55 protein-coding genes and 2 pseudogenes (1 of these 57 cut by a window edge) are annotated in these 56019 nt (G+C 70.8%); 36 read left to right on the top strand and 21 right to left on the bottom strand.

Features of this window, described 5'->3' with window-relative positions; translation table 11 throughout:
• Positions 1-980: the 3' portion of a DUF6986 family protein gene (locus tag ACFWY6_RS00580; protein ID WP_384684453.1), read on the top strand. The gene continues 313 nt to the left of window position 1, outside the view; only the last 980 of its 1293 coding nucleotides appear in the window; the start codon falls outside the window, past its left edge; the stop codon is at positions 978-980.
• A 73-nt stretch (positions 981-1053) separates the two neighbouring features.
• Positions 1054-2766, top strand: a complete 1713-nt coding sequence (locus ACFWY6_RS00575) for a serine/threonine-protein kinase (protein WP_384684450.1) — start codon at positions 1054-1056, stop codon at positions 2764-2766.
• A 31-nt stretch (positions 2767-2797) separates the two neighbouring features.
• Here the strand turns inward: ACFWY6_RS00575 and ACFWY6_RS00570 are convergent, their stop codons facing one another.
• Complete coding sequence (locus ACFWY6_RS00570) at positions 2798-3784, bottom strand: LacI family DNA-binding transcriptional regulator (protein ID WP_384684446.1); 987 nt, start codon at positions 3782-3784, stop codon at positions 2798-2800.
• 234 nt (positions 3785-4018) lie between these two features.
• Between ACFWY6_RS00570 and ACFWY6_RS00565 the strand changes: the two genes are divergently transcribed.
• Entirely contained in the window at positions 4019-4999 is a 981-nt protein-coding gene (locus tag ACFWY6_RS00565) for an ROK family protein (RefSeq protein ID WP_384684443.1), read from the top strand.
• A 111-nt stretch (positions 5000-5110) separates the two neighbouring features.
• Here the strand turns inward: ACFWY6_RS00565 and ACFWY6_RS00560 are convergent, their stop codons facing one another.
• Positions 5111-7174 carry an NPCBM/NEW2 domain-containing protein gene (locus ACFWY6_RS00560; protein WP_384684440.1) on the bottom strand — a complete coding sequence of 688 codons (2064 nt, stop codon included), beginning with the start codon at positions 7172-7174 and terminating at the stop codon, positions 5111-5113.
• A 267-nt stretch (positions 7175-7441) separates the two neighbouring features.
• Between ACFWY6_RS00560 and ACFWY6_RS00555 the strand changes: the two genes are divergently transcribed.
• Genes ACFWY6_RS00555 through ACFWY6_RS00540 form a run of 4 tightly spaced genes read left to right on the top strand, consistent with a single transcriptional unit; the run spans position 7442 to position 11244 of the window.
• Positions 7442-8710: an ABC transporter substrate-binding protein gene (locus ACFWY6_RS00555; RefSeq protein ID WP_384684437.1), complete on the top strand. Its 1269-nt coding sequence runs from the start codon at positions 7442-7444 to the stop codon at positions 8708-8710.
• A 19-nt stretch (positions 8711-8729) separates the two neighbouring features.
• Positions 8730-9647 carry a carbohydrate ABC transporter permease gene (locus tag ACFWY6_RS00550; protein ID WP_384684435.1) on the top strand — a complete coding sequence of 306 codons (918 nt, stop codon included), beginning with the start codon at positions 8730-8732 and terminating at the stop codon, positions 9645-9647.
• Positions 9644-10570 carry a carbohydrate ABC transporter permease gene (locus ACFWY6_RS00545; protein ID WP_384684431.1) on the top strand — a complete coding sequence of 309 codons (927 nt, stop codon included), beginning with the start codon at positions 9644-9646 and terminating at the stop codon, positions 10568-10570. The genes ACFWY6_RS00550 and ACFWY6_RS00545 overlap by 4 nt, the downstream gene beginning before the upstream one ends.
• Before the next feature lie 56 nt (positions 10571-10626).
• Complete coding sequence (locus ACFWY6_RS00540; protein ID WP_384684428.1) at positions 10627-11244, top strand: GNAT family N-acetyltransferase; 618 nt, start codon at positions 10627-10629, stop codon at positions 11242-11244.
• Positions 11245-12052: 808 nt separating this feature from the next.
• Here ACFWY6_RS00540 and cpt read toward each other — a convergent pair.
• A complete protein-coding gene (gene cpt / locus ACFWY6_RS00535; RefSeq protein WP_384684426.1) occupies positions 12053-12586 on the bottom strand; it encodes a chloramphenicol phosphotransferase CPT in 534 nt (177 codons plus the stop codon).
• Positions 12587-12672: 86 nt separating this feature from the next.
• Between cpt and ACFWY6_RS00530 the strand changes: the two genes are divergently transcribed.
• Entirely contained in the window at positions 12673-12840 is a 168-nt protein-coding gene (locus ACFWY6_RS00530; RefSeq protein ID WP_384684423.1) for a hypothetical protein, read from the top strand.
• Between the two features lie 2 nt (positions 12841-12842).
• Here the strand turns inward: ACFWY6_RS00530 and ACFWY6_RS00525 are convergent, their stop codons facing one another.
• Entirely contained in the window at positions 12843-13223 is a 381-nt protein-coding gene (locus ACFWY6_RS00525) for an STAS domain-containing protein (RefSeq protein ID WP_384684420.1), read from the bottom strand.
• Positions 13224-13531: 308 nt separating this feature from the next.
• Between ACFWY6_RS00525 and ACFWY6_RS00520 the strand changes: the two genes are divergently transcribed.
• Entirely contained in the window at positions 13532-14611 is a 1080-nt protein-coding gene (locus ACFWY6_RS00520) for an NUDIX domain-containing protein (RefSeq protein ID WP_384684417.1), read from the top strand.
• A gap of 28 nt (positions 14612-14639) precedes the next feature.
• Here ACFWY6_RS00520 and ACFWY6_RS00515 read toward each other — a convergent pair whose 3' ends face one another.
• Positions 14640-15161 (bottom strand): CGNR zinc finger domain-containing protein, encoded by a 522-nt coding sequence (locus ACFWY6_RS00515; protein WP_384684415.1) that lies wholly within the window; start codon positions 15159-15161, stop codon positions 14640-14642.
• Between the two features lie 26 nt (positions 15162-15187).
• On the opposite strand from ACFWY6_RS00515, the gene ACFWY6_RS00510 reads away from it, so the two are divergent.
• Both ACFWY6_RS00510 and ACFWY6_RS00505 read left to right on the top strand, forming a co-directional pair.
• Positions 15188-15745, top strand: a complete 558-nt coding sequence (locus ACFWY6_RS00510) for a GNAT family N-acetyltransferase (protein ID WP_384684412.1) — start codon at positions 15188-15190, stop codon at positions 15743-15745.
• The gene (locus ACFWY6_RS00505) at positions 15742-17022 is read left to right on the top strand and encodes an MFS transporter (RefSeq protein ID WP_384684409.1); all 1281 of its coding nucleotides are present in this window, start codon (positions 15742-15744) and stop codon (positions 17020-17022) included. The genes ACFWY6_RS00510 and ACFWY6_RS00505 overlap by 4 nt, the downstream gene beginning before the upstream one ends.
• 1 nt (position 17023) lies before the next feature.
• Here ACFWY6_RS00505 and ACFWY6_RS00500 read toward each other — a convergent pair whose 3' ends face one another.
• The gene (locus ACFWY6_RS00500; protein ID WP_384684406.1) at positions 17024-18379 is read right to left on the bottom strand and encodes a dipeptidase; all 1356 of its coding nucleotides are present in this window, start codon (positions 18377-18379) and stop codon (positions 17024-17026) included.
• A 135-nt stretch (positions 18380-18514) separates the two neighbouring features.
• Here ACFWY6_RS00500 and ACFWY6_RS00495 point away from each other — a divergent pair, with 135 nt between their 5' ends.
• Entirely contained in the window at positions 18515-19717 is a 1203-nt protein-coding gene (locus tag ACFWY6_RS00495) for a geranylgeranyl reductase family protein (protein ID WP_384684403.1), read from the top strand.
• An 87-nt stretch (positions 19718-19804) separates the two neighbouring features.
• On the opposite strand, the gene ACFWY6_RS00490 is transcribed toward ACFWY6_RS00495, so the two are convergent.
• Entirely contained in the window at positions 19805-20275 is a 471-nt protein-coding gene (locus ACFWY6_RS00490) for a nitroreductase family deazaflavin-dependent oxidoreductase (protein ID WP_384684399.1), read from the bottom strand.
• A 155-nt stretch (positions 20276-20430) separates the two neighbouring features.
• Between ACFWY6_RS00490 and ACFWY6_RS00485 the strand changes: the two genes are divergently transcribed.
• From ACFWY6_RS00485 to ACFWY6_RS00460, 6 genes and pseudogenes are all read left to right on the top strand, one after another.
• The gene (locus ACFWY6_RS00485; RefSeq protein WP_384684396.1) at positions 20431-21129 is read left to right on the top strand and encodes a TetR/AcrR family transcriptional regulator; all 699 of its coding nucleotides are present in this window, start codon (positions 20431-20433) and stop codon (positions 21127-21129) included.
• Positions 21130-21246: 117 nt separating this feature from the next.
• On the top strand, positions 21247-21618 hold the full coding sequence (locus ACFWY6_RS00480) for a hypothetical protein (protein WP_384684470.1): 372 nt from the start codon (positions 21247-21249) through the stop codon (positions 21616-21618).
• A pseudogene (locus ACFWY6_RS00475) lies at positions 21504-21782 on the top strand (MMPL family transporter); the annotation flags it as partial. The gene ACFWY6_RS00480 and the pseudogene ACFWY6_RS00475, both read left to right, overlap by 115 nt.
• Positions 21783-21861: 79 nt before the next feature.
• The gene (locus ACFWY6_RS00470; protein ID WP_384684393.1) at positions 21862-22713 is read left to right on the top strand and encodes an MMPL family transporter; all 852 of its coding nucleotides are present in this window, start codon (positions 21862-21864) and stop codon (positions 22711-22713) included.
• A gap of 53 nt (positions 22714-22766) precedes the next feature.
• A complete protein-coding gene (locus ACFWY6_RS00465) occupies positions 22767-24023 on the top strand; it encodes a sensor histidine kinase (RefSeq protein ID WP_384684391.1) in 1257 nt (418 codons plus the stop codon).
• Positions 24023-24688 carry a response regulator gene (locus tag ACFWY6_RS00460; protein ID WP_384684388.1) on the top strand — a complete coding sequence of 222 codons (666 nt, stop codon included), beginning with the start codon at positions 24023-24025 and terminating at the stop codon, positions 24686-24688. Before ACFWY6_RS00465 ends, ACFWY6_RS00460 begins: the two co-directional genes overlap by 1 nt.
• Here ACFWY6_RS00460 and ACFWY6_RS00455 read toward each other — a convergent pair.
• Together ACFWY6_RS00455 and ACFWY6_RS00450 are read right to left on the bottom strand one after the other, a co-directional pair.
• Positions 24649-24966: a DUF6332 family protein gene (locus ACFWY6_RS00455; RefSeq protein ID WP_384684385.1), complete on the bottom strand. Its 318-nt coding sequence runs from the start codon at positions 24964-24966 to the stop codon at positions 24649-24651. The two genes, ACFWY6_RS00460 and ACFWY6_RS00455, sit on opposite strands and share 40 nt — an antisense overlap.
• Positions 24967-25043: 77 nt before the next feature.
• Complete coding sequence (locus tag ACFWY6_RS00450) at positions 25044-26555, bottom strand: MFS transporter (RefSeq protein WP_384684382.1); 1512 nt, start codon at positions 26553-26555, stop codon at positions 25044-25046.
• A gap of 89 nt (positions 26556-26644) precedes the next feature.
• On the opposite strand from ACFWY6_RS00450, the gene ACFWY6_RS00445 reads away from it, so the two are divergent.
• On the top strand, positions 26645-27049 hold the full coding sequence (locus ACFWY6_RS00445; RefSeq protein WP_384684379.1) for a MarR family winged helix-turn-helix transcriptional regulator: 405 nt from the start codon (positions 26645-26647) through the stop codon (positions 27047-27049).
• A gap of 40 nt (positions 27050-27089) precedes the next feature.
• On the opposite strand, the gene ACFWY6_RS00440 is transcribed toward ACFWY6_RS00445, so the two are convergent.
• Entirely contained in the window at positions 27090-27818 is a 729-nt protein-coding gene (locus tag ACFWY6_RS00440) for a maleylpyruvate isomerase family mycothiol-dependent enzyme (protein ID WP_384684376.1), read from the bottom strand.
• 35 nt (positions 27819-27853) lie between these two features.
• Positions 27854-28282: a hypothetical protein gene (locus ACFWY6_RS00435; RefSeq protein ID WP_384684373.1), complete on the bottom strand. Its 429-nt coding sequence runs from the start codon at positions 28280-28282 to the stop codon at positions 27854-27856.
• A gap of 329 nt (positions 28283-28611) precedes the next feature.
• Between ACFWY6_RS00435 and ACFWY6_RS00430 the strand changes: the two genes are divergently transcribed.
• From ACFWY6_RS00430 to ACFWY6_RS00390, 9 genes are all read left to right on the top strand, one after another.
• Positions 28612-28749 (top strand): hypothetical protein, encoded by a 138-nt coding sequence (locus ACFWY6_RS00430; RefSeq protein ID WP_384684370.1) that lies wholly within the window; start codon positions 28612-28614, stop codon positions 28747-28749.
• A 135-nt stretch (positions 28750-28884) separates the two neighbouring features.
• Positions 28885-29490: a hypothetical protein gene (locus ACFWY6_RS00425; RefSeq protein WP_384684368.1), complete on the top strand. Its 606-nt coding sequence runs from the start codon at positions 28885-28887 to the stop codon at positions 29488-29490.
• Between the two features lie 179 nt (positions 29491-29669).
• Positions 29670-31016 carry an NADP-specific glutamate dehydrogenase gene (gdhA, locus tag ACFWY6_RS00420; RefSeq protein ID WP_384684467.1) on the top strand — a complete coding sequence of 449 codons (1347 nt, stop codon included), beginning with the start codon at positions 29670-29672 and terminating at the stop codon, positions 31014-31016.
• A 285-nt stretch (positions 31017-31301) separates the two neighbouring features.
• The gene (locus ACFWY6_RS00415) at positions 31302-33059 is read left to right on the top strand and encodes an ABC transporter ATP-binding protein (protein WP_384684364.1); all 1758 of its coding nucleotides are present in this window, start codon (positions 31302-31304) and stop codon (positions 33057-33059) included.
• Positions 33060-33263: 204 nt separating this feature from the next.
• Positions 33264-33407, top strand: coding sequence for a hypothetical protein (locus tag ACFWY6_RS00410; RefSeq protein WP_384684362.1), 144 nt, complete (start codon positions 33264-33266; stop codon positions 33405-33407).
• 342 nt (positions 33408-33749) lie between these two features.
• On the top strand, positions 33750-35258 hold the full coding sequence (locus ACFWY6_RS00405) for an asparagine synthase-related protein (RefSeq protein ID WP_384684359.1): 1509 nt from the start codon (positions 33750-33752) through the stop codon (positions 35256-35258).
• Positions 35236-35514, top strand: coding sequence for a PqqD family protein (locus ACFWY6_RS00400; RefSeq protein ID WP_384684356.1), 279 nt, complete (start codon positions 35236-35238; stop codon positions 35512-35514). Before ACFWY6_RS00405 ends, ACFWY6_RS00400 begins: the two co-directional genes overlap by 23 nt.
• Positions 35511-36047, top strand: a complete 537-nt coding sequence (locus ACFWY6_RS00395; RefSeq protein ID WP_384684353.1) for a lasso peptide biosynthesis protein — start codon at positions 35511-35513, stop codon at positions 36045-36047. Before ACFWY6_RS00400 ends, ACFWY6_RS00395 begins: the two co-directional genes overlap by 4 nt.
• Before the next feature lie 13 nt (positions 36048-36060).
• Positions 36061-36831, top strand: a complete 771-nt coding sequence (locus ACFWY6_RS00390; protein ID WP_384684350.1) for a class I SAM-dependent methyltransferase — start codon at positions 36061-36063, stop codon at positions 36829-36831.
• A 127-nt stretch (positions 36832-36958) separates the two neighbouring features.
• Here the strand turns inward: ACFWY6_RS00390 and ACFWY6_RS00385 are convergent, their stop codons facing one another.
• Positions 36959-38149: an MFS transporter gene (locus ACFWY6_RS00385; RefSeq protein WP_384684347.1), complete on the bottom strand. Its 1191-nt coding sequence runs from the start codon at positions 38147-38149 to the stop codon at positions 36959-36961.
• A 244-nt stretch (positions 38150-38393) separates the two neighbouring features.
• Here ACFWY6_RS00385 and ACFWY6_RS00380 point away from each other — a divergent pair, with 244 nt between their 5' ends.
• Positions 38394-39626 carry an ROK family protein gene (locus ACFWY6_RS00380; RefSeq protein ID WP_361813630.1) on the top strand — a complete coding sequence of 411 codons (1233 nt, stop codon included), beginning with the start codon at positions 38394-38396 and terminating at the stop codon, positions 39624-39626.
• Here the strand turns inward: ACFWY6_RS00380 and ACFWY6_RS00375 are convergent.
• Together ACFWY6_RS00375 and ACFWY6_RS00370 are read right to left on the bottom strand one after the other, a co-directional pair.
• Complete coding sequence (locus ACFWY6_RS00375; protein WP_384684343.1) at positions 39623-40819, bottom strand: MFS transporter; 1197 nt, start codon at positions 40817-40819, stop codon at positions 39623-39625. The genes ACFWY6_RS00380 and ACFWY6_RS00375 overlap by 4 nt on opposite strands.
• A gap of 165 nt (positions 40820-40984) precedes the next feature.
• On the bottom strand, positions 40985-41581 hold the full coding sequence (locus ACFWY6_RS00370; RefSeq protein WP_266869475.1) for a TetR/AcrR family transcriptional regulator: 597 nt from the start codon (positions 41579-41581) through the stop codon (positions 40985-40987).
• Positions 41582-41733: 152 nt separating this feature from the next.
• Here ACFWY6_RS00370 and ACFWY6_RS00365 point away from each other — a divergent pair.
• Positions 41734-42512, top strand: a pseudogene (locus ACFWY6_RS00365) (alpha/beta fold hydrolase).
• 70 nt (positions 42513-42582) lie between these two features.
• Positions 42583-43332 carry a dienelactone hydrolase family protein gene (locus ACFWY6_RS00360; protein ID WP_384684340.1) on the top strand — a complete coding sequence of 250 codons (750 nt, stop codon included), beginning with the start codon at positions 42583-42585 and terminating at the stop codon, positions 43330-43332.
• A gap of 9 nt (positions 43333-43341) precedes the next feature.
• On the opposite strand, the gene ACFWY6_RS00355 is transcribed toward ACFWY6_RS00360, so the two are convergent.
• The 3 genes from ACFWY6_RS00355 to ACFWY6_RS00345 are packed head-to-tail and all read right to left on the bottom strand — an operon-like array spanning position 43342 to position 45433.
• The gene (locus ACFWY6_RS00355; protein WP_384684337.1) at positions 43342-44265 is read right to left on the bottom strand and encodes a phosphotriesterase; all 924 of its coding nucleotides are present in this window, start codon (positions 44263-44265) and stop codon (positions 43342-43344) included.
• Positions 44259-44843, bottom strand: a complete 585-nt coding sequence (locus ACFWY6_RS00350) for a DUF4865 family protein (RefSeq protein ID WP_384684334.1) — start codon at positions 44841-44843, stop codon at positions 44259-44261. The genes ACFWY6_RS00355 and ACFWY6_RS00350 overlap by 7 nt, the downstream gene beginning before the upstream one ends.
• Before the next feature lie 2 nt (positions 44844-44845).
• The gene (locus ACFWY6_RS00345; RefSeq protein ID WP_384684331.1) at positions 44846-45433 is read right to left on the bottom strand and encodes a TetR/AcrR family transcriptional regulator; all 588 of its coding nucleotides are present in this window, start codon (positions 45431-45433) and stop codon (positions 44846-44848) included.
• A 196-nt stretch (positions 45434-45629) separates the two neighbouring features.
• On the opposite strand from ACFWY6_RS00345, the gene ACFWY6_RS00340 reads away from it, so the two are divergent.
• The 3 genes from ACFWY6_RS00340 to ACFWY6_RS00330 are packed head-to-tail and all read left to right on the top strand — an operon-like array spanning position 45630 to position 49314.
• Entirely contained in the window at positions 45630-45929 is a 300-nt protein-coding gene (locus ACFWY6_RS00340) for an SHOCT domain-containing protein (protein ID WP_384684328.1), read from the top strand.
• Positions 45926-46747 carry an ABC transporter ATP-binding protein gene (locus ACFWY6_RS00335; protein ID WP_384684325.1) on the top strand — a complete coding sequence of 274 codons (822 nt, stop codon included), beginning with the start codon at positions 45926-45928 and terminating at the stop codon, positions 46745-46747. Before ACFWY6_RS00340 ends, ACFWY6_RS00335 begins: the two co-directional genes overlap by 4 nt.
• Before the next feature lie 5 nt (positions 46748-46752).
• A complete protein-coding gene (locus ACFWY6_RS00330; RefSeq protein ID WP_384684465.1) occupies positions 46753-49314 on the top strand; it encodes an ABC transporter permease in 2562 nt (853 codons plus the stop codon).
• 38 nt (positions 49315-49352) lie between these two features.
• On the opposite strand, the gene ACFWY6_RS00325 is transcribed toward ACFWY6_RS00330, so the two are convergent.
• Both ACFWY6_RS00325 and ACFWY6_RS00320 read right to left on the bottom strand, forming a co-directional pair.
• The gene (locus ACFWY6_RS00325) at positions 49353-49886 is read right to left on the bottom strand and encodes an ATP-binding protein (RefSeq protein WP_384684322.1); all 534 of its coding nucleotides are present in this window, start codon (positions 49884-49886) and stop codon (positions 49353-49355) included.
• A 201-nt stretch (positions 49887-50087) separates the two neighbouring features.
• Entirely contained in the window at positions 50088-50417 is a 330-nt protein-coding gene (locus tag ACFWY6_RS00320) for a hypothetical protein (protein ID WP_384684319.1), read from the bottom strand.
• Positions 50418-50755: 338 nt separating this feature from the next.
• On the opposite strand from ACFWY6_RS00320, the gene ACFWY6_RS00315 reads away from it, so the two are divergent.
• Complete coding sequence (locus ACFWY6_RS00315; protein ID WP_384684462.1) at positions 50756-51850, top strand: PLP-dependent cysteine synthase family protein; 1095 nt, start codon at positions 50756-50758, stop codon at positions 51848-51850.
• Positions 51851-51958: 108 nt separating this feature from the next.
• On the opposite strand, the gene ACFWY6_RS00310 is transcribed toward ACFWY6_RS00315, so the two are convergent.
• Both ACFWY6_RS00310 and ACFWY6_RS00305 read right to left on the bottom strand, forming a co-directional pair.
• Positions 51959-52438 carry an SRPBCC family protein gene (locus tag ACFWY6_RS00310; RefSeq protein WP_384684316.1) on the bottom strand — a complete coding sequence of 160 codons (480 nt, stop codon included), beginning with the start codon at positions 52436-52438 and terminating at the stop codon, positions 51959-51961.
• Between the two features lie 64 nt (positions 52439-52502).
• Positions 52503-53354 (bottom strand): DeoR/GlpR family DNA-binding transcription regulator, encoded by an 852-nt coding sequence (locus ACFWY6_RS00305; protein ID WP_384684314.1) that lies wholly within the window; start codon positions 53352-53354, stop codon positions 52503-52505.
• A gap of 325 nt (positions 53355-53679) precedes the next feature.
• On the opposite strand from ACFWY6_RS00305, the gene ACFWY6_RS00300 reads away from it, so the two are divergent.
• Positions 53680-56019 (top strand): hypothetical protein (locus tag ACFWY6_RS00300; RefSeq protein ID WP_384684311.1); only part of this gene is annotated, 2340 nt, incomplete at its 3' end.

The following is a 56019-nucleotide window of genomic DNA, read 5'->3' as shown; positions in this document are numbered from 1 at the left end:
AGCCCATCGAGGACCTGCGCATCGACTTCGAGGACGGCTACAAGGGCAAGGGCGAGGACCAGGACGCGGCCCGCGCCGCCCGCCTGGTGGCCGAGGCCTACAAGAACGGCACGGCGGCCCCGTACATGGGCATCCGTATGAAGTGCATGGAAGCGGCGGTCCGCGACCGTGGCATTCGCACCCTCGACATCTTTCTCTCCGGTCTCATGGAGGCCGGCGGCCTTCCCGACGGTCTCGTCCTGACCCTGCCCAAGGTGACGTACCCCGAGCAGGTCACCGCCATGGTGCGCCTTCTGGAGGAGTTCGAGAAGGCGCGCGGCCTGGAGGCGGGCCGGATCGGCTTCGAGATCCAGATCGAGACCAGCCAGTCCATCCTCGCGACCGACGGCACCGCCGCCGTCGCCCGGATGATCCAGGCCGCCGAGGGCCGCGCCACCGGCCTGCACTACGGCACGTTCGACTACAGCGCGTGCCTCGGCGTCAGCGCCGCCTACCAGGCCAGCGACCACCCGGCCGCCGACCACGCCAAGGCGGTCATGCAGGTCGCCGCGGCAGGCACCGGCGTACGTGTATCCGACGGCTCCACCAACGTGCTGCCGGTCGGCTCGACCGCGAACGTGCACGAGGCCTGGCGGCTGCACTTCGGCCTCACCCGGCGCGCCCTGGCCCGCGCCTACTACCAGGGCTGGGACATGCACCCGGGCCACATCCCGACGCGGTACGCGGCCGTGATCGCGTTCTACCGCGAGGGCTTCGAGCGGGCCGCCGCGCGCCTTTCCGCCTACGCGGGGCATCACGAGGGCGGCGCGGTCGCGGACGAGCCCGCCACCGCGAAGGCGCTCGCCGGATACCTGCTCCGCGGCCTGGACTGCGGCGCCCTCGACGCCGGCGAGGTCACCCGCGGCACCGGCCTCACGCTGGCAGGGCTGCAGTCCTTCGCGGGCCCCCGCCGCGGCGACCTCACGGCCAACGCCAAGTAACTCCGGCACGCGCTGTCACCCCTGCCCCGTACTCTGTAGCCCACGGAAGTGGTGTCGCAGGAACGGGGCAGCGGTGTCTTCGGGGGATCAGGAACAGACGGGCGGGGTCGGCAGACTCCTGGCCGGGCGCTATCGCGTCCTGGCGCAGCTCGGGCGCGGCGGCATGGGCGTCGTCTGGCGCGCGGTGGACGAGGTGCTGCACCGCGAGGTCGCGGTCAAGGAGCTGCGGACGTACTCGGACGCGGCCGGGCCGGAGCTGGCCGATCTGCGCGTGCGGATGCAGCGCGAGGCCCGCGCGGCCGCTCGCGTGCGCCACCCCGGAGTCGTCGCCGTGCACGACGTGGCGGAGGTCGACGGGCGCCCCCTCATCGTCATGGAGCTCATCGAAGGACCGTCCCTGGACGACGTCCTGCGCGAGCGCGGCACCCTCGACCCCCGTGAGGCCGCGGCCATCGGCGCCAAGGTCATGGAGGCGCTCGCCGCCGCCCACCGCGCAGGCGTACTGCACCGCGACGTGAAGCCCGGCAACATCCTCCTGGAGTCCGGCGGCGGCCGCGTCGTCCTCACCGACTTCGGCATCGCCACGATGGACGACCCCGCCGACGGCTCGTCCACCCACCTCACCCGCAGCGGCGAGCTCGTCGGCTCCCTGGACTATCTGGCCCCCGAGCGCGCCCAGGGCCAGGACCCGGGCCCCGCATCCGACGTCTGGGCCCTCGGCGCCACCCTGTACGCGGCGGTCGAGGGATCGTCGCCCTTCCGCCGTACGTCGACGTGGTCGACGCTCACCGCGATCGTCGCCGAGCCGCTGCCCGAGCCGCAGCGGGCAGGCCCCCTGACGCCCGTGCTCCAGCAGCTGATGCACAAGGACCCGCAGGCGCGGCCGGACGCGGACCAGGCGGTGCTGCTGCTCGCCGACGCGGCCGGCAGCGGAGCCCCCACAACCGCGCTCCGCGAGCCCACGCCGCAGCCGAGACAGACCACCGAGCGCAGCATCCCGAGCGGGCCACCGCCGGGCTTCGGGCCACCGCTCGCGGCAGCGGCCGCCGCGCCGCACCCCGCGGCCCCGGTCCCGCAGCCGTCCCCCGCGTCCCCGCAGCAGCCCAAGCGCCCGCGCCGCGGCCGCGCCCTGCTCGCCGCGGCGGCCGTCACCGTCGTCCTGGCCGCGACCGGCGTCACCGTGGCCCTCCTCAACAGCGGGGGAGAGGACGGAAACCGGGCGCAGAGTCCCGCGTCCCCCGGCGGCAACACCGCCGAGCCGGATGCGGACAACAGCCGTGGCTCGCTCGACGGCACACGCGCCCCCAAGCCGTCGAAGCAGGGCGACGAGAAGTCCCGTGAGCCGGACGCGAAGCCGTCGGACAAGGACGATCCGAAGTCAACCGTCAAGCCGACGAGCCGCCCCAAGCCCTCGACCGAGCCGACCCAGGACGAGGGCACGACCGGCGGCGGCTCCGGCGGCTCCGACGGCGGCACATCGGGCGGCGGCGACCCGGCCCCCGAGCCCGTCTGCCACGCCACGGGCGGCGGCAAGTACGACTGCTCGGTGTGGCGCACCGCCAAGTCGTACACCGCGTCGGGCGCCGAGGCGGGCGTACTGAACGCGGGCACCAACTACTTCTACTGCCAGCAGAACCTCGGCCGCCGCGAGACGTACGGCGAGTGGACGAACGTCTGGTGGGCCAAGACGGACGACGACAGCGGCAACACGAACGTGTTCGTCAGCGACGTGTACATCAAGGGCGGCGACAACGACAAGCCGCTGCCGGGCCTCCCCGTCTGCTGACCGGTCAGCAGACCGGAAGGCGCGGCAACGGTCAGCCCGCAGGCGGCAGTTCGCCCGACCCGCGGGTGATCAGCCGGGTGGGCAGCTCGATGCGCTCCGGAGCGTCGGACGCCCCGTCAAGCTGCCGGAACAGGCGCTCCGCCGCGGTCCTGCCCAGCTGCGCCGCGTCCTGGGCGACGACGGTCACGCCCGGCTGCAGCAGATCCGCGAGCTCGATGTCGTCGAAGCCGACGAGCGCCACCGGACGGGAGAGCCCGGCGAGGACACGGACGACCGTCACCGTCACACGGTTGTTGCCCGCGAAGATAGCCGTCACGGGGTCCGGGCCGCTCAGCATCGCCTCCGTGGCCGGTCCGACGCGCTCCGGGGCGGTCGCGCCGAGGGACACCCACTCCTCGTCGACGGGGATGTCGGCGTCCTCCATGGCGGCGCGATAGCCCCGCAGGCGTTCTATGGCCGTATGGATCCGCGGCTGGTCACCGATGAAGCCGATGCGGCGGTGACCGTGGGCGATGAGATGGGCGACGCCGTCCCGCGCGCCGCCGAAGCTGTCGGAGAGCACGACATCGGCGTCGATCTTCCCGGCGGGACGGTCGACGAAGACGGTGGCGACACCGGCGGCGATCTCCGGCTCCAGATAGCGGTGGTCGTCACCGGCCGGGATGACGACAAGACCGTCGACCCGGCGCGCGCACAGCGCGAGCACCAACTCCTGCTCCCGGTCCGGGTCCTCGGCGCTGGAACCGTTGATCAGGAGCGCGCCGTGGGCGCGGGCGACCTCCTCCACGGCGCGGCTGAGCGGGCCGTAGAAAGGGTCGGCGAGATCCTCCAGGACGAGGCCGATGCTGGCGGTGCGGCCCTTGCGCAGGACCCGCGCACTGTCGTTGCGGCGAAAGCCGAGGGCCTCGATGGCCTCCTGTACGCGGCGTTCGGTGTCCTGGGTGACACCCGGTTCGCCGTTCACGACCCGGGAGACCGTCTTGAGGCCCACTCCGGCGCGCGCGGCGACGTCCTTCATTGTCGGACGGGAGCCGTATCGGTTGTCGGGAGAGCGAGAGGGGCGGCCCGGAGGGTCTCCGGCAGGGTGGTGGGAGACGGGCGGGCGTGCGGCGGTCTCTGCCACGGTGCGCTGTCCTGTCGTCGGCGTAAATGATGTGGCGTCGAGCATAGAGCCTGGACAACGTTGTCAGATGCAAGAGAGACTGTCCATCGCACTCTCCGGCCTGCCCTTTCACCAGGAGATCTGACACTGATGCACACGGACCTCGTCGTCGCACTCGACATCGGCGGCACCAAGATCGCCGGCGCCCTGGTGGACGAGCACGGCCGGATCCTGCTGCGCGCCCAGCGGCCGACGCCCGCGCGCGAGGACGGCGACACCGTGATGCGGGCGGTCGAAGAGGTCGTCGCCGAGCTCAGAGTCTCCCCGCTGTGGGGCCGCGCCCGCGCCGTGGGCATCGGCAGCGCGGGCCCCGTGGACGCGTCTGCGGGCACGGTCAGTCCCGTCAACGTCCCCGGCTGGCGCGGCTATCCCCTGGTCGAGCGGGTGCGGGCGGCGACCGATGGGCTGCCCGTCGAACTCGTCGGCGACGGCGTCGCGATGACGGCGGCCGAGCACTGGCAGGGCGCGGCCCGCGGCCACGACAACGCCCTGTGCATGGTGGTCTCCACCGGCGTCGGCGGCGGCCTCATCCTCGGCGGCGCACTGCACGCCGGCCCCACCGGCAACGCGGGCCACATCGGCCACATCAGCGTGGACCTCGACGGCGACCCCTGCCCCTGCGGTGCGCGCGGCTGCGTCGAACGCATAGCGAGCGGCCCGAACATCGCGCGCCGCGCCCTGGACGGCGGCTGGCGTCCGGGCCCGGACGGCGACACCTCCGCCGCCGCGGTCGCCGTCGCCGCCAGGGCCGGCGACCCGGTGGCCCTTGCCTCCTTCGCCCGCGCGGCCAGGGCGCTGGCCGCCGGGATCGCCGCGACGGCGACGCTCGTCGAGATCGACATCGCCGTCATCGGCGGCGGCGTGGCGAAGGCGGGCGACGTCCTCTTCACGCCCCTGCGCCGCGCCCTGCGCGACTACGCCACGCTCTCCTTCGTACGCGAACTCACCGTGGCCCCCGCGCTGATGAGCACGGACGCGGGCCTGGTGGGCGCGGCGGCGGCCGCGCTCGGCGGCAAGAGGCTGAGCGCGGCGCCGACGCAGCCCAGCGTCCTGGAGAGCCGGACGGGCTGAGGGGCAGTACAGTCCGTCGAGGGGCTCCCCCCTGCTCCTTAAGAGCTTGGGGGAGTTTGAGGACGGACTCGGCGAAGCCGGTGACGGACGGGAACCAAAGCCGCCCGCGGCTCAGCAGCCAAGCGTTGGCTCCGCCCAGTCCGCGTGATCGGAGTCGGTCCCGTCACCGCCGTCGGTGACGACGAGCCGTACCGTCTGCGCACCGCTCACGTCGGCCGACAGGCCCTGCGCGGCATGGATGTTGGTCAGGACGCCGGTCGACGCGGCCTTCTTGCCGTCGGCCCAGATCTCGAAGGCGACCGAACCCTTGAGGCCCTTCTCGTCGTCGACACCGACCTTGGCCGTGACCTTCTCGCAGGCGCCGCCGGTGTAGTACTCGATGCTGCTCGACGCGTGCGCACCGAGCCCCTTGGCGAACACCACCCCGTTGACGGTCATCGGATTGCCGTCGCCGGCCGCGCTCTCGCCGTTGCTCGTGTCCTTCTCGACCGGGCCCCAGCCGTTGACCGTGGAGAGCCACGGCAGGTCGCTCATCGCCGAGCTGCCCGCGGGCGGGGCCACGACGACATGCGCCGTCAGCGGCAGCGTGCTCTGGGCGCGGGCGCCGGAGGGGGAGCGGTAGGCCGTCTTGACGGTCAGGTCGTACGCACCCGGGGACGCGCCCTGAGGTGCGGTCACCGACCACGACGTACTGAGGGACTTGCCGGTGCCCAGGGAGCTCGCGGTCGACGGTGACGTCGCCTTGATCTGCCAGCCGGACGGTCCGCTGATGGTGGCCGACACCTTCTGCGCGGGGGTGCGGCCGAGGTTGGTGACCTTCGACGTCAGCTCGGTCGGCTTGCCGGGCTCCATGAACGGGGCGCCGCCCAGGCCGAGTTCGACGGCGGGCGGCTGCTGTGCCCACTTGCCGTCCGCCGACACACGCAGCAGTACGGTGCCGTGGGCGGGGACGGTCGCCGAGATCGTGCCCGCCGTGTTGTAGCTCTTGTGCTGCCACAGGTCGCGCAGCGTGTAGCCGTCCGCGTCCGGGAGGCCGACGGCCTTCGCCGATGTGGCGATCGACTGGGCGCTGCCCGTCTCGTTGAAGAGCGCGACGGCCCGGCTGCCGTCCTTCATCTCCTTGGCGACGACCCACCGGCCGCCCTCGGAGGAGAGCACCTCGCCCTGCTTGCCCAGCGGATCCTGGTCGACGGCGATGACTTCCTTGTTGCCGATGATCTCGAAGGTCTCGGGCGTGGCCTTGCGCAGGTCCGAGCCGATGAGCAGCGGCGCGGCCATGACGGACCACATCGAGAAGTGCGTGCGGTACTCGGTGTCGGTCATGCCGCCGTTGCCGACCTCCAGCATGTCCGGGTCGTTCCAGTGCCCCGGACCCGCGTACTTGGCGAGCGGCAGGTTCTGCTTCATGATCGACAGCATCGAGCTCCAGTTGTCGCTGATGTCGCCGGTGGTGCGCCACAGATGGCCGACGTCGGAGGCCCACTCCCAGGGCTTGTTCTCGCCCCACTCGCAGATGCTGTAGACGATGGGGCGGCCGGTGGCCTCCAGCGCGTCGCGCATCGCGATGTAGCGCTTCTTGGCGTCGACGCCCTGGTTGTTGCAGTTGTCGTACTTGAGGTAGTCGACGCCCCAGTCGGCGAACTGCTGTGCGTCGCTGACCTCATGGCCGAGCGCTCCGGGGAAGCCGATGTCGCTGCAGGTCTTGGTGCCGGCGCTGGTGTAGATGCCGAGCTTCAGGCCCTTGGCGTGTACGTAGTCGGCAACTGCCTTGATCCCATGGGGGAATCGCTTGGGGTCGGGGACCAACTTGCCGTTCGCGTCCCGCTCGGGCAGCGCCCAGCAGTCGTCGAGGTTGACGTACTGATAGCCGGCGTCCTTGAGGCCCTTCTCGACGAAGATGTCCGCGATCCCCTTGACCATCGACTCGTCGAACTCGGCCCTGCAGTGGGTGGAGTTCCAGTTGTTGAAGCCCATGGGCGGGGTGAGGGCGAGATCGCCGGGGAGCTGCGACCCGGCACCGGGCGCGGACGCGGGGGCGGGGGCTGCTCCGCGCCGGGCGTCCAGGTCCTGTGCCGCGGCCGGTGCCGGGGCCGCGAGGCCGGCGCCGCACAGCAGTGCGGCGGCGATCGACCCGACGACTCTTCGACGGATGGTGCGGGAGGTGAGATGACGCATCGTTACATTCCTCCGTACTCGCAGGAGTTGGGGGCTGCATGTACGTGTCAGAGGTGCGCGCTTACGGTAGAGCGTGTTGGACTCTGTTGGAAGGGGAGTGGTAACGGTTCGGACAGTCGAACGCCGAAACCCTTGACTGTGGTGGCACTTGGGAGTGGTATCCCAACCCTCGCGTTCGGTTGTGTTCGGTTGCACCCCGAGGAGGGGGACATGGCACAGTCATCGTTCAGTGATCCTGCTGCGCGTCGAAGCATGTCAGGACATCGGATGTCCCGGCGGAATCTGCTACGGGGTGCCGCCGCCGGCACCGGAGCGGTCACCCTTCCGGCCCTGCTCACGGCCTGCGGCGACGGACCCGGCGGCAACAAGGACGAAGTCACGATGGGCTCCAATTCCTCGGACGCGGTGCCCAAGAAGGCGTTCGCCGCCGCCTTCGACGCGTACGAGAAGAAGTCGGGGAAGACAGTCAAGGTCAACACGACAGAGCACAACGAGTTCCAGCAGAACATCACGCGCTATCTGCAGGGATCACCCGACGACGTCTTCATGTGGTTTGCCGGATACCGCATGCAGTACTTCGCGGAGAAGGGCCTGCTGATCGATGTCAGCGATGTGTGGAAGGGATTCAGCGGCTTCTCGGACGCCCTGAAGGCGCAGTCCACACACGACGGCAAGCAGTACTTCGTGCCGTACTACTACTACCCATGGGCCGTGTTCCACCGGAAGAGCCTCTTCGAGAAGCAGGGCTACGAACAGGCCAAGACCTGGGACGACTTCATCGCGCTCGCCAAGAAGATGAGCAAGGACGGGATTCCGGTCGCCTTCTGCGACAAGGACGGCTGGCCCGCGATGGGCACCTTCGACTACATCAACATGCGCCTCAACGGATACGAGTTCCACAAGAACCTGATGGCCGGCGAGGAAGCCTGGACGGACACCAAGGTCAAGAAGGTCTTCGACCTGTGGCGCGAGCTCATGCCGTACTACCAGAAGGGCGCGCTGGGCCGCACCTGGGAAGAGGCCGGACAAGGCCTGCAGCAGCGCAAGACGGGCATGGCCGTGTTCGGAATGCCGCACCCCGGCCAGCAGTTCCCGGCGAAGGAACGCGACGACATCGACTTCTTCGCCTTCCCCGAGATCGACCCCGCGTACGGGCAGGACGCCGTCGAGGCACCCATCGACGGATTCCTGGTCGCGAAGAAGTCGAAGAACGTCGACGGCGCCAAGGAGCTCCTGAAGTGGCTGGGGACGCCGAAGGCCGAGGACATCTATCTGGCCGGCGACCCCAACAACGTCGCGGTCAACGACGGGGCCGACACCAGCAAGTACAGCCCGCTGCAGAAGAAATCGGCCGAACTCGTCGCCGGCGCCAAGCAGATATCGCAGTTCCTGGACCGGGACACCCGGCCCGACTTCGCGCAGACGGTCATGATCAAGGCCCTCCAGGACTTCATCGACGATCCGAATGACGTCGACGGCCTTGTCAAGAGCATCGAGCGGCAGAAGAAGGACATCTTCTCGTCGGACGTCAGCTGAGTAGCGGGGATTACGTTCCGTGCCGCAGAAGACCATCGCGCGGCGCGCCGGACGACGGGGCCCACGGCGTTTCACACGCCGTGACATCGTCGTCCTCGGCGTGCTCCTGGGAATTCCCGTCCTGCTGGACATCGTCATCATCTGGGGCCCGACCCTCGCCTCCATAGGCCTGTCCTTCACCTCCTGGGACGGCATAGGCGACATCCAGTGGGTCGGCGGAAAAAACTACGAGAACCTGGTCGACAACTACCCGGCCTTCTGGCCGGCCGTCCGCCACAACCTGCTGTGGACAGCGTTCCTCGGCCTGGTGGCGACGCCGTTCGGCCTTCTCCTCGCGGTCGTCATCGACCGCGGAGTCCGCTTCAGCCGCTTCTACCAGTCCGTTTTCTATATGCCGGTGGTGCTGTCGCTCGCCGTCGTCGGATTCATGGCCCAGCTGATCCTCGGCACCGACCAGGGTGTGGTCAACACCCTCCTCGACGACCGCAACGACCCGGTCGACTGGCTCGGAAACTCCGACATCAACATCTGGATGATGATGCTCGCCGCGAGCTGGCGGCATACGGGCTACGTGATGATCCTCTACCTGGCAGGCCTGAAATCCGTCGACCCGGCCTTGAAAGAGGCGGCGCAGATCGACGGCGCCAACGCCCGCCAGACGTTCTTCCGCGTCGTCTTCCCGACCCTGCGCCCGGTGAATGTCATCGTCGGCGTCATCACGGTCATCGAGGCATTGCGCGCCTTCGACATCGTGTACGCGGTGAACAAGGGCCGCAATGGCCTGGAACTGCTCTCCGTACTCATCACCGACAACATCATCGGCGAGGCCAGCCGTATCGGATTCGGCTCGGCCATCGCGGTCGTCCTGCTGACCGTCTCCCTGGGATTCATCGTGACGTTCCTGGTCCAAGAGCTGCGAGGTGCGCGCGACCGATGACCGCCGACATCCACACCACGGCTCCCGCCGCCGCGCCGGCGCCGCCCGCCGGGAAATCCCCCCGACGCGGGCGACGTCCGGGCCGGTTCGGCGTGCACATCTTCCTCGCGGCCGTCTCTCTCGCGTTCCTCGCGCCGCTGCTCCTGGCCGTATATGCCTCCCTTCGCCCGTACGAAGAGACGGCTCAGCACGGCTACTTCTCCTTCCCCGACCGCCTCTCCTTCGACTACTACCGCCAGGCCTACAGCGATTCCGGCATGGGCAAGTACTTCACCAACACCTTGCTCATCGCGGTGCCCGCGGTCGTCATCACGCTCTTCCTCGCGGCGTTCGTCGCCTTCGCCGTGTCCCGGCTGCGCATTCGCGGCGGAATGCTCCTGCTGATGTTCTTCACCGCGGGCAATCTGCTGCCTCCGCAGGTCCTTGTCACCCCGCTGTACGTCCTGTTCCTGAAGATTCCACTTCCCTGGTGGATGTCTGATTCCCTCACCCTGTACGACTCGTACTGGGCGATCATCATCGTCAACATCGGCTTCCAGGTGGGCTTCTGCGTCTTCGTCCTCTCGAATTTCATGCGGACGCTGCCGCAGGAGATCCTGGAGGCGGCGATCGTGGACGGCGCGGGCGTATGGACCCAGTTCTGGCGCATTACGCTGCCGCTGTGCCGCCCGGCGCTCGCGGCCCTCGGAACGCTCGAATTCACCTGGATCTACAACGACTTCCTCTGGGCCCTCATCTTCATCTCCGACCCCGACAAACTCCCGATCACGTCGTCCCTGAACAACCTGCGCGGCCAGTTCTTCACGGACTACAACTTGCTGGCCGCGGGCTCGGTCCTGGTGGCCCTCCCCACGGTCCTCGTCTTCCTGCTGCTGCAACGGCACTTCATCGCGGGGCTGACGCTGGGGTCGAGCAAGGGGTGAGGGCGACCGGCGGCTGACGGGCCCCCGGCGTCATCGAAGATCATCGGGTGTGCAGAATGACCCGTATGCCTATAACGAACACCCCGAAAACGGCAACGGTCGATGACGCTCAGTTGGTGAGCCGGACCCTGGCCCGTGCCTTCGGAGACGACCCGATGATGCGCTGGTTCTTCCCGGAAGACGCCTCTCGCGAGGCGGGACTTGGCCGGTACTTCACCACGCTGTTCACCCGGCAGTACGCGCGGCACGGCGTCTGCGAGCGGACCGACGCGGCGGCCGCCTTCTGGGTGGCGCCGGAGGGCCAGGAGAAGGCCGTCCCCGACGCGGAGACCGTCCAGGAGCTCCAGGAGATCCTGGGCGACCGGGCAGGCCTGTTCCGCGACGCGGTCGAGGCGGCTGCCGAGCACGGCCCGAAGGAAGCCCACTGGTACCTGGCGGTCATCGGCGCCGACCCGGCAGCCCGGGGCCAGGGGCACGGGTCGGCGCTGCTGCGCTCAGGACTCGCCCAGGCCGACGCGTCAGGCCTGCCGGTCTACTTGGAGTCCTCCAAGCCGTCCAACATCCCCGTCTACGAACACTTCGGCTTCACGGTCCTCGAGGAGGCACAACTGCCGGGCGGCGGCCCGGTGCTGTGGTCGATGCGCCGCGAGCCGCGTCCCGGCGCGGGCGCCTGACGGACGGCGGGCGGCGGGGAGCCGGTCGATCGGTCGGCAGGGGGGCGGTCTCTCGGGCGGCAGGGAGTCCGCGAGATTTCACCCCGCCCCGAGGAGGTACAACTGCCACCCTGAGGACGGGCGTTGTGGTCGATGCCCCGCGAGTCGCGTGCCGGTGTGTGCGCTTGGCGGACAGAGGGCGGCGGGGAGTCGGCCGCTCGGTCGGCCGGGGGTCGGTCTCTCGGTCGGCCGGGGGTCAGTCTCTCGGTCGGCCGGGAGTCCGAGAGGCTTCACCCTGTCCCGAGTAGGCGCAACTGCCGTGCAGCGGACCGGTCTCCCGGAGCCGACCGAGAGACGACCCCCGCCGACCGAGAGATCCCCCATCCTCGCCGACAGGCCGATTCCTCGCCGCCCGCCGCCCGCCGCCCGCGCGGAGATTCACCGCGTCCCGAGGAGGCACAACTGCCCGGCGACGGCCCGGTGTTGTGTTCCATGCGTCCCGAGTCGCGTCCCGGTGCGGGCGCCTGACGGGCGGCAGGCGGCGGGGAGCTGGCCTCTCGGTGGCCGGGGGCGATCTCTCGGTCGGCCGGGAGTCCAAGAGACTTCAGCCCGTCCCGGGGAGGCGCAACTGCCCCTCGACGGACCGGTGTTGTGGTCCATGCGTCCCGGTGCGGGCGCCTGACGGACGTCGGGCGGCGAGGCGTCGGCCTGTCGGCCGGGGGCGACCTCTCGGTCGGCCGGGAGTCCAAGACACTTCACCCCGTCCCGGTGCGGGCGTCTGACGGGCGTCGGGCGGCCGGGAGTCGGCCGCTCGGTCACTCGCAGGTGGTCAGCGGATTCGGGCTGCGATGGTCTGGGCGCACGCCAGTGACTCGGTGTGCGTCGTGTCCACCTCCAGGTCGTAGGTCACGCCCTTGTGCACCGTGTCCGCCTGCAACGCGGCCATGCCCTGGGCTCGGTCGCCGCGTGCGATTTCGCGGCCCGCGGCGACCCCGCTGTCGCAGCGCACGCCGACCCACAGCACGTCCAGCTCGCCCAGGGCCTGCTGCCAGCGTTCCTGTGAGGAGGCTCCGCCGAGAAAGACGTCGTCGACGATGATCCTGGCGCCGGCGCGGGCCATCGCCACGATGCCTTCCGTCCAGGCCGCCTCAAGGGCACGGAACTCCGCCCCGACGCTCACCCCGCCGTCCGCCGCGATCTCGATCCCCTCGTCCGACGCCTGCATCCTCGCGGGCATCGCCTCGACGAAGGAATCGCAGCCGAACGCCAGCCACGGATCAGGAAGAACGGCCTGCAGGCAGCGCACGATCCCGGACTTCCCCGAGCTGGACCCGCCGTTGACAATGATCATCTGAGTCGCCACGCCGCCAGGGTAGGAGTTCTCCCGAGCCGTACGAAACGGATTTCCGTGGACGGCGGCTACTGTGACGGCGGAATGAGGGGGGCAGCATGCTCGACGACTGGGACGACGACACCGACTACCACCGTGCAGTGGGCTGCACCTGGCTCCTGATCGCGGTTGCCGTGATCTGCTCGCTGGCGGTCGTGGGCCTCGGTGTTGTCGCCGTCTTCGGTACGGACTTCTTCCTCGACATGACCGAAGCGCTCGGCCAGTAGGCCTACCCCGCCGCGTCCAGCGCCGCCCGCAGCGTAGGCGCGGGAGACAGCATCGCCGTGAGGCCGGCGATGCTGAGGATGCGCAGCGTCAGGGTGTGGGTGCAGACCACGGACAGGTGGCCGCCTCTGGCCGTCGTACGGCGGTGTGCGCGGACCAGCAGGGAGATGCCGGAGCAGTCGAAGAAGGTGGTCTCGCGCAGGTCGATGATCACGGTCTGGGCGGGGCCCGCGGTGATGGGGTCGATCAGCGGGTTGAGCCGCTGATAGGCCAACAGGTCGATGTCGCCGTGGAGTTCGACCACGACCGCGCCATTGAGCCCGTATACGCGAGGCGGCGGATCGGAGTCCTCGAAGGCGAATTCGTCCAGTGCGTCGAGCTGCATGGGTCCCCCCAGTGCCGATGACGAAACCGGACCCTCGCGGGGGAACCGGACCGTGTCGGAAAAGCCGGAATCAAGAGGTCACCAGGGGCTGGGGCGCCTTGCGGATCACGCTAGCGGTGGAGGGCGCACCCTGGAGTGCGGGAACGATTCATGCAGTCTCGCTGCCACTCAATAGAGTGAAATGGAAGCGAATCGCTTGACAGTCCAAGTTGACTTTCGGCCTGGGTATGGGCCGCCTCAACAGGGCCTGGTTTCCGTGGCAGGGTGTTGCGGGCAAGCCACAGGGGGCCAACAGAAGAGGGGGAACCGTGATCGTCTGGATCAACGGCGCGTCCGGTGCGGGCAAGACCAGCGCCGCACGGGAACTGATCGAGCTGATCCCGAACAGCACACTCTTCGACCCCGAGGTCATCGGCGGCGGACTGCCCGATCTGCTGCCGCCCAAGCACCTCGCCGAGGTGAGCGACTTCCAGGATCTGCCCATCTGGCGCAGACTCGTCGTGGACACCGCCGCGGCGCTGCTCGCCGAGGTCGGCGGAGTACTCGTGGTGCCGATGACCCTGCTGCGCCAGGACTACCGCGACGAGATCTTCGGCGGCCTGGCCTCGCGCAGAATCGCCGTACGGCATGTCGTCCTGGCCCCGGACGAAACGATCCTGCGCGAGCGAATAGCCGGCAGACCAGGCCCGGCGGACCTGTCCGACGGCGAGATGCGGGTACGCCAGGCGTCGCTCGACCGCATCGAGCCCTACCGCGCGGCCCTCGCGGGCTGGCTCGGTGTGGATGCCCTGCGCGTCGACACCGGCGGGCTCACCCCCTACGAGACCGCAGAGCGCGTCGCCGACGCCGTACGCACCGGTGCCGCGGCCGTCTGCGACATCGTGCAGACCCCGGAGCCCACCGCGGAGACGCTCGCCGCCGGAGTGCTGCTCTTCGACGAGCACGACCGGGTGCTGCTCGTCGACCCGACGTACAAGGCCGGTTGGGAGTTCCCCGGCGGCGTCGTCGAACCGGGCGAGGCTCCCGCGCGCGCGGGCGTGCGCGAGGTCGCCGAGGAGACGGGCATCCATCTCACCGAAGCCCCGCGGCTCCTCGTCGTCGACTGGGAGCCGCCCGTGCCGCCCGGCTATGGAGGGATGCGCTTCCTCTTCGACGGCGGGCACCTCGACGGCGATGAGGCACAGCGGATGCTGCTGCCGGGACCGGAGCTGCGCGACTGCCGGTTCGTCACCGAGGAGGAGGCGGCCCGGCTGCTGCCTCCTGTGCGCTACGAACGGCTGCGCTGGGCACTGCGGGCGCGCGAGCGCGGGATCCCGCTGTACCTGGAGGCGAGCGTTCCGGTCGGCCGGCGGGAAGTCCCGGGCGGTTCGGGGCCGGAGAGCCCCTAGCTTTGGGTCGGCCCGAGATGCGCCGCGCTCACGCAGCGGATCGCGCGCGGTGTCGGCGTACCGCGTCGCGGTTGGCGCACCGCTGGGAGCAGTAGCGCCGGCGCCCGGTGCGGGAGGTGTCGGCGAAGATCGTGGTGCACTCCGTCACGTCGCACCGCCGCAGCCGGTGCATGCCACGCCCCGCCAGGTGCAGCGCCGTACCCACGGAGAACAGCGAGAACAGCACGGAGCCGAGCGGCTTTTGGTCGTCGCGGTAGCGCAGGTGCCAGCCGGTGTCCGCGTGGTCGGTCAGGCGTGGGTAGGCGGCGGCCTCCGCCAGCATCCGGTTGACCAGCTCGGCGTGCTCGTTCTCGTCGGAGGCGTCGACGACCTTCTCCCACGCCTCCAGTGCGGCCAGGGTCCGGTCCAGGTCCCGCGGCGTGACCGGGCGCTCCACTGTCAGCCCGGCGGCCCGGCAGCGGTCCGCGAGTTCCTCGGGGCCGGCCGGGCGGTGGTTGGCCAGGTCCGCGGCCAGGTTCACGGCATCCTCGCCGTAAGGGTTGAGGTGCATAAGACCATTACACCACTGTGGACGGCATGAGTCAGCAGACGGGACACCCTCACCTCGCGACCCGCTCCAGAGAGCACACCGGCGTACGGCAGGCCGCCGATGACGACATCGCGGAGCTCGTACGCCTGCGGGCTTCGCTCTTCGACGACCTCGGCGGCGACTTCTTCAACCCCGCGTCAGCGGGCGACGATTGGCGGGGCGCCCTGGTCGCCGTACTGAAGGAGAAGCTGGCATCGGAGGACACACGGATCCTCGTCGTGGACGGCGACGCCGACGGCGACGGCGACGGCGATGACAGTGACGGCGACGGTCGGCTCGCCGCCTGTGGCATCGGCACCGTCGACCAGTGGTTCCCCGGTCCGCACTCGCGCAACGGCCGGGTCGGCCACGTCATCGGCGTGGTCACCGACCCGGCGCACCGGCGGCGAGGCCACAGCCGCGCGATCATGCGCGGGCTGCTCGGCTGGTTCCGTGAGCGGGACGTCTCCCGTGTGGACCTGTCCGCGTCGGCCGAAGGAGAGCCGCTCTATCGCGAACTCGGCTTCGTCGACCACCCCGACCCGTCGCTGTACTGGCGCCCATGACTGCCCATCAGCAAACGGCAGTTGGCGGCGCGTCGCGGTACCGGTGGACCGTCCTCGGCATCGCCACCTTCACCCAGGCCGCCGCGGCCTTCTTCGTCCAGGGCATCGGGGCCCTTGGCATCCACCTGCAGCGTGATCTGGGCCTGAGCACGGCCCAGTTGGGCCTGCTGCTCTCGGCAGTCCAACTGGTGCCGCTGGTAGGGCTGTTGGTGGCCGGAGAGCTGCTTGACCGCATCGGTGAGCGATGGGTCGTCGGGGCCGGTGCCTGTGTCGTCGGCGTGGGCCTGCTGCTCGGCAGCGCGGTGCCCGGATACGTACCCCTGCTCTGTGTCCTGATCGTCGTCGGCGCGGGATACAGCACGATCCAGCCCGGCGGGAGCAAATCGGTCGCGGCCTGGTTCGATGCCTCTCAGCGTGGCATGGCGATGGGCATCCGCCAGGCGGGGCTGCCGCTGGGCGCCGCCGTCGCATCGGCCGTACTGCCCCTCGTCGCCGAGGAGTTCGGCTGGCGGGCGACGCTCGTGGCCGGTGGGCTGATCGCGCTCCTCGGGGCAGGCGTGTTCATGGGGTTCTACCGTCGGCCGCCCACCGGTGGCGCTCCGCAGCAGGACGACGGCGGCTCGCCCACCTCGCCCCCCTCGCTCAGGGAGCAACTCGACGCCCGGATCGGGATGCTCCGCGAACCGGCCATGGTGAAGATCATGCTGTCCGGGACCAGCCTGATCACCGTGCAGTACGCCGTCGGGGTCCTGTCCGTGCTGCACCTGCACCGGACGACGTCGTTGGCGGCGGGCACGGCGGCCCTCGTCCTCGTGGTGGCCCAGGGGGTCGGCGTCGCCGGTCGTGTCTGCCTGGCGGCCTGGAGCGACCGCAGCGGCTCCGGGCGCCACGCCTCCGTCATGATCTGCATGATCGCCGTCATCGCGGGGATGGTCGCGCTCATGACGCCCGCGGGCAGGTCACCCGCCGTGGCGTGCGCCGTCTTCGTCTGGCTCGGGTTCTTCGGCTACGGCTGGTACGGCCCGTGGGTCGCCTACGTCGCCGAATCGGCACCACCGGGCAAGACGGGATTCGCCCTGGGCCTTGCCATGTCCGTCAACCAGATCGCCGTCGTGCTCGCGCCGCCGGCCCTCGGCCTGCTCATCGACGTCACGGGCAGCTTCACACCGGCGTGGGGCGTTCTCGCCGCGATGACCGCCGTGGCCCTGACGGCCATGACGGCCATGACGGCCATGACGGTCACGGCTCACGGGGAACGCCCACGCGCCGGCGCCTGACTCAGCTCGCCGCGTACTTCTGGAGGAACAGCGCCTCGGCGACCGACAGCCGCTCCAACTCCTCCGGCGAAACGCTCTCGTTGACCGCGTGGATCTGCGCCTCGGGCTCGCTGAGACCGATCAGCAGGATCTCCGCCTGCGGGTAGAGCGCGGCGAGGGTGTTGCACAGCGGGATCGATCCGCCCTGCCCCGCGTACTGCATCTCCTCGCCCGGGTACGCCTCGCCCATCGCCTCAGCCATCGCCGCGTACGCCGGGCTCGTGGTGTCCGCGCGGAACGCCTGGCCCTGCCCGATCTGCTCGGTGGTCACCTGCGCGCCCCACGGCGTGTGCGCCTCCACGTGCGCCTGCAGCAGCTTGGTGGCCTCGGCCGCGTCGACGCCCGGCGGCACCCGCAGGCTGATCAGTGCCCGCGCGCCCGCCTGCACGGACGGCGTCGCGCCGACCACCGGCGGGCAGTCGATGCCGAGCACGGTGACGGCAGGGCGGGCCCAGATGCGGTCGGCGACCGTGCCCGCACCGATCAGCTCGACGCCGTCGAGGACCTTGGCGTCCTTGCGGAAGGCGTCCTCTTCGTACTGAAGGCCGTCCCACACCTCGTCCCCGGTGAGCCCGTCGACCGTCGTCGAACCGTCCTCGGCGCGCAGCGAGTCGAGCACCCGCACCAGCGCCGCGAGCGCGTCGGGGGCCGCGCCGCCGAACTGCCCCGAGTGCAGATTGCCCCCCAGGGTGTCGACGCGGACGCGTACGAGGGTCATGCCGCGCAGGGTCGCGGTGACCGTCGGCAGACCGACCCGGAAGTTGCCGGCGTCGCCGATGACGATCGTGTCGGCCGTGAGCAGGTCCGGGTGCTGCTCGGCGTACCGCTCGAGACCGCCCGTGCCCATCTCCTCCGAACCCTCCGCGATCACCTTCACGGTCACCGGGACGCCGCCGTTCGCCTTCAGGGCGCGCAGCGCGAGCAGGTGCATGATCATGCCGCCCTTGCAGTCGGCGCTGCCGCGGCCGTACCAGCGTCCTTCGCGCTCCGTCAGCTCGAACGGCGGGGTCGTCCACGCCGCCTCGTCGAGCGGCGGCTGCACGTCGTAGTGCGCGTAGAGCAGGACGGTGGGCGCGCCCTCCGGGCCGGGCAGCACGCCGTACACGGACTGGGTGCCGTCGGGGGTGTCGAGCAGCGCCACGTCCTGGAACCCCTCGGCGCGCAGCGCGTCCGCCACCCAGTTCGCGGCGGCCTCGCTCTCGCTCCTGGGGAACTGGTCGAAGTCCGCCACCGACTTGAAGGCCACCAGTTCAGTGAGCTCCGCCTTCGCCTTCGGCATGAGCGAGGCGACGGTCTCGGCGATCGGATTCGGCGACATGGGCACGCTCCTCGTAGGTGCGACGTTGTACGGGTGTGGGTGCTGTGATCCTCCCACAGGAGGGGGTCGGGGGTGCCCGCCGTAGGATGCTTTGGAAAGCGCGGCCAACAGCTGGATCGGGAGCGGTAGACCAACGTGAGCAGCGAGAACTCAGCGGACGACGCGCAGTACGTGTGGGACGTCGTCGTGGTGGGAGCAGGGCCCGCGGGGGCGTCGGCGGCCTACGCGGCTGCGGTCGCGGGACGCAGCGTCCTCGTCCTGGAGAAGGCCGAACTGCCCCGCTACAAAACGTGTGGCGGCGGCATCATCGGCCCGTCGCGCGACGCACTGCCGCCCGGTTTCGAACTGCCCTTCAGGGACCGGGTGCACGCGGTGACGTTCTCCCTCGACGGCAAGTTCGCCCGCACCCGACGCTCGAAGCAGATGCTCTTCGGGCTCATCAACCGCTCCGAGTTCGACCAGCAACTGGTCGAGCACGCGCAGAAGGCGGGCGCCGAGGTGCGTACGGGCGTCACCGTCGCGCGCGTGGAGCAGCACGGCTCCGCGGTGCCCGACCGGCGCACCGTCGCGGTCGTCCTGCAGAGCGGCGAGACGGTCCTCGCCCGCGCGGTCGTCGGCGCCGACGGCAGTGCGAGCCGCATAGGAGCGCATGTCGGGGTGAAGCTCGACCAGGTGGACCTTGGTCTTGAGGCCGAGATCCCGGTGCCGGCGAGCGTCGCCGAGGACTGGGCGGGCCGGGTGCTCATCGACTGGGGCCCCATGCCCGGCAGTTACGGATGGGTGTTCCCCAAGGGGGACACGCTCACCGTCGGCGTGATCTCCGCGCGCGGGGAAGGCGCCGCCACCAAGCGGTACTTGGAGGACTTCATCGCACGCCTCGGCCTCGCCGGCTTCGAGCCGAGCATCTCCTCGGGCCATCTGACGCGCTGCCGCAGCGACGACTCGCCGCTCTCGCGCGGCCGGGTCGTGGTGTGCGGTGACGCGGCGGGGCTCCTGGAGCCGTGGACCCGCGAAGGCATCTCCTTCGCCCTGCGATCGGGGCGTCTTGCGGGGGAGTGGGCGGTGCGGATCGGCGAGGCGCACGACGCGGTCGACGCCCGCCGCCAGGCCCTGAACTACGCCTTCGCCGTCAAGGCGGGCCTCGGTGTCGAGATGAGCGTCGGGCGGCGCATGCTGACCGTCTTCGAGCGCCGCCCCGGCGTGCTGCACGCGGCGATCACCGGCTTCCGGCCCGCGTGGAACGCGTTCGCGAGGATCACCCGTGGCTCGACGACACTCGGCGAGCTGGTGCGGAACCATCCGCTGGCGGGGCGTGCGCTTTCCGCCATAGACCGGTAGCCGGGGGCTCGTAGAGGGCTCGTAGAGGGCTCGTAACCTCCGGAATTGGCAGGACTTGAGGCTCGGCCGCCTGTGGGTGGCCGGGCCTCATTTCGTGACGGTGATCCGGAAGACGGGGTGGTCCGCCGCGGCCGCCTCGATCTCCGCGTCCGTCGACTTGGCGGTGACGCCCTTGAAGTACTGGTTGACCTCCCAGCCCCACTTCTCCAGATAGCCGCGGAGCACCGGCAGCTTCTCGGCGTCGGGGATCTCCACCGCGGTGAACGCACGGACCTTGCGCCCGACCCGCAGCTCCCCGCCGCCCGCCGCCCGCATATTGCGCACCCACTGGGAGTGCCCGCGGGCCGAGACCAGGTACTGCCCGTCTTCGTACGTGAACGGGTTGACCGGTACGCGCTGCAGCTGGCCGCTCTTGCGGCCGCGTACGGAGAGCTCGGCGGACCCCATCAGGCTGATGCCGCGCCGCGCCAGCCAACCGATCACGCCGTTGAGCCGGACGTTGAGGGGGCTGCCCTTGAGGTAGTAGGGGGAGGGGGAGGCGGGGGAGGGCGAAGACATGGTGGCCACCTTGGTTGGAAGCGATTCCGAGAGCAGTGCTCTCGCTTTAGAGCAGTGTGCACGAGATCGGTGATCCAAAGCAAGAGCAGTGCTCTCGAAAGTGTGAAGTGCTCTCGTTTCGGCGCACTGCTCTGTATGCGTGGCACACTGCCTGCATGAGTAGTGCCACGAGCGGAGCCAGGGCCCGCGCCCGAGTCGAAGTCACCGCAGCCATCAAGGACGAGGCGCGCAGACAGCTGGCGGGTGATGGCGCGGCCAAACTGTCACTGCGGGCGGTGGCCCGCGAGCTCGGCATGGTGTCCTCCGCGCTCTACCGCTACTTCCCCAGCCGCGACGAGCTCCTGACCGCCCTCATCATCGACGCCTACGACTCCCTCGGCGCGGCCGCGGAGGCCGCGCACGCCGAGGTGGCGACATCCGCGCCCGTGCGGCGGTGGACGGTGACCTGCGAGGCTGTCCGCTCCTGGGCCCTGGCGCACCCCCACGAGTACGCCCTCATCTACGGCTCGCCCGTGCCGGGCTACAGCGCGCCCCAGTCCACCGTCGAAGCCGCCGCGCGCGTGGGCCTTCTGCTGATCGGGATCGTGCGCGACGCCCACCGGGCGCGCGGTGTCGCGGTGCGGAAGCTGCCCGCCGGGCTGCGTTCCGAGGCCGAGCGGATGGCCGCGGATCTCGCCCCCGATCTGCCGCCGGCGGTGATCGCGGCGATGGTCGCGGCGTGGGCGCAGCTCTTCGGGCTCGTGGGCTTCGAGGTGTTCGGGCAGTTCAACCGCGTCGTCGAGGACCGCTCGGAGTTCTTCTCGTACGCGGCCACGCAACTCGCCCATGGTGTGGGGTTGTTGGAGCAGGAGTAGCAGGAGTAGCAGGAGTAGCAGGAGTAGCAGGAGTAGCAGGAGTAGCAGGAGTAGTAGGAGTAGCAGGCGTGGCAGAAGCCCCAACTGTCCCGCACCACACCCGAGTTGACCGTCGGCGTGGGTGGCCAGGAGGAGATCTCCCGGCAGGTCGGCGAGCAGGCCCGCACCGACTTCCTGCGCGCCGAGATCCTCGCCCTGCCCGCCGTGGTGCTCCTGCTGATCCTCGTCTACCGGCGCACGGTCGCGGCGCTGCTCACCGTAGGCGTCGGCCTGCTGTCCGTCGTGGGCACGCTCGCGGGCCTGCGGGGATCGCGCAGTTCACCGCGGTGTCGACATTCGCGGCCAACCTCGCGCTCGTCCTCGGCAGCCTGGGGCTCGGCATTGACTACGGCCTCTTCGTCATCAACCGCTACCGCGAGGAGCGGCACGCGGGCCTGCCGCAGGACGACGCGGTGGTCCGGGCGACCTCCGCCGCCGGGCGCACGGTGATCTTCAGCGGGGCCACGGTGGCGGTCTCGCTCAGCGCGCTGCTGGTCTTCCCGTTCTTCTTCCTGAGCTCGTTCGCGTACGCAGGTGTCCTCGTCGTGGTCACCGCGGTGGCCGCAGCGCTGCTCCTGCTGCCCGCCGCCCTCGCCTGCTGGGGGCACCGCGTGGAGCGCCCGCAGGCCGAGGCGAGCGGCATCTGGCAGCGGATCGCAGGCCTACGCCGCCGAACTCTCCGGTATCCAGGGCGTGTTCCAGGTCGACGCGCCCACCGGCCGCTACCGGGACGGCCGTCGCACCGCCCCATCGGGCATCCCGCACCGCGACGGCGGCGCACGTCTGGCCGTCGTCCCGGCCCAGGCGGCGATGTACGGCGACGTCCCCGCCTTCGTCGAGCGGATCCGCGACACCCGGGCGCCCGCTCCCGCCCTGGTCGGCGGCTATCCGGCCGAGACCACCGACTTCCGCGCCACCCTCCTGGAGCGGCTTCCGTACGCCGTCGGCCTGATCCTCCTTGCCACCTTCGGCGTCCTCTTCCTGATGACCGGAAGCCTGCTCCTGCCTGCCAAGGCGACCGTGCTCAATCTGCTCAGCCTGTCGGTGATGTTCGGCTGTCTGGTGTGGGTCTTCCAGGAGGGGCATCTGTCGGGGCTGCTCGGCTGCACCCCCACCGGGTCGATCGAGCCGAGCATCCCGGTCCTTATGTTCTGCGTCGCCTATGGCTTGTCGATGGACTACGAGGTGTTCATGCTGGCCCGCATCAAGGAGGAGTACGAGCGGGTCGGCGACACCGAGGCGGCGGTCGCCGCCGGGATCCGGCGCAGCGCTCCGCTGATCACCGCGGCGGCCGGGATCCTCGCGCTCGCCTTCCTTTCGTACGCGACGGGAGGCGTCGTCTTCCTCAAGGAACTCGGCGTGGGCACGGCCCTGACGATCCTCGTGGACGCCACGCTCATCCGCGTCGTGCTGCTGCCCGTCGCCATGCGGCTCGCGGGCCGCGCCAACTGGTGGGCGCCGGGCCCCCTGCGCAGACTGCACCGCCGCTTCGGCCTGCGGGAAGAGGCTCCCACCCCCGAGGTACTCCAGCGGGAGTACGCGTGATCGCCACGCACGGCTGACGCCCGGCGGCCACCGTGCGGTCTAGCGTGGCCGACATGGACGAGCAGCGCGAACACAGGCGCGGCGGTCCGCTCCTGCCCTGGGGCGGACCGCCGATGTGGCGGCATGGCCCGCCCTGGTGGAACCAACGGGACGAGGCGGCCGAGGGCGGCAGGCTGCCGTGGCTGACGACGCTCTTCCTCACCGTGTTCGTGCAGGTCGGTTCCAAGTTCGCCGCGGAGGGCCAGCTCGACCGTGAACCACTCGACCCGATCGCCCGGCTGATCCTGCTCGCCGGCACGGCCTCGCTCCTGCTGCGCCACCGCCACCCCGTCCCCGTGGCGTACTTCACGGCCGGGACCGCGCTGCTCTACCTGGGGGCCGGATACCCGTACGGCCCGGTCCTGATCACCGTGGCGGTCGGCTGCTTCGCCGCGGTGGTCTCGGGGCATCGGCGGGCGGCGTGGGGGGCCGTCGGCATGCTGTGGGCGGGCCATCTGCTGGTCGCGCACTGGCTGTACCGGTGGTTGCCACCGGACGGCGACAACGCGCGGACCTGGGGGGAGGAGACCGTCGTCGCCGTCTGGGTCGTCGCGATCATCGCGGTGTCCGAGCTGGCCCGCGTACGCCGTGAGCAGTGGATGAAGGAGCGCGCCGAGCGCGCGCAGGCCGCCAAGCGGCGGGCCGACGAGGAGCGTCTGCGCATGGCGCGCGAACTGCACGACGTCCTCGCGCACAGCATCTCCGTCATCAACGTCCAGGCGGGCGTCGGGCTCGCCCTGCTCGACTCCGACCCTGAGCAGGCGCGCACCGCGCTGACCACCATCAAGGCCGCCAGCAAGGAGGCGCTCGGGGAGGTGCGCCAGGTCCTCGACACCTTGCGTGCGCCCGGTGACGCGCCGCGCGCCCCTGCGCCCGGCCTGGACCGGCTGCCCGAACTGGTGCAGCAGGCGGCGAGTACGGGCCTCACGGTCGACGTCGACACCCAGGGGCGGGCGGTGAAGCTGCCGCCCGGCGCCGATCTGGCCGCCTTCCGGATCGTCCAGGAGGCCCTGACGAACGTCGTACGGCACTCCGGATCGCGGCACGCGCGCGTGCTTGTGCGCTACGAGAAGACGGCGCTCACCCTGCGGGTGGACGACGACGGGCCCGCCACCGGCGCGGACGCGGGCGGCAGCGGCAACGGTCTTGCCGGGATGCGGGAGCGTGCCGCCGCCCTGGGTGGCACGATCGAGGCGGGCCCGCGCCCCGACGGAGGCTTCCGGGTCACAGCGGTACTGCCCACCGGCACGCAAGCTCAGGAGAACGAGTGATGATCCGCGTACTGCTCGCCGACGACCAGTCCCTTGTCCGGGCCGGTTTCAAGGCGCTGCTCGATGCCCAGCGTGACATCGAGGTCGCGGGCGAGGCGGCGGACGGCGAGGAGGCGGTCCGCATGGTGCGCGAACTGCGCCCCGACGTCGTCCTGATGGACATCCGCATGCCGCTGCTCGACGGGCTCGCCGCGACCCGCAGGATCACCGACGAGCCGGACCTGAACGGCGTCAAGGTGGTCATGCTGACCACCTTCGAGCTCGACGAGTACGTCTTCGAGGCGATCCGCGCGGGAGCCTCGGGCTTCCTGGTCAAGGACACCGAGCCCGAGGAACTGCTGCGTGCCGTGCGCGCGGTGGTCGACGGCGACGCGCTGCTCTCGCCGGGGGTGACACGCCGCCTCATCGCCGAGTTCGCGGCGCGCTCCAAGGAGCCCGCGGCCGCCGAGCCGCTCGCTGAACTCACCGAGCGGGAGCGGGAGGTGATGGCGCTGGTCGGCATCGGCCTCTCGAACGAGGAGATCGCCCGCCGCCTGGTCGTCAGCCCGCTCACCGCCAAGACCCATGTGAGCCGCACGATGGTGAAGCTCGGCGCCCGTGACCGCGCCCAACTGGTGGTCCTGGCCTACGAGTCGGGCTTGGTACGGCCCGGCTGGCTGGGCTGAGCAGTTCTGGACTGGTCCACTCTGAGCTGCTCAGCCCTGCGCCGACCCGCCCGCCGGTGCCGCACGAGGATCGTCACCACGGACGCCACGAAGACCGTGGCCGCGACGACCGCGCCGACGCGGTTGAGGGTGTGCTCCGAGGGTGACGTCACACCGAAGAAGTGGACCGGCGCCGTCACCGCGATGAATGCGGCACCCGCGAGGCTCGTCGCGACGAACAGCGCGAAGCCGATCTCGACGGTGGCCTCGTCCCGCTCGGCCTGTGTGCGTCGCCCCATACCCCGAGTGTCAGGGGTGCGCCTCCGGCGGGCAAGGAACTGCCCACCGGAGGCCGGGAGTTGATGTCCCCGCACGGTCAGTCGCGGGCGGCCACCGGCTCCCGCTCGTCCTCCCGGGACGCTTCCCGGGACACTTCCTGGGCCGGCGACTTGGAGACGACGACCGACTCCGGCGTACGACGCGTCCGCAGCCCGGTGAGGGTGATCAGGAGTCCGGCGACCGCGATCGCGGTGACCACGATCAGGCCGGGCCGGTAGCTGTCGAGCACGGCCTGCGGCGAGGAGCCCGCCCCGTCGCCGGCGGCGGTGATCACGGCGGTCACGACGGCGAGGAAGATCGCGCCGCCCACCTGGATCGAGGTGTTCAGAAGCCCCGACACCATGCCCTGCTCGTCGTCGTCCACGCCGTTGGTGGCCTGGATGTTGAGCGACGGGAAGACCAGGGCGCAGGCGAAGCCGAGCAGGATCATCGACGGCAGGACCATGGACGTGTAGGACGGGGTCAGGGTGACCCGCAGGAAGAGCACGTACGAGGCGACGAGCAGCGCGAAGCCCGCCACGATGACCCGCGGGGTGCCGAACCGGTCGATGACCGAGCCGACCTTCGTCGAGGAGAGCGCGACGAGCGCGCCGGCCGGCAGGAAGGCGAGCGCCGTCTCCAGGGCCGACCAGCCGAGCAGCGACTGGAAGTACTGCGTGGCGAGGAACTGGAAGGAGACATAGCCGCCGAAGAACGTCATCGCGCCGATCTGCGCCCGGAGTTGAGGTCCGGAGCGCAGCACGCCGAGGCGGATCAGCGGGCTCGGGGTGCGCAGTTCGATGCGTACGAAGACGGCGAGGAGCACGGCGGCGACGAGGAACGACAGGAGCGTGCGGGCCGAAGCCCAGCCGGCTTCCGGGGCCTCGACCACGGTGAAGACGAGCAGCAGCATCGTCGCCGTGCCGGTGACGGCGCCCGGCACGTCGTATCCGCCGGTGTTCTTCTCGCGGGCGCTGCGCGGGATCAGCTTGAGGCCGGCGACCAGCGCGATGACGGCGATGGGCGCGGGCAGCAGCATGGTCAGGCGCCAGCTGGCCTCGGTGAGCAGGCCGGACAGGACAAGGCCCATGGAGAAGCCGGTGGCCGCGCAGGTGGTGTAGATGGTGAGCGCGCGGTTGCGGACCGGGCCCTCGGCGAAGGTCGTCGTGATGATGGAGAGGCCGGCGGGCGCGGTGAACGCGGCGCTCAGCCCCTTGATGAAGCGGCTCGCGATCAGCAGCGGGCCCGAGTCGACGAATCCGCCGAGCAGTGAGGCGAGCGCGAAGACGGCGAGCGCGATCAGGAAGACCCTGCGCCGTCCCAGCAGGTCGGCGGCGCGGCCGCCGAGCAGAAGGAGGCCTCCGTAGCCAAGGATGTAGCCGCTGACGACCCACTGCAGGGTCGAGGTGGAGAGGTTCAGTTCGGAGCCGATGGAGGGCAGGGCGACGCCGACCATCGATACGTCGAGTGCGTCGAGGAACATCGCGGCGCAGAGCACGAGGAGAGTGCCCCACAGGCGCGGGGACCAGCGCTCCGGGGACGCGGAGTCAGCTGTGAGCGGAGAAGTCATGCGCAGCACAGTACATGCACATGCATTGACTGCAAGTGCATTTAATTCCGATGCAACAATGGGGGCTTTTTCTGCTACCGTGCGATGTCATGGCGGCGAAAACGGCCGAGCAGGCGCTCGTGGACCAATGGCGCGACATCCTCGCGGTGCACGCACGCACTCTGTGCGAACTCGACCGCGCCCTGCATGAGCACGGCCTCGGGGCGAGCGACTTCGAAGTTCTCGACGTGCTGTCCGAGAGCGCAGCGGAGGACGGCAGCGGCGCCTACCGCGTCCAGGAGATCGCGGGCCGGGTGCATCTGAGCCAGAGCGCGCTGTCCCGCCTCGTCGGCCGCCTGGAGAAGGACGGCCTCGTGGAGCGCGGGATGTGCAGCGAGGACCGGCGCGGCGTACGGGTGTGCCTCACGGAAAAGGGGCGCGCGCTGCACACGCAGGTGCGGCCGCTGCAGCGCGAGGTCCTGGGCAGGATGCTGACGGAGCCCGGCTCCCGGTAGCCCTCCGGGGGCTTTATATGTGGTTATGCGCCATACGCCGTTATACGCCGGACGTTTCCTGCCACAGCGCGGCGAGCGCGGAGTCACCGTCGATGTGCGGGAAGTTCGCGCGGTTCCACAGCGCCAGGTACAACTGAGCGGCGGCCCCGGACAGCTCGCAGTCGACGTCCTCGGTGCCGCCTCGCTCGGTGACGGGCGGCTCCGCGGAGAGCCGCACGGTCCACGCGGCGTCCGCGTCCGTGACCCGTACGCGCAGTCGGCTGGGCTTCTCGACCCGCACCCTGCTGCGCGAGCGGGAGTGGAACCCGCGGAGCAGCTCATCGATCCCGTCCACGGCGAACTCCGTACCGATCGGCGACGGAGTGCCCCCGAGCGCGGACTCGGCGTCCACGCGATGAACCGTCGTCTCGTTCGCCTGCCGCCGCGCCCAGAACGCGAGCGGCGATGGCGCGGGCAGAAACGCCCAGCACTGTACGTCGGGCGATGCGGCCCGGAGCGTGCCGACCAGGTCGGCGTGCGCCTGCCGGTACCAGTCGACCAGGACGGGGCCGTCAAGGTCGGGCGGGTCACCCATCGGCCGGGGCGAGCCGCACTCCTCGGCGACGAACGCCGCGGCCCAGCGGTGCACGACCCCCGTGTGCCGCAGCAGATCACGCACTTGCCAGCCGGGGCAGGTGGCCACCTCGGCAGCCGTGCCCGCCGTTTCGGCGGCGCCTGCAAGCAACTTGCCCTCGGCGTCCAGAATGTGAAGGTGCTGGGAGATCTCCATGCGGGGATTGTGCCGGATGGAGTGCGCTCGACGGGTCAGGTCTTGCGGACGGCGCTGGTGAAACCGGCGACGAAGAGGGCGACGAAGGCCCAGGCGCAGGCTTGGAGGGTCCATCCGGTGGCGGTGAGCGCCTGACCCGCTGCCGTGCCGGTGGTGGTGCAGTCGCTGCGGGCGCCGGTCTTGATCAGTGGCAGGCCGAAGTCGAGGCCGACGCCGATGCGGTCGACCGTGCTGCAGCGGACGGCAGTCGCATCCTTCGGGACGGTGCGGGAGAGTCCGCCGTGGGCGCCGGGGCCGAGCACGGCGAGGAACACCGCGGCGAGGACGATGGCCGGGAGGCCGAGCAGGGCACGCCAGGGCTGATATCCGTAGCCGCGAGTGAGCCACGTCAGTCGGCTCCAGGCCCGTTCGGCGGGGCCGGTGGCCGTCCTGCGCAGCTGGTCGTGCCGCTGCGCGATGAGCACCGCACGGGCGGTCCCGGTCGTGTCCGGCGGCCCGCTGGGCGGCGGCCAACTGCTGGTAGGGCTGCGGCGCGTAGTACGGAGTGGCTTCGCGCAGCAGGTCCAGCCAGACCTGCCAGCTCTCCGCGAGGGTGCCGTACTCAAGCCCGTCGACGTCCAGGCGGTGCGACGGGTCGGGGTGTTCCAGGCGGGTCGGGGCGAAGTCCAGGGTGCCGCTGATGCGTACCCCGGGAAGCTGGATCGTCGGAAACTGTCCGCCGCCCAGCGCCTCGAAGCCACGGCGCAGGAGAGCGTTTCCGTCGACCCGCAGATCGTGGAACACGCCCTTCCCGGTGGCACGCGGCGAGGTCACCCCGATCACGCTCACACCGGCCGAACCCGCCCACGACGGCGAGGACTTGAAGGCGAAGGTGACGTCCCTGACCCTCACCCCGCACAACGACGGCCGTGCGGGTGTTGCCGTTCGGTGACATGGGGGACAGGGCTGTGACACGGGAGAGGGCAACGCACTTGGGGGGTAGCGGGTCGTATGGGGCAAAGGCGGCGCGGGCCGCCGCTGCCCCCAACGGGCAGGCCGACCAAGTGATCCGGGGAACCTCATGAGGATGAGTGTGCGCACGAACAAGGGACTGATCGCCGCGGCCGCGGCGCTGGCCGTGTCAGGGGTCGCCATGGCGGCGGTGCCGGCTTCCGCGGCCGACACGCCGCGTTTCCTGGCGCCCTCCGAGCTGCCGCCGCACGCGGCGTCGGAGTGGTTCGCGGGCCCGGTGACGGCCGGCCAGCCCGACCCGCTGCCGATGTGCGTCGGCGAGGCACTTCCGTCGACGTCCGTGCACCGGGCCTACCGCACGGACTACGACACCGGAGCGCTGCAGGTGACGGTGGTCGAGCGCAGCGAGCGGCGGGCGAAGGAGTTCGCGGCCCTCCTGCGCGGGAAGCTCGACGGGTGCGCGAAGAAGGTGATGAAGGAGGACCCCGGTACCACCGCGAAGCAGAAGTACTACGGCAAGGTGAACGTCGAAGAGGGAGCCCACGTCTACGGCGTCCACACCGTGACGTCGTGGGGTGCCTCCGACATCAACCTGTTCTCGGTGGGCCGGGACGGCGCGACGGTGACACTCGTCACCTGGGGTCAGATGGGCGGCTTCGCGGACGCCCAGGTGTCCGACTTCAAGACCACGACGGCCACGGCCGTCAACAAGCTCTACTGACCTGTTCCGGCGGGACGCGCCGGGCGTCCCGCACTGGAACGGGGCAGGTATTCCGGCCACGCATGGTGCGGCTGGTCGCTCCACCGACCGTAAGGAGAGACGCAGGCGCCCCGTCATAGGGTGCTGGCACTCCACCCGGCAGCGTTGCCGGGCTTTCGGAACGGGAAGGCCATATGACCATGGATACAAAGGCGTACATCGAGGATGTCTACGGCCAGATCTGCCGGCGCAGCGCGGGGGAGGGGGAGTTCCATCAGGCGGTGGACGAGGTGCTGCGCTCCCTCGAGCCGGTGCTCGAGCGGCATCCGGAGTACGTGGACGCGGGGATCGTGGAGAGGATGTCCGAGCCGGAGCGGCAGGTCATGTTCCGGGTGCCGTGGGTCGACGACCAGGGCGTTGTGCGCGTCAATCGCGGCTTCCGGGTGGAGTTCAACAGTGCGCTCGGGCCCTACAAGGGCGGCCTGCGGTTTCATCCGAGCGTCAATCTCGGCATCGTCAAGTTCCTTGGGTTCGAGCAGATCTTCAAGAACGCGCTGACGGGGATGGCGATCGGCGGCGGCAAGGGCGGCGCCGACTTCGATCCCAAGGGCCGCTCGGACGGCGAAGTGATGCGGTTCTGCCAGGCCTTCATGACCGAGCTGTACCGGCACCTGGGCGAGCACACCGACGTGCCCGCCGGGGACATAGGCGTCGGGGCCCGTGAGATCGGCTACCTCTTCGGCCAGTACAAGCGGATCACCAACCGTTACGAGTCAGGGGTCCTGACCGGCAAGCCGGTGGCCTGGGGCGGTTCGCACGCCCGTACCGAAGCCACCGGTTACGGCACCGTCTACTTCGCCCAGGAGATGCTCGCCACCCGCGGCCAGAGCTTCGAGGGACGCCGGGTCGTGGTCTCGGGCTCCGGCAATGTCGCCGTCTACGCCATCGAGAAGGTGCACGCCCTGGGCGGCCGCGTGATCGCCTGCTCCGACTCCTCCGGCTACCTCGTCGATGAGGAGGGCATCGACCTTGACCTTCTCAAGGACATCAAGGAGGTGCGCAGGGAACGCATCTCCGCGTACGCCGATGCCAAGCCGACCGCACGCTTCTCCGCCCGCGGCACGGTGTACGACGTCCCCTGCGATCTCGCGCTGCCGTGCGCGACCCAGAACGAACTGCGGCGCGACGACGCCGCGGCTCTGGTCAAGAACGGTGTGATCGCCGTCGCAGAGGGAGCCAACATGCCCTGCACGCCCGAGGCCGTCGAGGTGTTCCGCGAGGGCGGAGTGCTCTTCGGCCCCGGCAAGGCCGCGAACGCGGGCGGCGTGGCCACCTCCGCCCTGGAGATGCAGCAGAACGCCGCCCGTGACACCTGGAGCTTCCAGCAGACCGAGTCCCGGCTCGCCGCGATCATGCGGGACGTCCACGCCCAGTGCCGCGAGACCGCCGAGACCTACGGCGCCAATGCGGACGACTACGTCCTCGGCGCCAACATCACCGGCTTCCTCCGGGTCGCGGACGCGATGACCGCGCAGGGAGTGGTCTAGGTCAGCGCCTGGTCCTGCCGCTATCGGCCAGGACCTGAGGTGACGGGGGGCACCTCGTGCGTGTCCCGGGCGGCCAGGTCGTCGACTTGGCCGCCCGGGAGCGTCAACCAGCGCTGAGCCATGACCCACCTCGCCGGGACGCCTGTTCTCCGTCCGACAAGTGGCGATAAGTGGCTGCAATCGGCAACCACGGAGTTCGTCAACCCCCTGTGTCGGCTTGGGCTGTCCAGGATCCTGGGGACGAGTCCGACATCGACGTCCCGGGAACCGCATCGAGGAGATCCATTGGGCGCGCCGCCGTACGAGAGGCCTTCTCCCCGGACTACGCGCCGGGTCCTTCTCGGCTATGTGCGGCCCCACCGCCCCGCCTTGGCCGTCGGCGGCCTGCTGGGCCTGGTCGCCGGGGCCACGGGCCTGGTCCTGCCGTTGGCGGCGAAGCGTCTGCTGGACAACCTCGCGCAGGACCGGGCCGTGGCCGGTGCCCTACTGGCCATGACTGTGCTGGTCGTGGCCAACGCGGCGGTCGGGGCGCTGGGCAGCTATGTGCTCTCGCGTACCGCGGAGTCCGTGGTCCTGACGGCCCGTAAGGGACTGGTATCCCACCTGCTGCGCCTGCGGGTGCCGGCGGTGGACCGCGTGGAACCGGGTGACCTGATGGCCCGGGTCACCGCGGACACCACCCTGCTGCGCCAGGTCACCACCGAATCGCTGGTCGGTGGAGTCACCGGCACCCTCACCCTGGCGGCGACCCTGGTGATGATGGGGCTGCTGGACGCCGTGCTGCTTGGAGTCACTCTGGCCGTGTTCGTCCTCGCCGGTGCGGTGATCGGTCTGGTCGTGCCGCGGATCAACCGGGCCAGCCACCGGGCCCAGGAGTCCGTCGGCCTCATGGGCGCCGAGCTGGAGCGCGCGCTCGGGGCGCTGCGCACCGTCAAGGCGTCGGGCGCCGAAGACCGCGAGGAGGAGCGCATCCACCAAGCCGCCGCCCAGGCGTGGCGGGCCAGCGTGCGGGCCGCGAAATGGACGGCGCTGGCCGGAAACACCGCCGGTCTTGCCGCACAGACGGCCTTCCTGACGGTGCTGGGTGTCGGCGGCGCCCGAGTGGCTTCCGGAAGCGTCGCCGTGGGTACGCTCGTCGCGTTCTTGTTGTACGTGTACTACCTGATCCCGCCGGTCAATCAGCTGGTGGGGGCGGTCGCCGACTACCAGGTCGGAGCCGCCGCGGTCGCCCGCATCCAGGAGGCCCACCAGCTGCCGGCCGAGTCCGGCGACCCCGTGGCCGACCTGCCCCGGCCCGGCACACCACCAGCCGCGGTCGTCTTCGAGCAGGTGCGCTTCCGCTACCGACCAGAACTTTCCGACGTGCACCACGGCGTCAGCTTCACCATCCCGCCACGCGGCATGACCGCTTTCGTCGGCCCCTCCGGCGCGGGCAAGACCACCGTGTTCTCCCTCATCGAAAGGTTCTACGAGGCCGACTCCGGCCGCATCCTCCTGGACGGCAAGGACGTCAAGAACTGGCCGATCGCGCAACTGCGCGCCGCGATCGGCTACGTAGAACAGGACGCGCCCGTGCTGTCCGGCACCCTGCGCGAGAACCTCCTCATCGGTGCGCCGCACGCCGATGAACAGCATCTTCGCCAAGCGCTGCGCACCACGCGCCTGGACACCATGGTCGCCGGGTTCCCCGAAGGATTGGACACCCGCGTCGGCCACCGCGGCACCCGTCTTTCGGGAGGCGAACGCCAGCGCGTGGCCATCGCCAGGGCGCTGCTGCGCCGCCCCCGGCTGCTGTTGCTGGACGAGGCCACCTCACAACTCGACGCGGTCAACGAAGCAGCGCTGCGCGAGACCGTCGCCGAGGCGGCCCACGCCACCACGGTCCTCGTGGTGGCGCACAGACTGTCCACCGTGACCATGGCCGACCGCATCGTGGTGATGGACACCGGCCGCGTCAAGGCCGTGGGCACGCACGCCGAACTCCTCGTCGCCGACCCGTTGTACGGGGAACTGGCCGCCACCCAGTTTCTGGCCACCGACTGAGCGCCGCACCAGGACGGCCGGCGGCCTGCCCTGTCCCAGGACCGCGGGACGGATGTCGGCCCCGGCAGGCCCCCACCGCATCGCCTGCCAGAGATGTGTGCTTCCAGGTGCTCGCGCAGGGCCGGATACGGCCTTTCGCGCGCCTTGCCGGGGCAGGACGGTGGAGGCCGGACACACCCACTTGCGACGAGCAAGGAGATGGCCATGGAACACGACACGGGCAAGGAAACGATCACGAAACGGCCCTACGTGGAGCCTGAGGTCGAGGAACTGGGCACGGTCGAGGAGCTGACGGCCATGGGTGGCCTGCTCTTACACGACAACCCGGCCCACCGCGTGCTGCTGTGAACCCGCTTCCCTCCCCGGGGGGCAGGCATGCCCGGGGAGGGAGCCGTAGTGGGGGAGGGAGCCGTAGCGACGGACAACGCACTTCGCGCGTACGGAGGGGAGCGTCCGGTGACGGGCACGGGGTCTGTTCTGGTCGGGGACTACACGGGTTGTTGCGGGCAGGTTCATTTCGGTGATGCCGACTCCCGCGTCACCTACGTGGCCGCCCCTTTTGGACAACGCCCGGCACCTCCTGAAACGGGCCGCCTCGCCGTGCAGTGGCATGCAGCACCGGACGCTCCTCGGCTTCCGGCCCCTGCGGACCGGGAGCGGCTGCTGCTGTCCGGACCTGTCATGGGGCCGGTGACGCCTGACCGGGCACGGCAGATGGCCTCCGCCCTCAAGAACGCCCGCTACGCCGAACTGGCGCGGCTGCCCGGAGACTTGGCCGGCTGCCTGGTGACCGAGCACAGAGTCTTTCTCTTCCGGAGCGCCACCAGCCGGGAAGGTCTCCTCTATCGCAGGGACGGCGCACTGCTGCGGTGGTCGACCGATCCCACCGATCTGCTCGACGGCCCGGAGGAGTTCGACCACGAGGCGATCTGGCGCTCGTGCCGCGGCGACGAGGTGTTCATCTATGACAACCTCACGCCGGTCCTGCCCGGACAGGTGGTGGTCGTCGACCGCGACCGCGTAGACGTCGTGGAGTACGACCCCATCGTCCCGCTGGAACTGCCCCGGCACACGACGATGCCGGAATACGCCGAGATTGCCTACGACTTGATTCTGCAGGCGGTGCGCCCGTACACCGGCTGCGGCCGGATCGGCATCCTGCTCAGCGGCGGTCTTGACTCCGGGGCGGTGCTCACGGCCCTGGTGGACTCCGGAGCCGACGTGGTCGCCTACCACCAGGCCACCGATGACCCTCTGGCCGATGAGTCAGCCTACGCACGGGAGGTCTGTGACCATCTGGGCGTACCCTTCGTGCCGGTCATGATGGACCACGACGAGGGCTATCTGTCCGAGAAATGGGAGTTCCCGCACCCCTACAACAACATCGCCTTCCGGTGGCAGGAGCAGATCGCCGACCGCATCGAGCGCGACGGAATCACCTTCCTGACCTGGGGCCGCGACGGTGACATGGTCTTCGGCCCGACGCGTTACGGGCTGTACGAGGTACTGCACGGCGATCTCCGCCCGCGAGAGAAGGCGGCGCTGTGCCGGGGGCTGCTGTGCTCACGCTTCGAGTCCTCCCGCATCCTCCGAAGCGCCCGTGCGTCCTCATCCGTTCTGGGCGATCTGGTGCCGACCGGGGACAACGCGCGAGCCACCGATTTCCTCACCCCGCTTCCCGGCGTGCCCGACGACCGGTTCGACGACGAGTACTCGGCCCGGGACCACTGCGTGGACCTCAGTGTCTGGCGGCCGCGGGGAATCCAACTGTGCAGTCCCTTGGGCGACAAGGGCATCCGCCGCCTCGCGGCCCGCATGCCGGACGCCTACCGGCTCCTGCCATACCAGGGGAGGCTGATCACCAAGCCGGTGCTCCGGCTGCTCCTGTCCACCCGGCTCCCGGAGAGGATCTGGCGCCGCTACGGACGGCTGTGGCTGGATTCGCCGCACAAGAACTATGCCCTCAACCACGGCCACGTACTGGCAGACCTGATCGGGCGCCCGGACGCGCACCTCATTCGGATGGGCATTGTGGATCCGCGGCAGCTCGCCCGTGTGCTGGCCGAGCCTGCGAGCCTGCGCCGCAATGCCGAACAGCTGATCTGCGCCGCCATGACCGAGCTGTTCCTGCGCGGCGACGCGCGGCGGGCCTCCGCTACGCAGAAGGGTGTTCGCGATGCCTCTCGTACGGCTGGCTGAGCACGCCGTCTTCGACGACACCGACGGCGCGGGGGTCATTCTCGACACCCACAAGGGTGTCTACCTGACGCTGAACTCGACGGCCACCCTCATGCTGCGGGCAGCCCTGCACGGCGACACCGTGGACGATGTGGTCGGCCGCCTCCGCGAACAGATCGACGCCACGGACCAGACCCTCCAATCCGGTCTTGCCAAGCTCACCGGCCAACTCCGCGACCGTGCGTTGCTGGCCGCCACGCCAGAGGGCCCCCCATGAACCGAGCCGTCACCACACCGGACGGGGAGTTCTTCCTGTCCGACCTCGACCCGGCCACCACCCCGCCACGCATCCCTTTCCGGCTGCGCGCGTACGCCGTGGGGCGCACCTTCCGCGCGCTGTGGATCTACCGTCGGCACGGCTGGTCAGTGGCGCACCTGTATCTGCGGCGGCTACGCCCCGGCCCCGGATCGGCGGTACTGGCCGCCCTCCCGGCCGGCACCGCGCTCCGGCTGGCCCGCCGGGAGGTCTTCGCCTCCCAACTGGTCCATCGCACGGTGCACCCTGACGGTCTCTGCCTGCCGCGTTCCCTCGCGCTGGCCACGTATCTGTCAGCTCTCGGACTGCCCGCTCAAGTGACCATCGCCCGCCTGCGCACCGTGGCCATGCCGAAGAACAGCTTCCACTCCTGGACCGAGCTGTACGGCGCCGTGCTCAACGACAACCCAGACGTCCGACTCGGCTACACCGTTCTGCAGCGCGTCGCCGCGTCCGAGGCGCACGCGGCGCCCCGCACGCGGGTCCGTCCATGACCAAGGGGAGCCCGTGACCGAGGCGAATACCCACATGCGGTGGTTCGAGGACAACGCGGACCATTACGAGGAGTTGGCCACGTACGCGGCCGACTTCGGGCAGCGACTGATCGACTTCGCGGATCCGGCGCCGGCGACCCGGCTCCTTGACGTGGGAGCCGGGCGCGGCGCGGCCGCCAGGGCCGCCGTGGCCCGCGGCTGCGTGGTCACCGCGATCGATGTGACACCGGCAATGGTGCGTCGGCTTGCCGCGGACGTACCGGAGATCACCGTCCGGCAGATGGACGTGACACGACTCGATTTTCCCCGCGGCTCCTTCGACACGGTTGTCGCTGCCGACGTGGTGGAGATTCTTGAGGACCCCGCGGCAGCGGTGGCCGAAATGCGCCGGGTCCTGGCACCGGGCGGGACGGTCGCCTTGTCGGTACACGGAGCCCGCGGCCGGTGGGAGTGGCTCACCCGGCTGGCCCAGGAGTTCTGGCCCGCCCCCGGCCCTGTCGCAGACGCCGCGACACCCGCGGATCCGGCCGCCCTGCTGGCCGAGGCCGGATTCATCGAGCTGACGCAACGACCGGTCGCGGCAGCCGTACAGGTGCCCAGTCCATCGGCGCTCTGGGAGCTGCTGGAGTCCCAGATGTCCATGGCCGTGGTCGAGACATTGCCGGCCGGACGCGCCGCCGAGTTCCATCGCCGCTTCTGGGCCGGCGCCGAACACATGCACGCGCACGGCGGCATCGTCCTCGACCACAACGCGATACTTCACCGCGCGATCACCCCGGCATGAGCCGGGCAGGTTTCGGAGGGTTATTGAGAACTGGTTGTCAGAGGTCGTTTCCTCTCGTCATTTGGCAACGCGACGCAGCGCCGTCCTCGTAGCCCTGCGATCGGTCAAGCTCGCCGCCCCCGTTCCGTCATCGGCGGGTGGTGAGTCCGATGAGAGCGGCGAGGCCTGCCAGTGCCGCGACGCTGGTGAGGGCGATGGGCAGGGTGAACCAGTCGGCCATGAATCCGATGGCGGGCGGTCCCAGGAGCATCCCGCCGTAGCCGAGTGTGGAGGCGGTCGCGACGCCGCTGGGTCCGGCCAGGGCGCCGGCGCGTTCGACGGCGACGGGGAAGATGTTGGCGAGTCCGAGTCCGGTGATGGCGAAGCCGAGGAGTGCCAGCCACACGGTGGGGGCGAGTGCGCCGAGGAGCATGCCTGCGGCGGCCGTGGTGCCGCCGGCCACGAGTATCGGGGTCTGGCCGAGGCGTTCGAGCAGGGTTGTTCCGGTGAGCCGGCCGATGGTCATGGCGAGGGCGAAGCAGGAGTAGCCGGCGGCTGCGATGCCCGGGGCGGCGTCGAGGTCTTGCTCGAGGTGCAGGGCGCCCCAGTCGGCGAGTGCTCCTTCGCCGAACGCCGTGCAGAGGGCGATGAGGCCGAAGACGAGGACCAGTCCGCGGGCGCGGCTGTCCAGGTGGCGCGGGGCGCCGGCCTCGTGGCGGACGTCGCTCGGCGGGGTCGGGGGTTCGAGGCGCAACAGCGTACGTCCTGCCACGGCGGTGACGATCAGGCCGATCACGGTGAGGCCGAGCAGGTGGCGCGTGGGGGACAGCGAGCCGGCGATCAGTCCGCCTAGGCCCGCGCCGACCATGCCGCCCAGGCTGAAGGCGGCATGGAAGCTGGGCATGATCGGGCGGCGCAGGGCGGCCACCAGGTCTACGGCCGCGCTGTTCATCGCCACGTTGATCCCGCCGTACGCCGCCCCAAAGATCAGCAGCACCAGGCCGAGCGCCAGTGCCGAATGCGTCAGCGGCGGCAGCGCGACGCTGAGCGGCATCAGCACTCCGCAGGCCACCGTCACCGGGTGGCTGCCGAAGCGGCGGCAGAGGCGTCCGGTCAGGGTCATCGTGATGACGGCGCCCGCCGAGACTCCGAGGAGTGCGAGTCCGAGGTCGCTGGCCGAAGCGCCGGTCTGGTCCTTGATGGCGGGGATGCGGACGACCCATCCGGCGAAGATGAAGCCGTCGAGCGCGAAGAAGACGGTGAGGGCGACACGGAGCCTGCGGAGGCCCGGGGGAGTGGCCCGCGACGCTGCGGACGTGGTTTTGTTTAGTAGCGGCACAAAGTCAGAGTAGGGGTGCACCCCGGTCGCGTACAAGGCGGTTCTTGTCGGCTCGGTGTCCGCCGCCTCCTGTCGGAGGTGCCGGGCGAGGGCGGCGGAGATGTCGGGCGAGGGCGGCGGAGGCGTCAGGGAATGGCGGCGGACGCGTCAGGCAAGGGCAGCGGAGGCGTCAGGGAATGGCAGGGGAAGGGCAGATGGCGACTGAACGGCGAGGCCGCGTACGGATCATGGGAGACTCGCCCTCATGAACGGCAAGGCTGCCCCCCGTGCCGAGGGGGATCTGTCCACGCGTACGCGCCTGGAGCGAGGGCGCGGCGCGCTCGGTCCCGCCCTTGAGCTCGTCCACACCGGACGGGCCCCGACGCGTGCCGTGCTCACCGCCGAGCTGGGCGTCACCCGCGCCACCGCGGGGGCCGTCGCCGCCGAGCTCGAGGCGCTCGGCCTGATCAGGATCGACGCACGGCCGAGCGCGCCCGCGGGCTCGCAGGGCCGGCCGTCGCACGGCCTTTCCATCGCGGACGACGGGCCGGTGGCGCTCGCCGCGCAGGTGCACTCCGACGGCTTCCGGGCGGCGCTCGTCGGGCTCGGCGGCCGGATCGTCGCCACCGCACCCGGCTGCGAGACGATCGACGCCGACCCGGCGCAGGTCCTCGGGTCCGTCATCGACGCGGGTGCCCAACTGCTGCGGGAGACCGGGCGGCGGTGCGTCGGCGCGGGCCTCGCGGTGCCGTCCGCCGTCGCCGAGCCGGAGGGCACCGCGCTCAACCCGCTGCACCTGGCGTGGCCCGCGGGTTCGCAGGTCCGCCAGATCTTCGCCGACTGCGTACGTGACGCGGGGATCGCGGGACCGGCGTTCGCCGCCAACGATGTCAACCTCGCCGCACTCGCCGAGCACCGGCACGGCGCCGGGCGCGGCGCCCGCGACCTGCTGTGCGTGGCGACCGGCCACCGGGGCGTCGGCGGCGCGCTCGTCCTCGACGGCCGTCTGCACACCGGCAGTTCGGGTCTGGCCCTGGAGGTCGGCCACCTCACCGTCAACCCCGAGGGCCGCCCCTGCCACTGCGGAAGCCGCGGCTGCCTGGACGTCGAGACGGACCCGCTGGCCTTCCTGACGGCTGCCGGCCGGGAACCGGGACCCGAGGGGCTGCTCCTGCAGGCCCGCGGTCTGCTCCGCGACGCGGCCGCGGATCCCTCGGTCCGCGCGGCGGCCGAAGAGCTGATCGACCGTCTGGGCCTGGGCCTCGCGGGCCTGGTGAACATCCTCAACCCGGACCGGATCATCCTCGGCGGCCTGCACCGCGCCCTGCTTGAGGCCGACCCCGAGCGGCTGCGTGCCGTCGTGGCCGACCGCAGCCTGTGGGGTCGCAGCGGTGGCGTGCCGATCCTGGCCTGCACCCTGGACCACAACAGCCTGGTGGGGGCCGCCGAGCTGGCCTGGCAGCCGGTGCTCGACGACCCCCTCGGGGCGCTGGGCTAGACCTTCGCGGGTTCCGCCGCCTCAACTGCGGCCGTGGCGGCGGCGGTTGGCGCTTCTCGCCGCCGCCGCTTCAGGTCGGGCAGCAGGCTGACGAGGCCGAGTGCGGCGAGGGCGGCGCCGATCCACAGGGGCGCCCGCAGTCCGAACGTATCGATGGCCGGTCCGCCGACGGACGTCGCGATGATGATGCCGAGCGTGATGAACGAGGAGTGCACGGTGTTGACCAGCGGCCGGGCGTTGCCGACGCGCTGGACGCGGGTCACGAGGGCGGGGTTCATGGTGACTCCGACCAGACCGATGCCCATCATGAACACCACGGCGGGGACGGTGAGTTGGGCGAAGGCGGCGAAGCCGAGGAGGAACGCCAGATTGAGTATCAGCCCGATGAGCAGGACCGGGATGGTGTGCTTGTCGGCGAACCGGCCCACGACGGTGTTGCCGATGACGGTGGCCGCGCCGTACGCGATGAGCAGCAGCGGAACGGTTCCCGTGGCGAAGCCGGTGACCTCCGTGAGGATCGGGTTGAGGTAGCTGAAGGCGGAGAACGTCGCGCCGATGATGAAGGTGCTGGTGGTGAGCGTCAGCCACAGCCGGGGGTTCCGGAAGGCGCCCAGCTCCTGGCGGAGGTCGCCCCCGTCGTCGGCGCGTTCCATGTGCGGCACTCCGGTGAGGGTGGCGAGCGCGGCGAGGACGGTCAGCCCCGTGATCGCCCAGAACGCGGCGCGCCAGCCCAGGTGTTCACCGATCACGGTGGAGAGCGGGAGGCCGAGAAGGGTGCCGAGCATCAGCCCGTTGAGCGCCACCGCGATGGCCCTGCCCCGGACTTCGGGGCGGGTGAGCCGCGCGGCGAGGGAGATGGAGACGCCGAAGAAGGCCTGAGAGGCGATCCCTGTGATCACGCGGGCCACCAGCATGGTGCGGTAGTCCGGGGCGAGGGCGGCGAGCGCGTTGCCCGCCAGGAAGACGGCGAACAGCACGGCAAGCGCCGACTTCTGACGCATCTTCAGCACGGCAACGGTGAGGAAGGGGCCGCCGATGGCCATCGCCGCGGCGAAGGCGGTGATCAGATAGCCGATCTCCGGGATCGTGGCGTCGAGGCCTTCGGCCATCTGCGGCATCAGTCCGGCGACCACGAACTCGCTGGTCACCATGGCGAAGATGCCGAGGGCCAGTACGTATACGGCGCGGGGCATGGGTCTGCTCCTGTCGGAGTTCGGTTATGGATAGCTCAGTACAAAACGAAGGCACGCGAGGGCGTGCGAAAGCGTGCGAGGGCCTGCGAGAGCGTGCGAAAGCGCGCGACGGCGTACAGAGAATGCGAGGCGGCCCAAGTCGGGCCGAGGGGAAGCCGGTTGGTGCTAGCGGGTCAGTGCGTCGAGCGCCGTCTCCGTGATGGCCTCCAGGGTGGCCCGGTCGGCGCCGCCCTGCGCGGCGACCCGCATGCCGCCGATGACGGCGTTCAGGAAGCGGGCGAGGTCGGCCGCGTCCCGCGGGGACGTGATGTCGCCGCTGCTCTGTCCGGCGCGGATGGTGTCCTGGAAGGCTGCCAGGCGTACCGCGAGGTCGCGTGCGAGCAGTTCGGCGGCCGCGGGGTCGCGCCCCGCGAGTTCCACGGTCGTGTTGACGGTCAGGCAGCCGATGCTGTGCCCGTCCTCGCGGCACTCGAACTCGGAGTCGACGATCCGCGCGAAGAGGGCGCGGATGCGCTCCATCGGTGAGCGTTCCGTGTCCGTCATGATCTCGATCTGGGTGGCGGTCATGGCGTCCATGTAGCGGGCCAGGGCCCGTTGGAACAGGTCGTGCTTGCTGCTGAAGGTGTTGTAGATGCTGCTGCGGCCCAGGCCGGTGGCGTCGCACAGATCCTGGGTCGAGGTGGCCTCGTAGCCGTTCGCCCAGAAGGCGCGCATCGCCGCGTCCAGGGCCCGTTCCTCGTCGAAGGTTCTCGGTCGGGCCATGTCGGTACCGTACAGGTTTTGGAACGGGCAGTGCAATACGAGCGATCGGCATCGCGTTACCAGTTAAATGGGATTACTGGTAACGCCAGAATCCAGGACGAGGCAGCGAGGCGCGTACCCCTACTCGCGGGAGGTACCCGGTGACCTGCCAACTGGCGGAGAAGTTCGACAAGTTCGCGAAGTCCGAGAAATGCGAGACGTCCGACGGATACGTGAGGTGGGCGTCGTTCGGTGAAGGGGACCCGGTCATCCTGCTGCACGGCTCCCCCTTCTCGTCGTACATCTGGCGCGAGATCGCCCCCGCCCTGGCCCGCACGCGCAAGGTCTACGTCTGGGACCTGCTGGGCTTCGGCCGGTCGGAGCAGCGGGACGGCCAGGACGTCGGCCTGGCCGCGCAGGGCAGGCACTTCGCCAGGTGACGCTGGTCGACGCGGTCGGCGGCGGCGCGTGGGGGACGGGCTACTTCAAGCTCATCCGCGACAACGCGCACGTCTTCGAGCGGCTGCCGGGGTACGCCCATGAGGCCCTGGTAGCCAGCCACCTGCGCCACGCCACGCACACCGGATACGGTCCCGGCGTCCTCGACGCCTACCTCGCCCCATGGCGCGGCGCCCGGGGCCAGGCCGCGTTCTACCGGCAGTACCGCCAGTTCGCCCAGTCCCAGACGGACGAGATCGAGCCCCTGCTCGGCGAGGTGTCCGTGCCGACCCGGATCATCTGGGGCCGTGAAGACCGCCTGCTGCTGGGGGAGTTCGCCGCATTCCTGCGGGCGCGAATCCCGCACGCCGAGCTGATCTGGCTGGACGGCGCGGGCCACACCGTCCAGGAGGACGCGCCGGCGCGGCTGCTCGCGCATCTGGAGGCGGACTTCGTCGGGCAGGTCCAGGGGCAAGAAGGCCGGGTTCGAGGAATATGCGGACATCCGGCGTAGCTGGTAATGATCACGAACCCTGCCCCAAAGAGAGGCTGTGCACCGGCACCAGCCCATGAAAGGGAAGAACTTGTCCACCAAGACCCTGCGCATACCCACCAGCGACGGCCAGGCCGACGCCTTCGCCGCCTTCCCCGACGACGGCAAGCCGCACCCGGGGGTGCTGCTGTACATGGACGCCTTCGGTCTGCGGCCCGAGCTGGAGGAGAAGGCCCGTGAGCTGGCGGGGCACGGGTACTACGTACTCGTCCCCAACCTCTACTACCGGCAGGGCCCGACACCGGTGATCGAGCTTCCTGAGCACATCGGAGACGACGACCGCCCGGCGATCTTCGCCCAGTTGATGCCCTTGATCGAGGCGCACACCACCGAACGTGCCCTGAGTGACGCCGACGCCTACCTCAGGTTTCTCACCGCCCAGCCAGAGGTCAGTGCCGGACCGGTCGCCACGATCGGCTACTGCATGGGCGCCGGCCTGGCGATGCGCACCGCGGCGGCCCACCCCGGCCAGGTGGCCGCCGTCGCCGGATTCCACCCCGGCTTCCTGGTCACCGACGCGCCCGACAGCCCGCACCGCCTGCTCTCCGAGCTCACCGCGGAAGTCCACATCGGCCTCGCCGTGAACGACTTGTCGCCCGAGGCCCTCGATGACCTCAACGGAGCCTTGGACGCCGCGGGTGTCGACTACACCACCGAGATCTACCCCGATACCGTCCACGGCTTCACCATGTCCGACACCGACGCCTTCAGCGCCGCCGCACTGCAGCGCCACTGGGACCGCCTGCTCCCCCTCCTCGAGCGCACCCTGACCAAGGGCTGAGGGCTGCCGTTACGTCCACTCCACCGCGAACGCACGCGCCGGGTTCGTCGTCAGGATCTGTTCCACTACGCCTACTCCTGAGGTGAGTTGGAGGCGTGGGCGCACCCGGCGCAGCAGATGCGGCATCCCCGGTCCGCCGTTGACCGACCGCGCCCCTGCCGTCGTCGTGTCGCCGCCCAGGAGCAACTGATCGGCGAACCCGGCATCGGCCAGGGCGCGTACGGCGTCCGGCATCCGCCAGTCCGTGGCGTGGTGGGCGCGGGAGGGGCCGTCGAAGGCGAGATGCGCGCCCGCCTTCGCGGCCTCCCGGTGGGCGGTGAGGTCGGGGGAGCGGTTCAGATGGCCGAGGATCACCCGGGCGGGTGGGACGCCCAACTCCCCGCACAGGACGTCGAGTACGTCCAGGGCGCCGGTGCCGAGTTCCAGGTGGACGGCGACGGGCGCACCCGTCGCCCGGTGGGCCTCGGCCGCGGCTTCCATGGTCCAGCGCGCGTGTGCGTCCAGGCCGTGGAAGCCGCCCGCGACCTTGATGAGCCCGGCGCGCACGCCCGTGTCGCCGATGCCCTGCGTCAGTTCCCGTATGAACAGGGCGCCGAGGTCGGCGGCGCGCAGTCGGGCGAGCAACTCCGGTGCGTAGTGCGCCGCTTGGTGCAGTCCCGTCGCGGCGACGACCTGTACGCCCGTCGTGCGGGACAGCTCGGGCAGGTCTCCGGCGTGCCGCCCCATGCCGTACGGAGTCCACTGGACGAGGCTCCCGCCGCCCGCCGCCCGGAACGCCCCGAGTTCGCGCGCCGCCTCAGCGGTCGAGTCGAGTTCCTGGCCAGGAAGTTGAGGGCTGGTCAGGTAGAGGTGGTCATGGGCGTCGCAGATGCCGAGCGACTCGGGGGCGACGTCCCCGAGGACCGTGCGGACCGTTCGGACCGCGCTCACCACTGCCGGCCCCGGGGAAGCAGGTCCCGCTCCGGTGCCGACAGGTGCAGCACCTGGAATACATCACCCACCCCTTTGGGAGATTCGTGGTCCCAGACGGAGAAGTGCAGTGCCTCCCAGGTGCGTGGATCGATGGACACGGCCGCGTAGATGTTCCCGTCCTGGCGCGCCAACCGCTCGGCCTCGTGGGCGAGTTCGGCGGCCAGAGGGCCCAAGGGCGTGCGGTCGGGGATGCTCATCCGGCGGCGTATCGCGGCGCGGGCGGGAGCGGCGGACGCGATCCCCTCCGCGAAGGCCAGACCCGTCCAGTGCTGCACCTCGGGGCGGCCGAAGTCATCGACGATGCCCTGGAATCCGGGGCCCCAGAGGAAGGAGTTCATGCCCTCGGGGGTGTTCCACAGATAGAACGGCGCGTACTGGTTCACGGGGGAGTCGTCGACACCGCGCTCGCGGACCAGGTACGCCTTGGCACCGAGCCCCGGACAGTCGTCCAGGAGGTGCCCCTTGGCGGCCACGCGGTCGCGGATGATCCCCATGTCGTAGTCGGCCGGCAGCGTGATCTCGTACTGCATCGCGTGCATGGTCAACGGGTCCTTGTCCGGAGGAGCTGGAGGAGGGAGAGCAGGCCCCGTACGCCGGTGTCGAAGGCCGCGGGCGAGCCGTCGGCGCGGGCCAGCACATAGCCGCCCTGGACCGTCGCGACGACCGCCGCCGCGATCTCCCGCGGATCGAGCGCGGCCGCGAACTCGCCCTGTTCCTGGCCCTCTTCGACGATTCCGGCAAGACGCCCCCGCAGCCAGTCGAGCGTCTCGGTGACCGGCGCGCGCAGCTCGTCGCTCGCGATCACGTCCGGGTCCATCGTGAGGCGGCCGACCGGGCACCCGCGGAGGACGTCGCGCTCGCGCAGCAGGTACGCCTCGATGCGCTCGTACGCCGATCCCTCGCCGCCCAGGACCGCGTCGGCGGCAGCGCGCAACTCCTCGGCCGTACGCCGGATCGCGGCGAGCGCGAGGTCGGGCTTCCCGGCGAAGTGGTGGTACATGCTGCCCTGCCCGGCCCCGGCGTGCTGCTGGATGGCCTTGGGGCTGGTGCCGACGTAGCCGCGCTCCCACAGCAGCTCGCGGGTGGACTCGATCAGGCGCTCCGGAGTGCTCATGAACGCACTGTACATACTAGTAGGTACAGAGGTCCAGGCTTCCCCGGGGAGCAGTGCCGGGGACCGCTCGTACTCCCCGCGTGGTACGCGAGCTGCCGCTGGCCGTACGACGACTCGGACCCCCTCGGAGAGCGAATCTCGATACATCGCACAGACATCGCGAACCGCATCGTGCGGACATCGCGGATCCGCTTCCGAGGAGATGGACACCATGCAGACCCTGGCTCACTTCGACGGCGGGCCCGGCCCGTGGATCCTGTTCTTCCCGCTCATCTGGGCAGCCGTCGTCATCGGCGGCATCACCCTGCTGCGCCGCACCGTGTGGCGTGGCCGCCGCGCGCCGTGGCAGCGCGACGGCCGCGACGCGAACGTACGCATCGACGAGCAGTCGCCCATCGCCGTGCTCGGCCGGCGCTTCGCGGCCGGTGAGATCGACGAGGACGAGTACTGGCGGCGGCTCTCCGTCCTGAACGAGGAGTTCGGCCGCACCTCCAAGGGCGGTGCGGCATGAGCACCGCCACCGGACAGCGCACCGCCACGCTCGACGCGGCCCGTGTCACCGAGGCCGTCAAGGTCTACGGCAGCGGTGACACCGCCGTACGGGCCCTGGACGGGGTGAGCGTCGGCTTCCCGGCAGGACGCTTCACCGCGATCATGGGCCCGTCGGGCTCCGGCAAGTCCACCCTGATGCACTGCGCCGCGGGCCTCGACACCCTCACGTCGGGCACCGCCCACATCGGCGACACCGAGCTCGGCGCCCTGGACGACCGGCGTCTCACGCTGCTGCGCCGCGACCGCATCGGCTTCGTCTTCCAGGCCTTCAACCTGGTGCCGACGCTGACCGTCGCTGAGAACATCACGCTCCCGATGGACCTGGCCGGACGGCGCGGCGGACAGGAGTGGACCGACGCCCTCATCGACGTCGTCGGCCTGCGCGACCGACTGCACCACCGGCCCGCCGAACTCTCCGGCGGACAGCAGCAACGCGTCGCCGTGGCGCGGGCGTTCGCCGGGCAGCCCGATGTCGTCTTCGCCGACGAACCCACCGGCAACCTCGACTCGCGCTCCGGCGAGGAGGTCCTGCGCCTGCTCGGCCGCGCCGTACGGCAGATGGAGCGCACCGTCGTCATGGTCACCCACGACCCGGTGGCCGCGGCCCACGCCGACGAGGTCGTCTTCCTGGCCGACGGCCGGCTCGTGGACCGGATGGCGGCCCCGACCGCGGACAAGGTCCTCGACCGGCTCAAGGCCTTCGACACGAAGACCGCGAAGACCACGAAGACCGCGGAGACCTCGTCCGCACCCGGTACCGAGGGGGCACCGTCATGAGTTCCCTGAGCGCGTCCGCGCGCATCAGCCTGTCCTCGCTGCGCGGCCACAAGCGGCGCTTCGCGGGTACGTTTCTCGCGGTCATGCTCGGTGTCGCCTTCCTGGCGGGCACGCTCGTCATGGGCGACACCCTGCGCGGCAGCTTCGACACCATGTTCGGCAACGCGACCAGCGGCACCGACGCCGTGGTCCGCAGCGCCGACACCATCACCACCCCCGACGACAGCCAGGGCACCCGGCAGCCCGTCAAGACCTCGCTGGTCGAGAAGATCGAGCGGACCGACGGCGTCGCTGCCGCCGCGCCCAGCATTCAGGGCGCGGGCCAGCTCCTGGGCAAGGACCGCGAGCCCATCGGCGGCGAAGGCCCGCCGACCCTCGCCGGCAACTGGATCGCCGACGGCAAGCTGAACGCCTACCAGCTGGCCGACGGCCGCGCCCCCGCCAAGTCCGGCGAGGTCGTCGTCAACCGCGGCGCCGCCGAGTCCGGCGACCTGAAGATCGGCGACACGACCACGCTGCGCACCCCCGACCCCGTCAAGGTGACGATCGTGGGCCTCGCGACCTTCGGTGGCGAGGACGGCATGGCGCAGACCACCTTCACCGGCATGACGCAGGCCGACGCGGAGAAGTACCTCACGCCGAAGCCCGGCGAGGCGGCGTCCATCCAGGTGCGGGCCGGACCCGGCGTGAGCGAGCAGGAACTCGTCGACGCGCTGAGTCCCGTACTCCCCAAGGGAGTTGAGGCGATCACCGGTGAGGCGTCGGCGGCGGAGAACACCGACAACATCTCCGGCCAGTTCCTGACGCTCTTCACCAGCTTCCTGCTCGTCTTCTCCGGTGTCGCCCTCCTGGTCGCCACCTTCAGCATCCACAACACCTTCGCGATCGTCGTCGCCCAGCGCACCCGCGAGAACGCGCTGCTGCGCGCGCTCGGCGCCTCGCGCCGCCAGGTCACCGCATCCACCCTCGTGGAGGCGGGCGCGGTCGCCGTCGTGGCGTCGGTGGCGGGCCTCGCGGGCGGCATCGGCATCGCGGCCGGCCTCCAGGCGCTCTTCCCGGCCATCGGATTCCCCTTCCCCGAGGGCGACTTGGTGATCAGCGGCCTGTCGATGCTGCTGCCCCTGGCCGTCGGCATCGTGGTCTGCCTGGGCTCCGCCCTGCTGCCCGCCGTCCGCGCCGGGCGCACCGCACCCCTGGCCGCGCTGCGCGAGACGGCCGTCGACCACTCCGGGGCCTCGCGTGGGCGTGCCGTCACGGGCGCGGTCCTGGCGCTCACCGCCGTCGGCCTGTCCCTCTTCGGCGTCCTCGTCAGCCCGTCCGTGTGGCTGGCAGGGGCAGGGGCGGTCCTCGCGCTCGCCGCGTTCGTGGTCCTCGGACCCGTCGCCTCCTCGCGGGCGGTACGTATTCTCGGCGGGCCCCTGGACCGGCTGCGCGGCGTCACCGGCGGGCTCGCCCGGCGCAACGCCCTGCGCAGCCCCAAGCGGACCGCCGCCACCGCGAGCGCGCTGATGATCGGCGTCGCCGTCGTCTCGCTCTTCACGGTCTTCGGCGCCTCGCTGAAGGCCACCATGGACCAGACGGTGAACCGCTCCTTCGCCGGCGACCTCGCCATCAGCACCCCCGGCTTCGGCGCCGGCGGCAGCGGACTCAGCCCCAAGCTGGCCCCCGCGCTCGCCGGGCAGCCGGAGGTGGAGACCGCCGTCGGCCTGGGCAAGGGCGCGGCGGAGGTCAATGGGGAAGGGCGCGCGCTGACCGTCACGGACCCCGGCCCCTTCGCCAAGTCCTTCGACCTCGGCACGATCGAGGGCTCGCTCGACGGCCTCGGCACCAACGGCATCGCGATCACCCGCGCCGAGGCGGAGAAGCAGGACCTGAAGGTCGGATCGAAGGCGGAACTCGCCTTCGCCGACGGCAAGAAGGCCACCTTTTCCGTCCGTGCGCTGTTCGGACAGTCGGAGCTCGCGGGGGACTACGTCATCACCCGTGAGGCCTGGGCGCCGCACCGCATGCAGGACGCCGACAGTCTTGTGTCCGTCACGTTCAAGGACGGCGTGAGCGCGAGCGACGGCGAGGCCGCGGTCTCCAAGACCGCCCAGGAATACGGCAATCCGGACGTACAGACCCGGGGTGAGTACGCGCAGTCCGCGGCGGGCGGCATCGACATGATGCTCACGCTGGTCTACGCCCTGCTCGCGCTCGCGGTCCTGATCGCCCTGCTGGGCATCGCCAACACGCTGACCCTCGCGATCCATGAACGTACCCGCGAGCTCGGTCTGTTGCGTGCCGTGGGGCAGACGAGGGCGCAGCTGCGGGCCATGGTCCGCTGGGAGTCGGTGCTCGTCGCCGCCTTCGGCACGGCCGGCGGCCTGGCGCTCGGCGGCTTCCTCGGCTGGGTCCTGGTCAAGGCATCGGACGGCGCGACGAGCAGTGCCTTCGCGTTCGCGGTGCCGCCGGTGCAGCTCGTGGTGGTCGCCCTGGTGGGCCTGGCGGCGGGAGCCCTCGCGGGCCTGCGTCCGGCGCGGCGGGCCGCACGCCTGGACGTGCTGCGTGCCATCGCCACCGAGTGACGTACGACGTCACGGACGCGGGGCCTGTCACCGCCCGGTCAGCCGACAACGGCCGACCGGGCGGGAGCATGTCCGGGCGCGTCGGCCAGGGCGTCCGGCGCGCCGGTGTCCAGGTCCGCGAACGGGCCCGCCGTGGCCGCCCCGTACACCGGGTACGTGGGCAGCGCGGCCGCCTGGGACGGGGCCGGAAGGGTGAACCAGACGACCTTGCCCGTCTCGCCGTGCGGGCGTACGCCCCAGCTCTCGCTGACCGCGGCGACCATGGCGAGGCCACGTCCGCAGGTCTCGAACGGCTCGGCGTCGTTCACCTCGGGGAGGCGGGGGTCGTGGTCGTGCACGGAGACCGTGAGGCGGTCGAGCAGCAGCTCGATCTCCACGGTGCACACCTTGTCCGGCTGTGCGTGCCGGTGCACGTTGGTAAGCAGCTCGGTCACACCGAGCGCGGCCTGGTCTATCAAGGGATCGAGATGCCAGTAGCGCAACTGCGCCGATACGATTCTGCGGACCTGGCCGATCCGCGCGGGCAGAGCCTGGAGCTCCACCGTGCAATACCTGCTTGGCTGGCTGATCACGGCTGCGACTCCCCGAATTACGGTCCGGAAGAAGACGACGATCGGATCCAGCAGCGGCCGCGTGGTCTGCCGCCTGCTGTGTGGCCGGCGGGCTGGTTCGCAGCGTCATCGCCGGTAAACCCAGAGTGATGTGTGACCAGAGTGACTCAGGGGGTGCGGGCGTGCAACTCGCACCCTGCCCCGCGTGCGCTCCGGTCCCGCTCAGTCCCGGGGCTGACGGCCTGAGGCCCTGCGCACCGCGTCGATGAACTTGCGCACCGTGGGCGGACCCGCCGCGCCGGGCGCCGGATCGTGGTCGGCGAGCGTGAGCCGGTAGCGCGTGCCGTTCAGTTCGGCCAGTGCCCGGTCGTCCGCGGCGAACCACGGCTTGGCCGCGCGCACCGTCTGCACGGGGGCGCTGTCGATCTCCCTGCCGTAACTGGTCAGCAGCTCGAACCTGCCGTCGCTGATGCGGACTTGACCGGCCCGGGTGAGGGAGCGCAGCCGCCGCCCGATCCGTACGCCTGTGGCCGTGAACTCCGGCTCCGCCATGACGTTCCGCCCCCTTGCGCTTTTGTTTGTTGTCGGGCTGTCGCTCCGTACGGGACCGCCGTCCCGTGCGGTGCAGTCTGCACGCACCCGGCGTCGAGCACCAGTGCGTATGAAGACGCCGGCACAGGACGGAGCATCCTGCCTCCAGTGTGCCCCGCGTACGCGTCCAGTAACTGCGCCAGGTGTGCCTTTGAGCTGCTCAAAGGTGTGTTTATGCAGGTGAGAAGCGTGTGGAAGGTGCTTATGATCGAGGTGTCCGGCCGGCTGTGAGCGTGGCCGGCCCGACCCGGAGGAGCCACGCGGTGAGCACCACACAGCAGGATCGAGCCGACGAGCCGATGGCCACGCTCGACGTCGACCGCAGCGACGCGGAGTACCGCGCCTGGCTCAAAGAGGCCGTGCGCAAGGTCCAGGCCGACGCCAACCGCTCGGCCGACACCCACCTATTGCGCTTCCCGCTCCCGGAACAGTGGGGCATCGACCTGTACTTGAAGGACGAGTCGACCCACCCGACCGGCAGCCTCAAGCACCGCCTGGCCCGATCCCTCTTCCTGTACGGCCTGTGCAACGGCTGGATCAGGCCGGGGCGCCCGGTCATCGAGGCGTCCAGCGGCTCGACGGCCGTCTCCGAGGCGTACTTCGCGAAGCTGATCGGGGTGCCCTTCATCGCGGTGATGCCGCGCACGACCAGCGCCGAGAAGTGCCGACTGATCGAATTCCACGGCGGCCAGTGCCACTTCGTGGACGACTCGCGCACGATGTACGCCGAATCGGCCGCCCTCGCCGTCGAGACCGGCGGCCACTACATGGACCAGTTCACCTACGCCGAGCGGGCCACCGACTGGCGCGGCAACAACAACATCGCCGAGTCGATCTACCAGCAGATGAGGCTGGAGCGCTATCCGGAGCCCGCGTGGATCGTCGCCACGGCGGGCACCGGCGGCACATCGGCGACCATCGCCCGCTACGTCCACTACATGCAGCACGACACCCGGCTGTGCGTCGCCGACCCCGAGAACTCCTGTTTCTTCGACGGCTGGACCCACCACGACCCGGACGCCACCAGCGACTGCGGCTCCCGCATCGAGGGCATCGGCCGCCCGCGCATGGAGCCGAGCTTCGTGCCCGGCGCGATCGACCGCATGATGAAGGTGCCGGACGCGGCGAGCGTCGCCGCCGTGCGCGCCCTGGAGCAGGCGATCGGCCGCAAGGCGGGCGGCTCGACCGGCACCGGCCTGTGGAGCTCCCTGAAGATCGTCGCCGAGATGGTGGCGGCGGGACGCACGGGCAGTGTCGTCACGCTCATCTGCGACCCGGGCGACCGCTATCTGGACAAGTACTACTCGGACGCGTGGCTGGCCGAACAGGGGCTGGACATCACGCCGTACGCGGCCGCCATCAAGTCGCTGCTCGCGACTGGCACCTGGGCCTGAGTGCTCCGCTGGGGGACCGGTGTTTGTCTGCGGGCCGGATGTGGCTGGTCGCGCCCCCGCGGCGGAGCCGCACATGTCGCAGCCCCGCGCCCCTTCGGGGGCACATACTCAGGCGTTCGCCGCCGCCAGGCGTCGGTCCAGGGCCGTCACGGCGTCGCGGAAGGCGCGGCTCATGCCCGCCCTGCCCAGCTTCATGGCGAAACGGAAGGGAGCCGCGCCGTCCGCGGCGAAGGTCCACTGCACGCGGGTGCCGGTGCCGGCCGGGGTGAGCTGCCACTCCTCCAGGAGGGCGCGCAGCCCCGGCGCGTTCGTCTCGTCGACCCGGTAGGCGTACCGCTGCGCCGGCTCGGCCGCCACGATCGTCTCCCGGAAGCGCGTGCCGCCCTTGAGCCGGACCTCGCGGCCCGCCCCGCCGCCGGTGGGGCGGCACAGGGTGACCGCGGTGAACCACTCGGGCCAGCCCGTCACGTCGTCGGCGAGGGCGCCGTACACCGCATCGGGGGCGGCGGCCACCTCGCGGGCGAAGACCAGACGCAGCGGTGCGGACTCGGCGAACTCGAGCCCCACGGGCCTCAGTCGGCGTGCCATCGAACTCAGCCCCCAAGCGGAATCGGGTGGTTGACCGGCCATCGGCACCATAGCTGATGAGCCGTCAGATGTCTGCGGCGTACCCGCCGCCCTCCTCGGGCTCCTCGGCCTCACCCGTGATCACCAGGCGCCGCAGATGTTCGGAGATCTCCGCCCGCGCCTCCGCGGGCAGCCCGGCATCCGTCACCAGCGTGTCGACCTGCGCCAGCGTCGCGAACGAACTGAGGCCCACCGTGCCCCACTTGGTGTGGTCGGCGACCACGATGACGCGCCGCGCCGACTGCACCAGACGCCGGTTGGTCTCCGCCTCCGCGAGGTTCGGCGTGGACAGACCGGCCTCGGCCGATATGCCGTGCACACCCAGGAAGAGCACATCGAAGTGCAGCGCCCCGATCGCCTGGTCGGCGACCGGACCCACCAGCGAGTCCGACGGGGTACGCACCCCGCCCGTGAGGACCACGGTGGCCGCGCCCTGGCGCTGGCCCGAGGTGCGCTGCGCGGCGTGGAAGACATCCGCGACCCGCACCGAGTTCGTCACCACCGTCAGGTCCGGCACGTCCAGGAGATGGTGCGCCAGCGCGTACGTCGTCGTGCCCCCGGAGAGCGCGATCGCGGTGCCCGGGGCCACCAGGGACGCCGCGGTGCGCGCGATGTCCTCCTTGGCGGTCAGCTCAAGGCCCGACTTGGCCTCGAACCCCGGCTCGTGCGTGCTCGCCTCGGCCACCGGGACCGCGCCGCCGTGCACCTTCTCCAGGACGCCCTGGCGGGCCAGCGCGTCGAGATCGCGGCGGACCGTCATGTCCGACACGCCGAGCTTCCGCGTCAGTTCATTGACCCGGACCCCGCCCCGGCGTCGTACCTCGTCGAGGATCAGGGCGCGGCGCTGCTCCGCGAGGAGGTTCTGATTCTCACTCACGTCAGGTCCGGCCCCTCTGCCTCGTCACATCTGTCGCGCCCGTCGAATGCGCTGTTCTCATCCTCCGCGCCGCCTCATCCTCGCATGTGCCCACGACAGCCTGCCCACCGCCCGACCGGCCGCGCTCGCCCGGAACGGGGAGATTACGTGACGGGGGGTGCGCACGGGGCGACGAGCCGAGATCCTGGTGTCCTGACCACGCGCATCGACACTGACCACGCGCAACGGGGGATGCAGAACAGTGGAGCGCTCGACAACAGAAGACTCTGCGGCAGAAGACCCGACAACGGAAGTCCCGGCGGCAGCAGGCCCGGCGACAGAAGACATGGCTCTCGAACTCCTCGTCCACGGAGTCGGGGGCACCACACCGGAAGAGATGCTCGGCGACCCCAGGACCGTGCGGGTCTCCGGCGACGCGACCGCGGCGGTCTTCCGGCGCACCGAGGACGAGGACGCCGAGCGACGCCCGGACGACTACCGGGGCAAGCCGGTCCCCGAGGCGTACGTATGGTGCAACCTGACCTCCGGCAACGGCTCACGGGCCCTCTGGCTCCTGCTGCTGCCCTTCATGGTGGTCAACCTCGCGCACTGGATGCGCCCCACCTCGCGGCGCAGGAAGAAGACCGTCCGCACCTACGGCCTCCTGGTACGCCTGACCGGACTCACCCTCACCGTGCTCCTCGTCGCCGCCGCCTGCGAGGTCGCCATCGACCTGACGGCCTGGCAATGCGCGGGCACGCCCGAGTGCGCCGAAGGCCGCTCCTGGCTCGGCTTCCTCGCCACCGACGCCTCGGGGCACGGCGGCTGGTGGTCCCAGCCGGGGCGGCGCCTCGCGCTCGCCGCCCTCGTGCCGACCGCCCTCACCGCCCTGCTCTGGTACCTCTCGCACCGCACCTGGAGCGCGTACGAGTCCCAGACGCCGCTGCCCCACCAGCGCGACCCGGAGGAGGATCCCGGCCGGACCGCGCTCGGCAGGCCCGGCTTCTGGTACGGGCGCCGCCTCGTGGCCCGGCTGCGCGCCGCGCACACGGCCGCGGGCTTCCTCACGGTGGCCGCCGCGGTGGGCACTTCGGCCGCACGCCACGACCGGCGGGGCGGCGGCCCCGCGCTGCTGGACGTACTCGGCTGGATCCTCGACGGCACGCTCGTCCTGGGGGCGTGCCTCGTGGTGTGGGTGGTGTGCCGCAGGGGCCGCAGCGAGAACAAGCTCGACCGGCACCTCGACGAGAAGCTGATCCGCCGCCTGCCGCTCGGCGCGCTCAGCCTGCTCGCCCTGACCCTGCTGTACGCGGGCTTGTCACGCCCCGAGTGGACCTCCCAGGGCCGGCTGCCCGGCGACGCGACCTTCGGCGGCATCGCCCTGGTCCAGGGCATCCTCGTCGTCGCGCTCGCCGTGGTCGCCCGCATCCTGTACGGCACTGCCCCCGACACCCGCACCGCGATCCGCGGCTTCGGCGGCCCCGCCGTCGCCATGCTGGCCTGCGCGCTCGGCGGAGTGATGTCCGGCGGCGGCGCCCAGCGCGTAGCCGACTGGCTCGACGGATCGGGGCAGCCCGGCGCCGGCGGCACGATCGACGGCCCGCCCGTCCTGCTGACCTGGCAGGCGTCCGTGATCCCGCCCCTCCTGGTGGTCGTCGCGGTGCTCTGCGGCTGGCTGGGGGCGCGCACCGTACGGCTCAAGCGCCGCGAGACGGCGAAGGTGACCGACGACTACGCGGGCGAACCGGAGGACGCGGCCCGCACCCGCCGCATCGCGAGCACACGCGCGCGTGCCTCCCTCACCGACCGGGCGCCGCGGATCGTCGGCATCACATCGGCCGTGACCCTGTTCCTCGGCGCCGCCGCGCTCGTCGGGGCCTGGCTGACGGAAGAGGTACCGGGGGAGGCCGCCGAGGGGCTGCCGGCCTTCTTCGAAGGGGCCGCGCAGACCTCCCAGTCGCTCGGCTCCTGGCTGATCGGCCTCGGCTTCATACTCTTCGTGACCTGGGGCCGCCGCGCCTACCGCGACCCGTCTGCCCGCCGGACCATCGGCATCCTCTGGGACGTCGGTACGTTCTGGCCGCGCGCCGCCCACCCCTTCGCGCCCCCCTGCTACGCGGAGCGCGCCGTGCCCGACCTCACCTGGCGGATGCACACCTGGACCCGCCAGACGCGCGCCGAGGGCGGCAGGCTCGTCATCTCCGGGCACTCGCAGGGCAGCGTCCTGGCCGCGGCGGCCGCCTGGCAGCTGTGGCCCTCTGTACGTAAACGGGTCGCCCTCCTTACGTACGGCTCGCCCCTGGAGCGCCTCTACGGCCGGTGGTTCCCGGCCCACTTCGGTCCCGCGGCGCTGAGCTCCCTGCACCGCGAGGTCGACTGCTGGCGCAATCTGCACCGCACCACCGACCCGATCGGCGGCCCCGTGCGGGTACCCCCCGAGGACGAAGGACCACAGGTCGACCGCGACGCCCTCAAGGACCCCCTGGCCTACGGACGCACCGAGGAACACCCGCTGCCCGCGCCGATCCTGGGCCACTCCGACTACCAGGCCGACCCGGCGTTCGCCGAGGAGCGGGCCCGCCTCCTTGCCCGGCTCAAGCCGGGGGGGGGCCGGCGCGGCCCGGGCGCGCGGCGGGCGCCCCGGCCCCCCAGCCCACAACGAGAAAAAAACAGCGGCGGGCGTGGG

The sequence above is a fragment of the Streptomyces sp. NPDC059037 genome, assembly GCF_042740015.1.
GTDB lineage: Bacteria > Actinomycetota > Actinomycetes > Streptomycetales > Streptomycetaceae > Streptomyces.
Note: the sequence above shows the minus strand (reverse complement) of the source record. Positions and strands in the feature narration are given on the sequence as shown.

Coding starts and splice junctions, on each gene's coding strand:
- ACFWY6_RS00570 (WP_384684446.1), bottom strand. CDS start 3,784: ATGAAGGACGTCGCCGCGCGCGCCGGAGTGGGCCTCAAGACGGTCTCC.
- ACFWY6_RS00565 (WP_384684443.1), top strand. CDS start 4,019: ATGCACACGGACCTCGTCGTCGCACTCGACATCGGCGGCACCAAGATC.
- ACFWY6_RS00560 (WP_384684440.1), bottom strand. CDS start 7,174: ATGCGTCATCTCACCTCCCGCACCATCCGTCGAAGAGTCGTCGGGTCG.
- ACFWY6_RS00555 (WP_384684437.1), top strand. CDS start 7,442: ATGTCCCGGCGGAATCTGCTACGGGGTGCCGCCGCCGGCACCGGAGCG.
- ACFWY6_RS00545 (WP_384684431.1), top strand. CDS start 9,644: ATGACCGCCGACATCCACACCACGGCTCCCGCCGCCGCGCCGGCGCCG.
- ACFWY6_RS00540 (WP_384684428.1), top strand. CDS start 10,627: ATGACCCGTATGCCTATAACGAACACCCCGAAAACGGCAACGGTCGAT.
- ACFWY6_RS00530 (WP_384684423.1), top strand. CDS start 12,673: ATGCTCGACGACTGGGACGACGACACCGACTACCACCGTGCAGTGGGC.
- ACFWY6_RS00525 (WP_384684420.1), bottom strand. CDS start 13,223: ATGCAGCTCGACGCACTGGACGAATTCGCCTTCGAGGACTCCGATCCG.
- ACFWY6_RS00515 (WP_384684415.1), bottom strand. CDS start 15,161: ATGCACCTCAACCCTTACGGCGAGGATGCCGTGAACCTGGCCGCGGAC.
- ACFWY6_RS00510 (WP_384684412.1), top strand. CDS start 15,188: ATGAGTCAGCAGACGGGACACCCTCACCTCGCGACCCGCTCCAGAGAG.
- ACFWY6_RS00505 (WP_384684409.1), top strand. CDS start 15,742: ATGACTGCCCATCAGCAAACGGCAGTTGGCGGCGCGTCGCGGTACCGG.
- ACFWY6_RS00500 (WP_384684406.1), bottom strand. CDS start 18,379: ATGTCGCCGAATCCGATCGCCGAGACCGTCGCCTCGCTCATGCCGAAG.
- ACFWY6_RS00490 (WP_384684399.1), bottom strand. CDS start 20,275: ATGTCTTCGCCCTCCCCCGCCTCCCCCTCCCCCTACTACCTCAAGGGC.
- ACFWY6_RS00485 (WP_384684396.1), top strand. CDS start 20,431: ATGAGTAGTGCCACGAGCGGAGCCAGGGCCCGCGCCCGAGTCGAAGTC.
- ACFWY6_RS00465 (WP_384684391.1), top strand. CDS start 22,767: ATGGACGAGCAGCGCGAACACAGGCGCGGCGGTCCGCTCCTGCCCTGG.
- ACFWY6_RS00460 (WP_384684388.1), top strand. CDS start 24,023: ATGATCCGCGTACTGCTCGCCGACGACCAGTCCCTTGTCCGGGCCGGT.
- ACFWY6_RS00455 (WP_384684385.1), bottom strand. CDS start 24,966: ATGGGGCGACGCACACAGGCCGAGCGGGACGAGGCCACCGTCGAGATC.
- ACFWY6_RS00450 (WP_384684382.1), bottom strand. CDS start 26,555: ATGACTTCTCCGCTCACAGCTGACTCCGCGTCCCCGGAGCGCTGGTCC.
- ACFWY6_RS00445 (WP_384684379.1), top strand. CDS start 26,645: ATGGCGGCGAAAACGGCCGAGCAGGCGCTCGTGGACCAATGGCGCGAC.
- ACFWY6_RS00440 (WP_384684376.1), bottom strand. CDS start 27,818: ATGGAGATCTCCCAGCACCTTCACATTCTGGACGCCGAGGGCAAGTTG.
- ACFWY6_RS00425 (WP_384684368.1), top strand. CDS start 28,885: ATGAGTGTGCGCACGAACAAGGGACTGATCGCCGCGGCCGCGGCGCTG.
- gdhA (WP_384684467.1), top strand. CDS start 29,670: ATGGATACAAAGGCGTACATCGAGGATGTCTACGGCCAGATCTGCCGG.
- ACFWY6_RS00410 (WP_384684362.1), top strand. CDS start 33,264: ATGGAACACGACACGGGCAAGGAAACGATCACGAAACGGCCCTACGTG.
- ACFWY6_RS00400 (WP_384684356.1), top strand. CDS start 35,236: ATGCCTCTCGTACGGCTGGCTGAGCACGCCGTCTTCGACGACACCGAC.
- ACFWY6_RS00395 (WP_384684353.1), top strand. CDS start 35,511: ATGAACCGAGCCGTCACCACACCGGACGGGGAGTTCTTCCTGTCCGAC.
- ACFWY6_RS00380 (WP_361813630.1), top strand. CDS start 38,394: ATGAACGGCAAGGCTGCCCCCCGTGCCGAGGGGGATCTGTCCACGCGT.
- ACFWY6_RS00375 (WP_384684343.1), bottom strand. CDS start 40,819: ATGCCCCGCGCCGTATACGTACTGGCCCTCGGCATCTTCGCCATGGTG.
- ACFWY6_RS00370 (WP_266869475.1), bottom strand. CDS start 41,581: ATGGCCCGACCGAGAACCTTCGACGAGGAACGGGCCCTGGACGCGGCG.
- ACFWY6_RS00350 (WP_384684334.1), bottom strand. CDS start 44,843: ATGCACGCGATGCAGTACGAGATCACGCTGCCGGCCGACTACGACATG.
- ACFWY6_RS00345 (WP_384684331.1), bottom strand. CDS start 45,433: ATGTACAGTGCGTTCATGAGCACTCCGGAGCGCCTGATCGAGTCCACC.
- ACFWY6_RS00340 (WP_384684328.1), top strand. CDS start 45,630: ATGCAGACCCTGGCTCACTTCGACGGCGGGCCCGGCCCGTGGATCCTG.
- ACFWY6_RS00335 (WP_384684325.1), top strand. CDS start 45,926: ATGAGCACCGCCACCGGACAGCGCACCGCCACGCTCGACGCGGCCCGT.
- ACFWY6_RS00320 (WP_384684319.1), bottom strand. CDS start 50,417: ATGGCGGAGCCGGAGTTCACGGCCACAGGCGTACGGATCGGGCGGCGG.
- ACFWY6_RS00315 (WP_384684462.1), top strand. CDS start 50,756: ATGGCCACGCTCGACGTCGACCGCAGCGACGCGGAGTACCGCGCCTGG.
- ACFWY6_RS00310 (WP_384684316.1), bottom strand. CDS start 52,438: ATGGCACGCCGACTGAGGCCCGTGGGGCTCGAGTTCGCCGAGTCCGCA.